The organism is Allobosea sp. LjRoot237 (assembly GCF_964253285.1).
Lineage (GTDB): Bacteria > Pseudomonadota > Alphaproteobacteria > Rhizobiales > Beijerinckiaceae > Allobosea.
The window spans coordinates 4,334,103-4,389,336 of the sequence record NZ_CAXUQP020000001.1 but is presented as its reverse complement, the minus strand read 5'-3'; the positions used below and the strand labels follow the sequence as shown (position 1 = coordinate 4,389,336).

At 66.0% G+C, this 55,234-nt stretch carries 57 protein-coding genes (2 of these 57 only partly in view); 23 read left to right on the top strand and 34 right to left on the bottom strand.

The genetic code is table 11. The annotated features are described in order from the left end of the window. Both ACSQ24_RS21260 and ACSQ24_RS21255 read left to right on the top strand, forming a co-directional pair. Positions 1-384: the final stretch of a ligase-associated DNA damage response exonuclease gene (locus ACSQ24_RS21260; RefSeq protein ID WP_436096603.1), read on the top strand. 687 nt of this gene lie to the left of the window's left edge; the window shows 384 of its 1,071 coding nt (coding positions 688-1,071); the start codon falls outside the window, past its left edge; its stop codon occupies positions 382-384. Further along, positions 381-2,198 (top strand): cisplatin damage response ATP-dependent DNA ligase, encoded by a 1,818-nt coding sequence (locus ACSQ24_RS21255; protein ID WP_436096602.1) that lies wholly within the window; start codon positions 381-383, stop codon positions 2,196-2,198. The genes ACSQ24_RS21260 and ACSQ24_RS21255 overlap by 4 nt, the downstream gene beginning before the upstream one ends. A gap of 10 nt (positions 2,199-2,208) precedes the next feature. Here ACSQ24_RS21255 and ACSQ24_RS21250 read toward each other — a convergent pair whose 3' ends face one another. From ACSQ24_RS21250 to ACSQ24_RS21230, 5 genes are all read right to left on the bottom strand, one after another. After that, positions 2,209-2,601, bottom strand: a complete 393-nt coding sequence (locus ACSQ24_RS21250) for a hypothetical protein (RefSeq protein WP_436096601.1) — start codon at positions 2,599-2,601, stop codon at positions 2,209-2,211. Between the two features lie 37 nt (positions 2,602-2,638). Then, on the bottom strand, positions 2,639-2,992 hold the full coding sequence (locus ACSQ24_RS21245; protein ID WP_436096600.1) for a hypothetical protein: 354 nt from the start codon (positions 2,990-2,992) through the stop codon (positions 2,639-2,641). Positions 2,993-2,996: 4 nt separating this feature from the next. After that, positions 2,997-3,299 (bottom strand): YggT family protein, encoded by a 303-nt coding sequence (locus tag ACSQ24_RS21240; RefSeq protein ID WP_436096599.1) that lies wholly within the window; start codon positions 3,297-3,299, stop codon positions 2,997-2,999. Between the two features lie 116 nt (positions 3,300-3,415). After that, positions 3,416-5,404 (bottom strand): sodium:solute symporter family protein, encoded by a 1,989-nt coding sequence (locus ACSQ24_RS21235; protein ID WP_436096598.1) that lies wholly within the window; start codon positions 5,402-5,404, stop codon positions 3,416-3,418. A gap of 18 nt (positions 5,405-5,422) precedes the next feature. Beyond that, positions 5,423-5,680: a DUF4212 domain-containing protein gene (locus ACSQ24_RS21230; RefSeq protein ID WP_436096597.1), complete on the bottom strand. Its 258-nt coding sequence runs from the start codon at positions 5,678-5,680 to the stop codon at positions 5,423-5,425. Between the two features lie 311 nt (positions 5,681-5,991). Here ACSQ24_RS21230 and ACSQ24_RS21225 point away from each other — a divergent pair, with 311 nt between their 5' ends. Next, positions 5,992-6,672 carry a response regulator gene (locus ACSQ24_RS21225; RefSeq protein WP_436096596.1) on the top strand — a complete coding sequence of 227 codons (681 nt, stop codon included), beginning with the start codon at positions 5,992-5,994 and terminating at the stop codon, positions 6,670-6,672. A gap of 84 nt (positions 6,673-6,756) precedes the next feature. Beyond that, positions 6,757-7,029 (top strand): DUF6460 domain-containing protein, encoded by a 273-nt coding sequence (locus ACSQ24_RS21220; RefSeq protein ID WP_091833930.1) that lies wholly within the window; start codon positions 6,757-6,759, stop codon positions 7,027-7,029. Between the two features lie 415 nt (positions 7,030-7,444). Here the strand turns inward: ACSQ24_RS21220 and ACSQ24_RS21215 are convergent, their stop codons facing one another. After that, complete coding sequence (locus ACSQ24_RS21215; protein WP_436096595.1) at positions 7,445-8,533, bottom strand: quinone-dependent dihydroorotate dehydrogenase; 1,089 nt, start codon at positions 8,531-8,533, stop codon at positions 7,445-7,447. Continuing rightward, positions 8,530-8,871, bottom strand: a complete 342-nt coding sequence (locus ACSQ24_RS21210; protein ID WP_436096594.1) for a DUF952 domain-containing protein — start codon at positions 8,869-8,871, stop codon at positions 8,530-8,532. The genes ACSQ24_RS21215 and ACSQ24_RS21210 overlap by 4 nt, the downstream gene beginning before the upstream one ends. A 248-nt stretch (positions 8,872-9,119) precedes the next feature. Between ACSQ24_RS21210 and ACSQ24_RS21205 the strand changes: the two genes are divergently transcribed. Further along, on the top strand, positions 9,120-9,746 hold the full coding sequence (locus tag ACSQ24_RS21205) for a S24 family peptidase (RefSeq protein WP_436096593.1): 627 nt from the start codon (positions 9,120-9,122) through the stop codon (positions 9,744-9,746). A gap of 57 nt (positions 9,747-9,803) precedes the next feature. Here ACSQ24_RS21205 and ACSQ24_RS21200 read toward each other — a convergent pair whose 3' ends face one another. The 4 genes from ACSQ24_RS21200 to ACSQ24_RS21185 form a co-directional block, all read right to left on the bottom strand. Beyond that, positions 9,804-11,258: a sensor histidine kinase gene (locus ACSQ24_RS21200; RefSeq protein ID WP_436096592.1), complete on the bottom strand. Its 1,455-nt coding sequence runs from the start codon at positions 11,256-11,258 to the stop codon at positions 9,804-9,806. A gap of 11 nt (positions 11,259-11,269) precedes the next feature. After that, positions 11,270-12,715 carry a dihydrolipoyl dehydrogenase family protein gene (locus tag ACSQ24_RS21195; protein ID WP_436096591.1) on the bottom strand — a complete coding sequence of 482 codons (1,446 nt, stop codon included), beginning with the start codon at positions 12,713-12,715 and terminating at the stop codon, positions 11,270-11,272. Positions 12,716-12,902: 187 nt separating this feature from the next. Beyond that, the gene (locus ACSQ24_RS21190; RefSeq protein WP_436096590.1) at positions 12,903-15,251 is read right to left on the bottom strand and encodes a putative bifunctional diguanylate cyclase/phosphodiesterase; all 2,349 of its coding nucleotides are present in this window, start codon (positions 15,249-15,251) and stop codon (positions 12,903-12,905) included. 170 nt (positions 15,252-15,421) lie between these two features. Continuing rightward, on the bottom strand, positions 15,422-16,390 hold the full coding sequence (locus ACSQ24_RS21185) for an enoyl-CoA hydratase-related protein (RefSeq protein WP_436096589.1): 969 nt from the start codon (positions 16,388-16,390) through the stop codon (positions 15,422-15,424). A gap of 735 nt (positions 16,391-17,125) precedes the next feature. Here ACSQ24_RS21185 and murA point away from each other — a divergent pair. The 5 genes from murA to ACSQ24_RS21160 are packed head-to-tail and all read left to right on the top strand — an operon-like array spanning position 17,126 to position 21,179. Next, positions 17,126-18,415: a UDP-N-acetylglucosamine 1-carboxyvinyltransferase gene (gene murA / locus ACSQ24_RS21180; protein ID WP_436096588.1), complete on the top strand. Its 1,290-nt coding sequence runs from the start codon at positions 17,126-17,128 to the stop codon at positions 18,413-18,415. Between the two features lie 31 nt (positions 18,416-18,446). Then, on the top strand, positions 18,447-18,890 hold the full coding sequence (locus tag ACSQ24_RS21175) for a DUF2948 family protein (RefSeq protein WP_436096587.1): 444 nt from the start codon (positions 18,447-18,449) through the stop codon (positions 18,888-18,890). A 23-nt stretch (positions 18,891-18,913) separates the two neighbouring features. After that, positions 18,914-20,206 (top strand): histidinol dehydrogenase, encoded by a 1,293-nt coding sequence (gene hisD, locus ACSQ24_RS21170; protein ID WP_436096586.1) that lies wholly within the window; start codon positions 18,914-18,916, stop codon positions 20,204-20,206. Positions 20,207-20,254: 48 nt separating this feature from the next. Continuing rightward, positions 20,255-20,728 carry a UPF0262 family protein gene (locus tag ACSQ24_RS21165; protein WP_436096585.1) on the top strand — a complete coding sequence of 158 codons (474 nt, stop codon included), beginning with the start codon at positions 20,255-20,257 and terminating at the stop codon, positions 20,726-20,728. 46 nt (positions 20,729-20,774) lie between these two features. Continuing rightward, the gene (locus tag ACSQ24_RS21160) at positions 20,775-21,179 is read left to right on the top strand and encodes a low molecular weight phosphatase family protein (protein WP_436097940.1); all 405 of its coding nucleotides are present in this window, start codon (positions 20,775-20,777) and stop codon (positions 21,177-21,179) included. Between the two features lie 4 nt (positions 21,180-21,183). Here the strand turns inward: ACSQ24_RS21160 and ACSQ24_RS21155 are convergent, their stop codons facing one another. Beyond that, positions 21,184-22,872: a pilus assembly protein TadG-related protein gene (locus ACSQ24_RS21155; RefSeq protein WP_436096584.1), complete on the bottom strand. Its 1,689-nt coding sequence runs from the start codon at positions 22,870-22,872 to the stop codon at positions 21,184-21,186. 36 nt (positions 22,873-22,908) lie between these two features. Then, on the bottom strand, positions 22,909-23,337 hold the full coding sequence (locus ACSQ24_RS21150; protein ID WP_436096583.1) for a TadE/TadG family type IV pilus assembly protein: 429 nt from the start codon (positions 23,335-23,337) through the stop codon (positions 22,909-22,911). A 195-nt stretch (positions 23,338-23,532) separates the two neighbouring features. On the opposite strand from ACSQ24_RS21150, the gene ACSQ24_RS21145 reads away from it, so the two are divergent. Next, complete coding sequence (locus ACSQ24_RS21145; RefSeq protein ID WP_436096582.1) at positions 23,533-23,907, top strand: hypothetical protein; 375 nt, start codon at positions 23,533-23,535, stop codon at positions 23,905-23,907. Further along, positions 23,904-25,361 carry a methyl-accepting chemotaxis protein gene (locus tag ACSQ24_RS21140; RefSeq protein WP_436096581.1) on the top strand — a complete coding sequence of 486 codons (1,458 nt, stop codon included), beginning with the start codon at positions 23,904-23,906 and terminating at the stop codon, positions 25,359-25,361. Before ACSQ24_RS21145 ends, ACSQ24_RS21140 begins: the two co-directional genes overlap by 4 nt. A 1-nt stretch (position 25,362) precedes the next feature. Here the strand turns inward: ACSQ24_RS21140 and ACSQ24_RS21135 are convergent, their stop codons facing one another. The 7 genes from ACSQ24_RS21135 to ACSQ24_RS21105 are packed head-to-tail and all read right to left on the bottom strand — an operon-like array spanning position 25,363 to position 33,155. Next, positions 25,363-26,580, bottom strand: coding sequence for a phosphopentomutase (locus ACSQ24_RS21135; RefSeq protein ID WP_436096580.1), 1,218 nt, complete (start codon positions 26,578-26,580; stop codon positions 25,363-25,365). Between the two features lie 2 nt (positions 26,581-26,582). Continuing rightward, entirely contained in the window at positions 26,583-28,214 is a 1,632-nt protein-coding gene (locus ACSQ24_RS21130; RefSeq protein WP_436096579.1) for an ABC transporter ATP-binding protein, read from the bottom strand. Further along, positions 28,211-28,732 carry a type II toxin-antitoxin system VapC family toxin gene (locus ACSQ24_RS21125; protein WP_436096578.1) on the bottom strand — a complete coding sequence of 174 codons (522 nt, stop codon included), beginning with the start codon at positions 28,730-28,732 and terminating at the stop codon, positions 28,211-28,213. Before ACSQ24_RS21125 ends, ACSQ24_RS21130 begins: the two co-directional genes overlap by 4 nt. 5 nt (positions 28,733-28,737) lie before the next feature. After that, entirely contained in the window at positions 28,738-28,974 is a 237-nt protein-coding gene (locus tag ACSQ24_RS21120; RefSeq protein ID WP_436096577.1) for a hypothetical protein, read from the bottom strand. 34 nt (positions 28,975-29,008) lie between these two features. After that, the gene (locus ACSQ24_RS21115; RefSeq protein ID WP_436096576.1) at positions 29,009-30,187 is read right to left on the bottom strand and encodes an ABC transporter permease; all 1,179 of its coding nucleotides are present in this window, start codon (positions 30,185-30,187) and stop codon (positions 29,009-29,011) included. Position 30,188: 1 nt separating this feature from the next. Next, positions 30,189-31,280, bottom strand: a complete 1,092-nt coding sequence (locus ACSQ24_RS21110; protein ID WP_436096575.1) for a microcin C ABC transporter permease YejB — start codon at positions 31,278-31,280, stop codon at positions 30,189-30,191. Between the two features lie 6 nt (positions 31,281-31,286). Beyond that, entirely contained in the window at positions 31,287-33,155 is a 1,869-nt protein-coding gene (locus tag ACSQ24_RS21105; RefSeq protein ID WP_436096574.1) for an extracellular solute-binding protein, read from the bottom strand. Positions 33,156-33,318: 163 nt separating this feature from the next. Here ACSQ24_RS21105 and ACSQ24_RS21100 point away from each other — a divergent pair, with 163 nt between their 5' ends. After that, complete coding sequence (locus ACSQ24_RS21100; RefSeq protein WP_436096573.1) at positions 33,319-33,543, top strand: toxin-antitoxin system YwqK family antitoxin; 225 nt, start codon at positions 33,319-33,321, stop codon at positions 33,541-33,543. Between the two features lie 37 nt (positions 33,544-33,580). Here the strand turns inward: ACSQ24_RS21100 and ACSQ24_RS21095 are convergent, their stop codons facing one another. Further along, positions 33,581-34,123, bottom strand: a complete 543-nt coding sequence (locus tag ACSQ24_RS21095) for a c-type cytochrome (protein ID WP_436096572.1) — start codon at positions 34,121-34,123, stop codon at positions 33,581-33,583. Positions 34,124-34,295: 172 nt separating this feature from the next. Here ACSQ24_RS21095 and ACSQ24_RS21090 point away from each other — a divergent pair, with 172 nt between their 5' ends. After that, complete coding sequence (locus tag ACSQ24_RS21090) at positions 34,296-35,039, top strand: 3-deoxy-manno-octulosonate cytidylyltransferase (RefSeq protein WP_436096571.1); 744 nt, start codon at positions 34,296-34,298, stop codon at positions 35,037-35,039. Positions 35,040-35,047: 8 nt separating this feature from the next. Then, positions 35,048-35,902: a prephenate dehydratase gene (locus ACSQ24_RS21085; RefSeq protein WP_436096570.1), complete on the top strand. Its 855-nt coding sequence runs from the start codon at positions 35,048-35,050 to the stop codon at positions 35,900-35,902. Positions 35,903-36,056: 154 nt separating this feature from the next. On the opposite strand, the gene nudC is transcribed toward ACSQ24_RS21085, so the two are convergent. From nudC to ACSQ24_RS21045, 8 genes are all read right to left on the bottom strand, one after another. Continuing rightward, positions 36,057-37,013: an NAD(+) diphosphatase gene (gene nudC, locus ACSQ24_RS21080; protein WP_436096569.1), complete on the bottom strand. Its 957-nt coding sequence runs from the start codon at positions 37,011-37,013 to the stop codon at positions 36,057-36,059. 93 nt (positions 37,014-37,106) lie between these two features. Then, the gene (mmsB, locus tag ACSQ24_RS21075) at positions 37,107-37,994 is read right to left on the bottom strand and encodes a 3-hydroxyisobutyrate dehydrogenase (protein WP_436096568.1); all 888 of its coding nucleotides are present in this window, start codon (positions 37,992-37,994) and stop codon (positions 37,107-37,109) included. Between the two features lie 25 nt (positions 37,995-38,019). Further along, positions 38,020-38,292 (bottom strand): hypothetical protein, encoded by a 273-nt coding sequence (locus ACSQ24_RS21070; protein ID WP_436096567.1) that lies wholly within the window; start codon positions 38,290-38,292, stop codon positions 38,020-38,022. A 4-nt stretch (positions 38,293-38,296) separates the two neighbouring features. After that, on the bottom strand, positions 38,297-39,451 hold the full coding sequence (locus ACSQ24_RS21065) for an isobutyryl-CoA dehydrogenase (protein WP_436096566.1): 1,155 nt from the start codon (positions 39,449-39,451) through the stop codon (positions 38,297-38,299). Next, on the bottom strand, positions 39,448-39,657 hold the full coding sequence (locus ACSQ24_RS21060) for a hypothetical protein (RefSeq protein ID WP_436096565.1): 210 nt from the start codon (positions 39,655-39,657) through the stop codon (positions 39,448-39,450). Before ACSQ24_RS21060 ends, ACSQ24_RS21065 begins: the two co-directional genes overlap by 4 nt. A 24-nt stretch (positions 39,658-39,681) precedes the next feature. After that, a complete protein-coding gene (locus ACSQ24_RS21055) occupies positions 39,682-40,089 on the bottom strand; it encodes a type II toxin-antitoxin system VapC family toxin (RefSeq protein WP_436096564.1) in 408 nt (135 codons plus the stop codon). Next, positions 40,090-40,485: a DUF7662 domain-containing protein gene (locus ACSQ24_RS21050; protein WP_436096563.1), complete on the bottom strand. Its 396-nt coding sequence runs from the start codon at positions 40,483-40,485 to the stop codon at positions 40,090-40,092. It lies immediately after the preceding gene. Positions 40,486-40,544: 59 nt separating this feature from the next. Continuing rightward, complete coding sequence (locus ACSQ24_RS21045) at positions 40,545-42,041, bottom strand: CoA-acylating methylmalonate-semialdehyde dehydrogenase (protein WP_436096562.1); 1,497 nt, start codon at positions 42,039-42,041, stop codon at positions 40,545-40,547. 121 nt (positions 42,042-42,162) lie between these two features. On the opposite strand from ACSQ24_RS21045, the gene ACSQ24_RS21040 reads away from it, so the two are divergent. Then, positions 42,163-43,101: a LysR family transcriptional regulator gene (locus tag ACSQ24_RS21040; protein WP_436096561.1), complete on the top strand. Its 939-nt coding sequence runs from the start codon at positions 42,163-42,165 to the stop codon at positions 43,099-43,101. Positions 43,102-43,111: 10 nt separating this feature from the next. Here the strand turns inward: ACSQ24_RS21040 and ACSQ24_RS21035 are convergent, their stop codons facing one another. The 3 genes from ACSQ24_RS21035 to ACSQ24_RS21025 form a co-directional block, all read right to left on the bottom strand. Then, positions 43,112-44,416 carry a diguanylate cyclase gene (locus tag ACSQ24_RS21035; RefSeq protein WP_436096560.1) on the bottom strand — a complete coding sequence of 435 codons (1,305 nt, stop codon included), beginning with the start codon at positions 44,414-44,416 and terminating at the stop codon, positions 43,112-43,114. Between the two features lie 178 nt (positions 44,417-44,594). Continuing rightward, positions 44,595-46,289, bottom strand: a complete 1,695-nt coding sequence (locus ACSQ24_RS21030; RefSeq protein WP_436096559.1) for an ABC transporter permease — start codon at positions 46,287-46,289, stop codon at positions 44,595-44,597. 247 nt (positions 46,290-46,536) lie between these two features. Next, complete coding sequence (locus tag ACSQ24_RS21025; RefSeq protein WP_436096558.1) at positions 46,537-47,523, bottom strand: ABC transporter substrate-binding protein; 987 nt, start codon at positions 47,521-47,523, stop codon at positions 46,537-46,539. A 311-nt stretch (positions 47,524-47,834) separates the two neighbouring features. Here ACSQ24_RS21025 and ACSQ24_RS21020 point away from each other — a divergent pair, with 311 nt between their 5' ends. The 5 genes from ACSQ24_RS21020 to ACSQ24_RS21000 all read left to right on the top strand — a co-directional run bounded on the left by ACSQ24_RS21020 (position 47,835) and on the right by ACSQ24_RS21000 (position 52,862). Then, a complete protein-coding gene (locus ACSQ24_RS21020) occupies positions 47,835-49,208 on the top strand; it encodes an ABC transporter substrate-binding protein (protein ID WP_436097939.1) in 1,374 nt (457 codons plus the stop codon). 105 nt (positions 49,209-49,313) lie between these two features. After that, positions 49,314-50,201 carry a carbohydrate ABC transporter permease gene (locus ACSQ24_RS21015; protein ID WP_436096557.1) on the top strand — a complete coding sequence of 296 codons (888 nt, stop codon included), beginning with the start codon at positions 49,314-49,316 and terminating at the stop codon, positions 50,199-50,201. Next, entirely contained in the window at positions 50,201-51,037 is an 837-nt protein-coding gene (locus ACSQ24_RS21010) for a carbohydrate ABC transporter permease (protein ID WP_436096556.1), read from the top strand. Before ACSQ24_RS21015 ends, ACSQ24_RS21010 begins: the two co-directional genes overlap by 1 nt. A 128-nt stretch (positions 51,038-51,165) precedes the next feature. After that, positions 51,166-52,149, top strand: coding sequence for a transaldolase (gene tal, locus ACSQ24_RS21005; protein ID WP_436096555.1), 984 nt, complete (start codon positions 51,166-51,168; stop codon positions 52,147-52,149). Further along, positions 52,146-52,862: an SDR family NAD(P)-dependent oxidoreductase gene (locus ACSQ24_RS21000; protein ID WP_436096554.1), complete on the top strand. Its 717-nt coding sequence runs from the start codon at positions 52,146-52,148 to the stop codon at positions 52,860-52,862. Before tal ends, ACSQ24_RS21000 begins: the two co-directional genes overlap by 4 nt. Here ACSQ24_RS21000 and ACSQ24_RS20995 read toward each other — a convergent pair. Continuing rightward, the gene (locus tag ACSQ24_RS20995) at positions 52,856-53,341 is read right to left on the bottom strand and encodes a hypothetical protein (RefSeq protein WP_436096553.1); all 486 of its coding nucleotides are present in this window, start codon (positions 53,339-53,341) and stop codon (positions 52,856-52,858) included. The genes ACSQ24_RS21000 and ACSQ24_RS20995 overlap by 7 nt on opposite strands. Positions 53,342-53,632: 291 nt before the next feature. Between ACSQ24_RS20995 and ACSQ24_RS20990 the strand changes: the two genes are divergently transcribed. Further along, positions 53,633-54,199, top strand: a complete 567-nt coding sequence (locus ACSQ24_RS20990) for a YceI family protein (protein ID WP_436096552.1) — start codon at positions 53,633-53,635, stop codon at positions 54,197-54,199. Positions 54,200-54,237: 38 nt separating this feature from the next. Next, positions 54,238-54,792 carry a cytochrome b gene (locus tag ACSQ24_RS20985; protein WP_436096551.1) on the top strand — a complete coding sequence of 185 codons (555 nt, stop codon included), beginning with the start codon at positions 54,238-54,240 and terminating at the stop codon, positions 54,790-54,792. Here the strand turns inward: ACSQ24_RS20985 and ACSQ24_RS20980 are convergent. Further along, positions 54,777-55,234, bottom strand: the 3' portion of a protein-coding gene (locus tag ACSQ24_RS20980) for a thiamine pyrophosphate-binding protein (RefSeq protein ID WP_436096550.1). It continues 1,222 nt past the right edge of the window; only the last 458 of its 1,680 coding nucleotides appear in the window; its start codon lies beyond the right edge, outside the window; its stop codon occupies positions 54,777-54,779. The two genes, ACSQ24_RS20985 and ACSQ24_RS20980, sit on opposite strands and share 16 nt — an antisense overlap.

The following is a 55,234-nucleotide window of genomic DNA, read 5'->3' as shown; positions in this document are numbered from 1 at the left end:
GAGGAACGCAAGGCATTTGCCGGCGAGATCGTCATCTGCCCGCCGAGCGCGATCCAGGACCTCTGGTCGCGCCGCTTTCCCGATCCGGTCACCGTCTTCGCCTCGGGCTGGATGCGGGTGCGGGCACGGGCCCGCCAGAAGGGCGTCGAGCTGCCGCTGATCATCTCCGACCATGCCGATTGGGACGATCTCCAGGCGACGATCCGCGAGGTCGGCGCCGGCGAGATCTGGATCACCCATGGCGAGGCCGAGGCGCTGGCGCATTGGTGCGGCACGGTCGGCTTGAAGGGCACGCCGCTGCACCTCGTCGGCTATGGCGACGAGGGCGAAGCCGAGCCGGACGCCAAGCCGACGGAAGCCACGTCGACTGAGGCGTCGCCATGAACCGCTTCGCCTGGCTGCTCGACCGCCTCGCCTATGAGCCGCGCCGCAACGGCAAGCTCGCGCTGATCGCCGATTACCTGCGCACCACGCCCGATCCCGATCGCGGCTATGCGCTCGCGGCGATGACCGGCGGGCTGGTGTTCCAGAACGCCAAGCCCGGCCTGATCCGCGCCCTGATCGCGGAGCGCACCGATCCTGTCCTGTTCGCGCTCTCCTATGACTATGTCGGCGATCTCTCCGAGACCGTCGCGCTGATGTGGCCTAATCCACCTCATGAAGAGCGCGCGATTAGGCCCTCCCCCCTTGTGGGGGAGGGTTGGGAGGGGGGTATCGAAGGCTCAGGACCGACTGAGGCAAGCACGAGCGATGTCGAGCGCGGCATACCCCCCTCTCTATCTCTCCCCCACAAGGGGGGAGAGAAGAGCCAGGCTGGTTCGATCGCTTCGCCCGGCCACAACCGCGCCCCACTCACGCTTCCCGATGTCGTCGCCGGCCTGCGCAACTCCGGCAAGACCGAGATGCCGCGCCTGATCGCCTCCTGGCTCGATGCGCTCGACGAGACCGGCCGCTGGGCCCTGCTCAAGCTGATCACCGGTGCCTTGCGCATCGGCGTCTCCGCCCGCCTCGCCAAGACCGCCGCTGCGAGCTTGGGTGGCATCGCGCCTGATGAGGTCGAGCAGGTCTGGCATGGGCTGGAGCCGCCCTATACGGCGCTGTTCGCTTGGCTGGAGGGCAGGGCGCCACGTCCCGAGGCGACCGATCCGGCGCCGTTCCGCCCGGTCATGCTCTCGCATGCGATCGAGGACGGCGATTTCGACAAGCTCGATGCCGGCGAATTCGCCGCCGAATGGAAATGGGACGGCATCCGCGTCCAGGCCGTCGCCGGGACGCGCCCCGACGGCAGCCGCGTCGTCAGGCTGTATTCGCGCACCGGCGAGGATATCGGCGCTGCCTTCCCGGATCTGACCGAGGCGCTGACGGAGGACGGCGCGATCGACGGCGAGTTGCTGGTGATGCGCAACGGCGTCGTCCAGAGCTTCAACACGCTGCAGCAGCGGCTCAACCGCAAGCAGGTGACGGCGAAGATGCTGGCCGAGTTCCCGGCCCATATCCGCGCCTACGACCTGATGGCCGAGGCCGACGACGATCTGCGTGCCCACCCGTATACGGAGCGGCGCGCCCGGCTTGAGGCCTTCCTCGGCAAACTCGACAGCGCCCGCTTCGATCTCTCGCCGACCATAGCGTTCTCGAGCTGGGATGAGCTGACGGCAGCCCGCGCCGATCCGGCCAGCGCTGGCGCCGGCCCCGATGCGGAGGCGGTCGAGGGCTGCATGGTGAAGCGGCTCGACTCGCCCTACCTGCCGGGGCGGCCGAAGGGCTACTGGTACAAATGGAAGCGCGATGCGCGGCTGGTCGATTGCGTGCTGATGTATGCCCAGCGCGGCCACGGCAAGCGCTCCTCCTTCTATTCCGACTACACCTTCGGCGTCTGGCGCGTTGGGGAAGCGGGCGCCAACGAACTGGTGCCGGTCGGGAAGGCCTATTTCGGCTTCACCGACGAGGAACTGATCGAGATCGACCGCTATGTCCGCAAGAATACGCTGAACCGTTTCGGGCCGGTGCGCGAGGTGACGCACACGGTGTCGAGCGGCCTCGTCTTCGAAGTCGCCTTCGAGGGGTTGCAGCGCTCGACACGGCACAAATCCGGCATCGCCATGCGCTTTCCCCGCATCAACCGCATCCGCTGGGACAAGCCGCCGGCCGAGGCTGACCGGATCGAGACGCTGGAGGCGTTGCTGCCGGCGGGCGGCTGATGCGGAGGGCTCAGCGGATCAAGAAGGCCGCTGCGAGCAGGAGCGTGGCAGCCATCGCGTGATAGGCGGCGAAACGCAGGAAGGTTTCACGGCGCACCCGCGCGAACACGCCCTGCGCGTAGGCTTCCGGCAGGCGCTCCGCCTGGTCGAGCATCAGCCAGATCTCGGTACGCTTGTAGGGCCGCAGCGGCGCCTGCTGTGCCAGCATGAGCAGCACGACGACGACGAGGAGCGCGCAATAGCCGCCAGCCTTGAGCGCGGCCGGCGGGCTGCCGGAGAGGCCGACCATCAGGCAGAAGGTGGCAAGGCCGGCAAAGCCGCAGGCGCGCGCTGTCGAGATTTCCGCGAGCGTCCGCAGGCGCCGCAGCGGGTCGGCCTTGTCCGGATCGCCAGCGCTCGACATGCGGCTTCCAATGCGGAGGGCGGTCGGAGGTTCCTTTCTAGAACCCCGTCACCGCCGGCAGCGCCAGAATAAGCACTCCGACCAGCCAGATGCCAAGCGAGGCCGCATCACTATTCCGTCGGCCGGTGAGGCGCTCGAAGATCGCGGCCGGGACGCCGGCGAGGATCAGGCAGGCGACGGAGACGAAGAGCGAGGTGAAATAATACAGCAGGATCGGCGAGGAGACGAAGAAGGACGGCGCCAGCAGGAACTTCACCAGGATGAAGGCAGGATCGAAATAGGGCGAGAAATGCATGCCGGAGAGCAGCGAGAAGCCGGCAATGCCGACGAGCAGCCCGTCCTGCCGCACCAGTCTGTCGCGATCATCGCCATTATCTGTGGTCTGGTTCATGGCGTCACCCCGTGGCCGCGGGCAGGAGCCCGAGCATCCGGACGATGTAGAACAGCAGGAAGCGCAGCAGGAACAGCCAGACGATCGCGAACAGATTGAGCAGCGGCATCGGCACCAGCGCCGGCGTCACCAGCCGCACCAGGCTCAGGATCGGATCCGTGATCTGGCAGAAGACGCGCCAGATCACCTTGTCGCTGTCGGGTGGGAAGAACAGGGAGAGGATGTAGCGCCCGAGCAGCGTGTAGATCAGCGCGGCCAGCATGAGATTGGGCAGATGGAAGACCCAGAACCCGACGGAATCGGTCAAGCAGCTTTCTCCTGTGGCCGGCCGGGCGCGGCGAAATCTCGGTTAGCGGCAGTGTGAACGGGAAGGGGCGGGAAGCAAGTCCCGCCCCTTCGTTGGTGTTCAGGGCCAGAAGGCGATCAGCTCGTCTTCTCTTCCATGATCGTGCCGCCGCGCGGGCGCCGGCAGGCATCGACGAAGTCCATCATCGCCTTCGACGGCGCGGCGGTCAGCATCGACACGACGTACATCGCCAGGAAGCCGGCCGGCAGGCCGAACAGCGCCGAGGAGATGTTGTTGATGTTGAACCAGCCGACCTTGGAGGCGAGCGGGTTGGTGACCAGCGCCGGGCCGCTGGCGATCGCCGGATCGGCCAGGAACTTCGCCATGTTCTCGGGCGAGATCAGCGGCGCGTTGTTGACCGGGTTGAGCAGCGAACTCATCCCGAAATACTGCACGCCGAGATGCGGATAGTAGCGGCTGACCACCAGGTAGAACAGCGTCAGGCCGAAGCCGACCGTGATGCCGGCGATGGCGCCTGCCGAATTGGCACGTTTCCACCAGATGCCGAGCACCAGTGCCGGGAACAGCCCGCCCGCCGCCAGCGAGAAGGCCCAGGACACCATGGCGAGGATGTCCGAAGGCCTGGTCGAGGCGGTGTAGGCCGCCAGCACCGCCACGACGACGAGCAGCACGCGCGAGACGATCAGGCGGCGTGCCGTCGGCGCGTTCGTGTCGATCATCTTGTAGTAGACGTCGTGCGAGAGCGCATTGGCGATGGCGAGCAGGAGCCCGTCCGCGGTCGAGAGCGCGGCGGCAAGGCCGCCGGCCGCGACGAGGCCGGTGATGACATAGGGCAGGCCGGCGATTTCGGGCGTCGAGATCACCACCACGTCGGTGTTGATGCCGAAGTCCTGCAGGCGCAGCACGCCGGTATGGCCACTGACCGCACCGCAGGCCGCCGTGATCGCCTGGACGCTTTCCGCCGCCTTGCCGCAGATCGTCACCAGGCCGAGCTTGCCCCAGCTGAAGACCCATTGCGGCATGTCGGCGAGGTTCTTGCCGATCAGGGTCGAGTAGACCTCGAGCTTCGAGAACGCCGCATAGGCCGGCGCCGTGAAGTAGAGCAGGAAGATGAACAGCAGCGACCAGGCCACCGAGATGCGCGCGTCACGCACGGACGGCGTGGTGAAGTAGCGCATCAGCACGTGCGGCAGCGAGGCGGTGCCGACCATCAGGCACAGGATCAGGGCGAAATAGTTCGCCGGACTGTAGTTCAGGAACGGCGTCGTGTGCGGCTTGAGCGTGGCCGCGGTGGCGAGGTTGTTCTGCAGGAAGCTCTGCTCGAGCGCTGTGATCTCCTGCAAGGCCTGGCCGTAGGTGAGCTGCGGGATCGGCAGCCCGTATTTCTGTGCCGACAGGATGACCACCGGGACCAGATAGGCGACGATCAGCACGATGTACTGCGCGACCTGCGTCCAGGTCACCGCCCGCATGCCGCCGAGCATCGAGCAGACCAGGATGCCGGCGAGACCGACATAGACGGCGACGGTGAAGTCCATGTCGAGGAAGCGCTGCGCGATCAGGCCGGTGCCGAAGATCTGCGCCACCACATAGGTGAAGGAGCAGGCCAGCAGCACGATCACGCCGAGGAAGCGCGCGACGTTGCCGCCATAGCGCGCCGACAGGAAGTCGGGCACGGTATAGGCGCCGAACTTGCGCAGGAACGGCGCGATCAGCACCGCGACGAGCACATAGCCGCCGGTCCAGCCGAGCACGAAGGCGAGGCCGTCATAGCCGAGCAGGAAGAGCGAGCCTGCCATGCCGATGAAGGACGCCGCCGACATCCAGTCGGCACCGGTCGCCATGCCGTTGTAGAAGGCCGGTACGGAGCGCCCGGCGACATAATATTCCGAGACCTGGACCGTCCTGGAGATGATGCCGATGAAGGCATAGACCAGGATGGTGAAGCCGACGAACATGTAGCCGAGGATCTTGTTCGGGACGCCGGCCTTTTCCAGGATGGCGACCAGAATGATGAAGGCGACGAATCCGCCCGTATAAATCCCGTAGATGCGGCCGAGGCTTGCGGTGAAGCCACCGGAGCCGGCCTGTGTTTCGCTCGACATGATCGCAGCCCTCCCGGCTCAATCGTCTTCAGCTACGCCTGCGTCGCGATCGATCTTGTCCTGCGCCTTGGCGAACCAGAACAACATCACGACGAAAGCGATGAGAGATCCCTGGGAGGCCATATAGAAGCCAAGAGGGAAGCCGAAGATCTTGATGCCGTTGAGCGGCGTCACGAACATGTGGACGATATAGCTAAAGAACAGCCATAGCGCCATCATGACAAGCATCAACTTGCTTGTTCTTTGCCAGTGGTGGTCTTCCTTTTGCGAATCCATGAAACGTTTCTCCCGAGAGATTTATTGTTTCTTCTTTCGCAGTTCTGGCTGTTGTCGGATTCTCGTGATTCGTGCCCGTCCGGTCCCCAACCGCCTAACGATAGGTTAATCGAAGTGGGTCGACGAAAGAATGTGTACTAAAGACGTAATTTCCCACCGAAAGGCCAAGTCGCGACTGCGTTGCGGCCGCACTCGATCTGCGCGACATCGCGATGATCGGGCATCGTCCCCGCCGAAACCGGCGGTGGCGCTTGAGATCGCGACCGCGCAGGGCCAGACTGCGCGGCGATGGATGGGAGGAAATGCCAGCAATGAGTCGTCAGCCGTCGACCCGGATCGTGATCGCGGACGATCATCCGCTGTTTCGCGGCGCACTGCGTCAGGCGGTGTCGCATGCGCTGGCCGGTTCGGAGGTCAGCGAGGTCGGTTCGCTCGAGGCGCTCGGCCAGGCGCTCGCCGAGGCCTCGGACACCGATCTCATCCTGCTCGATCTCTCCATGCCCGGCGTGCAGGGCTTTTCCGGCCTGCTCTTCCTGCGCGCCGCCCATCCCGAGATTCCGGTGATCGTCGTCTCGGCCAATGACGATCCGGCCGTGATCCGCCGCTGCATCGAGTTCGGCGCGCTCGGCTTCCTGCCCAAGACCGCCGAGGTCGGGCAGATGGGCGAGGCGATCCAGGCCGTGCTCGACGGCGGCGTCTGGACCCCGCCCGGCGTCGATCTCTCCGCCCCGGTCGACCACGAGACGGCTGACATGGTCCGCCGCCTCGCCACGTTGACGCCGCAGCAGGTGCGCGTCCTGATGATGCTGTCGGAGGGGCTGCTCAACAAGCAGATCGCCTATGAGCTCGGCGTTTCCGAGGCGACGGTCAAGGCGCATGTCTCGGCGATCCTGACCAAGCTCAATGTCGACAGCCGCACACAGGCTGTGATCGCCGCCGCCAAGATCGCCGGTGCCGGCTGGGCCGTGCAGGGCGCCTCGGCGACGAACTGAGTGCGTAGCGGTTGACGGCGGCGTTCAGCGCAGGTTCAACCGCGAGCGGGTTTTGTCTCGCTGTCTATCCGTAAGGGGATTTCCATGGCCAATGGCGGTGGCACCGAGCGTTTTCTGGGCGGTTCTGTCCTCAGCGTCCTCGTGCGCCTGTTCTTCATCTCGCTCCTGGTCGGCGCCGCGATGGCCTTTCTTGGCCTGTCGCCACGCGGTCTCTTCGACTCGGCGCTGCGCTTCGTCCGCTCGATCACCGATATGGGTTTCGACGCGGTCCGCGAGGTCGGCGGCTGGGCGCTTGCCGGCGCACTGGTCGTCGTGCCGCTCTGGCTGATCAGTCGCCTGTTCGCCTCGAAGCGATAGGGGCAGAGGCGAAGGACAAAGCTTTCGACCCATAGCGGAAGCCGTCAGACGCAGTTGATTGCGCTCTCATTCGCCGTCCTTTGGGCGATGCACTTGCTCATCCTCGAATGCCTCTCTGAGACGCCGCAGGATGGGCCAAAGCAACACCGCACCTAAGATAGCCATGAACAAGTAGGGCCAAGAGCTGCCAAAGGTCGCCTTTCCAAGAGGATAGACAATCCATCCCACTAGCGGGAAAATAACGAACCACAGCAAAAAGAAGGTCCCGCACCCAAAGTCGAGGCGGTTGTCCGGCGGTGGTGGATGCGTGTGGTCGGCCACGATTGTCCGGTCAATGAGGCGTGGATGATTGCATCTTACTACCTTCGCGACAACTTCCGCTTCCGACCCATATCGGCCAGCCGAATTTGCGGTTTCAGAGCGCCTCTCCGCGCGCGATCGCCTTGGCATCGCGCCCGACCAGCACGTCGAGCCGCGGCAGTCCGGCTTTGCGCATCTGCATATCGAGCCCGCGCTTGACCTCGCCAACCAGCCCCGGCCCCTTGAACACCATCGCCGAATAGAACTGCACCAGGCTCGCCCCGGCCCGGACCTTCGCGAAGGCGGTCTCGGCGGAATCGATGCCGCCGACGCCGATCAGCGGGAACTGGCGTTCGACCCGCAGGAAGGTCTCGGCGAGGATGCGCGTCGAGGCCGAAAAGAGCGGCTTGCCCGAAAGTCCGCCGGTCTCGGCCTTGTTTGTGCTGCGCAGGCTGTCCGGCCGCGCGATCGTCGTGTTCGAGACGATCATCCCGTCGACCTTGCGGCGGCGCGCGACCGCGACCATGCCGTCGAGCTCGGCCACGGAGAGGTCGGGCGCGATCTTGATCAGCACTGGCGTCGGCTTGCCGCCGGCAGCGACTTCGTCGCGGGCGGCGAGCGTGCGCGCGATCAGGTCGTCGAGCGCGTCCTCGGCCTGCAGGTCGCGCAGGCCCGGCGTGTTCGGCGAGGAGACGTTGACAGTCAAGAAATCGGCGAGCGGCGCGAGCCTGCGCGCCAGCGTCGCATAATCGGCGCTGCGGTCAGACGAATCCTTGTTGGCGCCGAGGTTGACGCCGACGATGCCGCCCTTCTTCCGCCGCGCCTGAAGCCTTGCCGCGACCGCCTCCATGCCCTCGCTGTTGAGGCCGTAGCGGTTGATCACCGCCTCATCCTCCGGCAGGCGGAAGACGCGCGGGCGCGGATTACCGGGCTGCGGCAGCGGCGTCACGCCACCGACTTCGACGAAGCCGAAGCCGAGCCCGAGCGCGCCATCGACCGCTTCGGCATTCTTGTCGAAGCCGGCGGCGAGGCCGACCGGGTTGGCAAAGCGCAGGCCGAAAGCCTCGACCGCGAGCGACGGCGGATCGGCCGCCGGCCGCAGCGGCGGTGCGGCCGCCAGCGCCGCGATCGTCAGCCGGTGGGCCTGCTCGGCGTCGAGCTTGTGGATCAGGGGCCGCGCCAGGCCGAACAACGCTCCGATCACGCGACATCCTCCGGAAAGACATGGCCGCCTTCACCGCGGGGCAACGGCGCGATCCAGCGCGCCTGCTTCGGATCGAGTGGGGCATAAAGATGCGGGAACATTGCCCCGCCGCGTGATGGCTCGTAGCGCAGGGCCTCGCCAAGCGTCGCGTCATCGATGGCGATCAGCAGCAAGCCATCCACGCCAGCGAAGTGCCTGGCCGCGGTCTCGCGGACTTGCGCCCCGGTCGAGAAGTGAATGAAGCCGTCGGCGAGGTCGACAGGCGCTCCCTTGAAGAGGCCTGCAGTCTCGGCCTCGCGCCAGAGCGCCTCGGGACAGATCTTGTAGATGAGCGGCATGGTGCCGGGCATATCGCTTGCGGGCCGTCGACAAAAGCGGAAACCGTGCCGCATCGAGGTGCTTCGGGGATTTCTTCGCCTGGATGCCGGCTCGCCTTTGCCGGAGCGCCACTCGCGGTCAAAAAAACCGCCATCTGTAGCGCTTGACGCAGAGAAGCAGATTGAATTCTTATCGAATAGGGGATATTTCCTATATCTATCCCCGCCTAGCGCCGAGTCGGCACCATCAGGAAAGAGGCCTCTCCGCGATGCTGTCCCATGACCAGATCTGGAGCGCGATCGATACGCTCGCCCAGCGCTATGGCCTCTCCCCGTCCGGCCTGGCCCGCAAGGCCGGGCTCGACGCCACCACCTTCAACCGCTCGAAGCGCATCGGCACCGACGGACGCGAGCGCTGGCCCTCGACCGAATCGATCGCCAAGATTCTCGCCGCCACCGGCGCCTCCTTCGACGAGTTCATGAACGTGATCAGGCGCGGCGCGCCGCCGGCGCGTACGATTCCGCTGATCGGCTTCGCCCAGGCGGGTTCCGGCGGCTTCTTCGACGATGGCGGCTTCCCACTCGGCTCGGGCTGGGACGAGGTCGCCTTTCCGGGTCTGCAGGACGAGAAAGCCTATGCGCTCGAGATCGCCGGCGATTCGATGCTGCCGCTCTATCGCGACGGCGACACCATCATCGTCTCGCCCAGTGCCGCCATCCGCCGCGGCGACCGGGTCGTGGTCAAGACCGTCGAGGGTGAGGTGCTGGCCAAGCAGCTCAGGCGCCAGACGGCGAAGACGGTCGAGCTCGCCTCGCTCAACCCCGAGCATTCCGACCGCGTGCTGGCGCTCGCCGAAATCGCCTTCATGGCGCGGGTGATCTGGGCGAGCCAGTAGAGCATCGGCCCGAAAAGTGGGAACCGGTTTTCGGGCAAAGCCGGTACTTAGGAGGTCTCAGGCCAATACGCGCTGCGCCGGCAGAGATACCGTGAAGATTGCGCCGGTCTCGGATGGTTCGAGCGCGATCATGCCGCCATGCAGCCGCACCAGTTCGGCGGCGATGGCTAGGCCAAGCCCGGTGCCACCGGGATTGACCGAGCCACGGAAGGCCTGGAACAGGTTGTCGCGGGCCCGCGGCGGCACGCCCGGCCCGTTGTCGGCGATGCGGAGGATGATCTCCTCATGACGCCGGCCGGCGCTGATCCTGAGCGCCGGTGTCCGCTCGCCAGCCTCCGCGACGCTGTCGAGCGCCTGGATCGCGTTGCGCATCAGATTGGAGAGCACTCGCGCCATCTGATCGGGATCGCAGGGCGCGATCACCTCGGCCGGTACGTCGTTGGCGAAGTCGATCGTGCCGTTCTCGCCGAGGCCGAGCAGTTCGGCCTGTTCGGCGACGAGCTGGCGCAACGCCACATCGCGCAGCGCCGGGTTCGCCTCGGTGGCCCGGCCATAGGCGAGCGTCGCCTGGCAGAAGTCGATGGCGCGCCCGAGGGTCGCGATCAGCCGTGGCGCGAAACGCCTGATCTTCGGATCGCGCGTCTCGGTCAGCCGGTCCGACATCAATTGCGCCGCGGCCAGCATGTTGCGCAGGTCGTGGTTGATCTTGCTGACGGCGAGCCCGAGCTCGGCGAGGTGCTTCTTGGCGCGAAGATCGTCTGCGAGCGTAGCCTGCATGCGCGCCAGCGCCCGCTGCGCTTCGCCGATCTCGTCGGCGCGCAGCGTCGGCTCGATGATCCGGCGCGGATTCTCCGGGTCGTGCTCGAATTCCATCACATTGGCGGCGAGATGCCGGATCGGCTGCACGATCAGCCAATTGAGCGAGAGATAGACCAGCCCCGCCGTCAGGATCGAGATGACCAGCGTGACCAGCGTCAGGTTGACCGAGAACTTCAGCATGGCCCGCCGCAGCGGCCGTTCGTCGATGACCATCTCGACGAAGTCGGCGGCGCCGACCGCCTGCCCGACCACCCGGATCGGCATCTCGTGCGACGGGCTGACCAGTGTCGCCACCGATTCCAGGATCGACTGCATCCAGCTCTGGTCGCGCAGATCGACGGTCTTGGCGACCTCATGGGGCATCGAGTCGAGGCTGAGCAGGCGCCGCGCGCCACCGACACGCGCGGCGATGGCGGAGGCGCCGACACCGGCGAGCAGCCGCTCCTCGCTACCTTCGGGCATGCCTTCAGCCGGAGCACCCTCAAGCACGAGCACGGCGATCTGTGCTGCCGCCAGCCGGTCGTTCAGCCAGTTGCGCCTGAAATTTGCGACCGAGGGCAGATAGATCAGCACCTCGGCCAGCATGACGAACAGGATGGTCAGGACGAGCAGCTTGGCCGACAGGCCGAGCTGCGTCGGCCCGCGCGGAACGCTGATCGACAGGGCATTGGGATCGAACCGTCTTGGCGACATCAAGAGCCAATCTATCCGAAACGGCGCAGAAAGCCGATCAGTCGGCGAATGCTCGGTTTTGCCGCGAGCGGCGCCTGGAAGGAGAGTGCCACCCGCTGCGATACCTCGGACAGGCTTTGGGACGGAACGGTGAGTCCGGCCATCTCCCTGACATTCATCCGCTTCTGCACCGCCAAGGCCCATGGCGCGATCAGCTCGGCGGCCTCTGCCCCAGCGATGACGACGCCGAGGATGGTGCCTTTGCGGTCGGTCACCAGCTTGATCAGCCCCTCCGTCTGCCGTTGGGCCTGGGCGAGCCCGCTCTCGGCATAAGGCCAGCGCAGCACCCGGACCGCGCCCTGCGCGCGCGCCTGGGCCTCGCTCAAGCCGACGCTCGCCAGTTCCGGCCGGCCATGAACCGTGCGCGGCACCTGTTCCGGTCTGAAGCGCACCGGCTGACGGAACAGGGCATTGCGAAGTACGAGCCCGGCCTGATGCTGGGCGGCGTGGCTGGAGGTCGTCCCGGCGGCCGCGCCGCCGGCGCAGGCGCCGATGGCGTAAATGCGGCGATTGGCGGCGCGCAGCGAGGCGTCGACGATGACGCCTGTATCGTCGGCGCGAACGCCCGCAAGGTCGAGTTCTAGCCCGGCAACGTTCGGCTTGCGCCCGCTCGCGACCAGGAGGTGCGTGCCATCGATGCTGATGCCGCCGTCGAGCACGAGGCGTGGCCGTTGCCGGTGGCTCTCGGCACGCAGGATCGGCCGGCCTTCATGCAAGGTGACGCCGTCCCCGAGCAAAGCGCGCCTGAGCACGCCAACCGCTTCCGGATCCTCGTCGGGCAGCAGGCCCTCCCGCGCGATCAGGGCGACCTCGCTTCCGAATGTGCGCATCGCCTGCGTCAGCTCGACCGCCGCTGCCGTCCCGCCGAGCACGATCAGCCGGTCCGGCCGCTTCGCCAAATCGAAGATGCTGTCCTCGGTCAGATAGGGCAGGTCGGCGAGACCCGGGATCGAAAGTGGTGCTGGCAGCGAGCCGGTCGCGACGACGAAGCGCCGCGCTCTGATCACCATCTCGCCGACGGCGATCTGATGGCGATTCTGGAAGCGCGCCTCGCCCTTGAGCACGATGACGCCCAGGGCGGTGAGGCGCTCATCCGAGTCGTTCGTGGCTGATCTGGCTGCAACGTGGTCGAGATGAGCCCGGACACGGGCATAGTCGATCTGGGCCGCATCCACCGCAAGGCCAAAGGACGCGGCGCCTGCAACGGCCCGCGCCTGGCCGGCCGCGGCGCGTAACGCCTGGCCGCGAGCGCCCTCGTTTGGAGGAAGCTCGCTCCCGTCATGCCGAATGAGGACAGTTCGAACGCCGAACAGCGCGGCGGCTGTCGCGACCGCAAGCCCGCCCGGGCCATGGCCGATGACGCAGATATCAGGCGTCAGCGGCTCCTTGCTGGCGGCTGGGCTGGCAGTTTGGCTCACGCCACGTCTCCGGCTCTCATCAAAGGGTTAGAGCAGGATCAATGCGAAAAACCGGTTCCCGCTTCTTCGCATCCTGCTCTAGCCTGCTCGTGCAGATGCGTTGCCGCATCGGCGGAATCAAGCGCGCCGTTGCAATACCAGCGTGGAAGCGGCCAATTTGGGCAGGACGATGGTTGGACGCCTGGCTTCAGGCGATCTTGCGGGGCTCGTCCTTGCCGAACTCCGACACCGGTTGCGGCCGGCCGAACAGGTAGCCTTGCGCCCGCTGGGCGCCGAGCAACTGCACCGCCATGCGCTGCGCTTCCGTCTCGATGCCTTCGACGACCACGTTCATCGATAGGCGCCTGGCGAGCTGGCACACCGCCTCGATGACCGCCTTCGAGGCCTCGTCACTGTTGACGTCACGGCTGAAGCTCTGGTCGATCTTCACCTGCGAGAACGGATAGGTCGAGAGATAGGCGAGGGAGGAATAGCCCGTCCCGAAATCGTCGAGCGCGAACTTCACCCCGATCCCGCGCAATTCGTTGATGACCTCGAGCGTCGTCTTGTTGTCCTCGATCAGCAGCGATTCCGTCACCTCGAGCGTCAGGCGACCAGGCGCGAGATGGGCAAGCAGCAGCGCATTCTTGACGGTCTCGACGATGCGGCGGGGCTCGCGGAACTGCAGCGGCGAGATATTGACGGAAACACCGACGGGATCGGGCCATTTCGCCGCATCGCGGCAGGCCTGGCGGATCGCCCAGTCGCCCATGCCGGCGATCAGGCCGGATTGTTCGGCGATCGGGATGAAGATGCCAGGCGGCACCATGCCGCGCGTCGGGTGCCGCCAGCGCATCAGCGCCTCGCGCGTCACGATCTCCTGCGTGCGCAGGTCGATGATCGGCTGGTAGTACAGCTCGAGCGCGCCCTCGGCGCTGGCCTGGCGCAGATCGACTTCGATCTCGTGGCGCTCGAGCATCTCTTCGGCCATGGCCGGGTCGAAGAAGGTTGCGGTGTTGCGGCCGGCTGCCTTCGCCTTGTAGAGCGCCGTATCGGCATGGCGCAGCAGGTCGGCAGGCGTTGCGCCGTCGGCCGGCGCGAGCGCGATGCCGATGCTGGCGGTGACATAGACGGTCTTGGTCTCGAGCTCGAAGGCGCGGTCCATCGTCTCGATCATGCGTTGCGCGATCATCCGGACCGTCGCGACATCGGTTGCCGGCAGGATCAGCACGAATTCATCGCCGCCGAAGCGCGCCAGCAGGTCGTTGTGGCGGATCGTGCTCTTCAGGCGCTCGGCGGTCTGGATCAGGACGCGGTCGCCGATATCATGGCCGAGGTTGTCGTTGACCTGCTTGAAGCCGTCGAGATCGATATAGAGCAGCGCGAAGGTCTCGCCTGTCCGCTCGTGCCGACGGAAGGCGTCGGCCAGGTGGGTGTTGAACTCGAAGCGATTGGCGAGCCCGGTCAACTCGTCGAAGCGCGCCATCTGCTCGATCCGCGCCTCGGTAGCCTTCCGCTCCGTCGCATCCTCGGTCAGCATCAGCACGCCGCCTTCGGCCGCGGGGGCGATGGTGACGATGAGCATCCGGCCATTGCGCGACTGCAGTTCGTAGATGGCCGCCTGCTGCGTCGTCCGGACGCCGTCGAGCGCCGCCTTGATGTCGCGCACCTGCTCGGGTGTCATCACCTGCCGCTCGACCAGGAAACGGGCGATCGCGCTGATCGGCGTGCCCGGTAGCGCCAGCGTCTCGGGAACCCCGTAGAGAGCGGCATGCGGCGCGTTCGAGACCGCAAGATCAAGCTTGCGGTCGAACATTGCCAGGCCATGGATCATCGTGTTGAGAGCGGCGTCGAGCGTCAGGTTCTGCGAGCGCAAGGCGGTCGCCAGCGCCTTGGATTGCTTGGTCGCGTCGCTCAGCGCCAGCAGATTGCGGTGCAGCGAGTTGGTGATCGCGATATTTGCGCCGACATAGAGAAAGGCGAAATAGCCGATATACTGGTAGTAAGGGTTTTGCGCCTGGATCAGGCCGATCGCCATCGGGACGCAGAAGGTCAGGAGCTGGACGGCGACGAATTTCGGCCGTCCGGCATTGCGCGCGACATAGCCAGAGGCGAGCGCGATCGTCGAGGATACCGAGGTGATGTGAGCGGCGGGATCGTCGGTCCAGGCCAGCGCCGCATAGCAGCTGAAGCCCAGGACCGCACTGAACACGGTCGCGCCGAGGAAATACTCCCGGTCCCAGCGCCTGGTCTGCGCCAGCGTATCCTCGGCGTGGTCGAGCCGGCGATAGCGGACCACCGTGATGATCCGCATGACGACGACTAGCGCGACGCAAAGCGTCAGCGCCATGAACCGCTCGGCCCCGGTCGCGATCCAGCACAGGAATGGCGTCAGAATCCCCGCAATGCCGCCGGGAATGATCGAGCCCGGCGAGGAGAAGAGCGAGGAGACGAGCAGGCGATAATCGACAAGATCGACCGCGCTCCGGCCGTCATGGTCGGCCGGCTGCTCCGCGATCGCCCTGTCTGCGCCGGCGTTGCGCAACCGGTTCGGCACTCCCGCCATCCGCTCCTGCCTTTTGACGGTCTCCGGAGAGGCGGCTGAACAACCTATCCTATGCCGCACCTAACGGCTTTAAGAGGGAAAGGTAAAAGTTTCATGAGAGTTACGCGGTGGAGTCGCATAATCGCCGCGGCCGCCGGCCGCGCCGATTTTTCGCGGGCAGCTCAGGCTGCGCCTGCGCCGGCGCCCGCGAACCGCTCTTCCGGGGCTCGCTGATAGACGCGTGAAAGCATGCGGTCCTGCGTCTGGGCGATGCGCTGCAGCTTCGAGATCGCGCTCGGGTGCAGGCGCAGCATGCAATCGGTCCAGAGCTGGCCGAGATATTCGAGCTCCTCGCGCAGATTGCCGGCGCGGCGGTTGAACGCCGAGAACAGCGCCGTCCTGGCGGCGTGGATCGGCAGCGAGTCGGCGGCATATTTGCGGAGCCAGTCCTCGCCCGTACCTGCCGGCACCACTGCTTCCAGCCCGCCCGCGGCCATGAACTCTGCGGCGCTCATCTCCTCGCCTGACTGCAGCATGTGCTCGGCTGCACGCTGCCCCATCCGGCGCGACAGGAGCCCGACGGCCGTGATCGGGAAATGGTTGAACTTGATCTCCGGGTAAACGAACGAAGCCTGCTCCTCGGCGATCATGACGTTGCATGAGCGCGGTGCGTCGATGCCGCCGCCGATCGCCTTGGCGTGGATCGTCGACAGGGTGACGACCATGCCGTTGAGGCCGCTGGCGTTGCGCAGCGCGTCCTCGACCGAGAGGCGGGCATACTCCGCCAGAGCGGGACGGTCGTTCTTGGCGAGGCAGTCGAGATAGAAATCGAGATCGCCGCCGAGGGTGAAGAACGGCCCCGTGCCGCGGAAGGCGAGGAAACGCACCGGGGCGTTGTGGTACTGCTCCGACGCACCCCAGAGATCGATGATGGCCTGCTGCACTTTGCCCAGGCTCTCGAGCAGTTGCAGCGTGAAGACCGGCTTCAGCTCCGGCTTGATGGTGACCCAGAGCAGGCGCAGCTCCGGCTCATAGGCGAGCTGGACCTCCGGCAGGAAGCCGGCGTGGTGGCGGATCGCCTCGATCACGTCTCCGTCGATGAGCTCGGTTGCGGCCTGGCCGCCAGCCGTGGGTGCATAGCTCTGAAACATCGTCTTGTCTCCGCCTCGCATCGCACCCCTCGACGCCGCCGAGGGTAGACAAAGTTAATAATCTGTAAACGCAAACTGCCGGAAATGGTTAATTTCCTTAAGTTTTATCGATTACGTCTCAAGTCGGCTCACCAGCGAGAACCGCGCCCTTTGGTTGTTTCGCTAGCCCCGCATCATTTTCCTCGATGCACGCAATGGGCGTGCCACCGTACCATCATTCGGTCAGGGTTGCCGAGATAAGGAAAATTTTACCAATCGACGCAACGCTTTGTGATGTGCGCCGACGTGCCGGCGAAGGGGCCGGGAGCGGTGTGACTTTGTCCGCGGAAAGCAGTGGCGGGTGGGTGCTCGGAACAGGGCTGTCCCATCTGGAGACCACCGGCGTCGCAGTTGTGCCGCAATCGGTCGTGCATGAAGACGCAGCTATTCGCCTGCGTCTTGTCCGGACCGGGCCGAGCGGCTAACCATGAACCAACACCTGCCGCCATATGACTGCAGGCCTTCCAACGAGCTGACGCCTTGAGCCGCCAGACCGAAGCCGATGATGAAAGAAGGGCGCGCCTCGCTGCCGCCCTCCGCGAGAATCTGAAGCGCCGCAAGGCGCAGGCCCGGGCTCGGCGCACCTCGGACACGCCGGCCGAGGACCAGATACCGCCCGCCCAGGCCGAACCTCCCCGGTCCTGATCCCCCTTTTCCGGCCGGCGTCTCTGCCGGCCGTCCTGCAGGACGAGCCCGATGGACCGTATCCGCATCACCGGCGGCCAGCGCCTCAATGGCGTGATCCCGATTTCCGGTGCGAAGAACGCGGCTCTGCCGCTGATGATCGCGAGTCTCCTCACCGACGAGACGCTGACGCTGACCAATGTCCCGCGGCTCTCCGACGTCAGCGCGCTCTCGCGCATCCTGTCCAATCACGGCGTCGATCGGTCGGTTGCAGGCAAGCGCATCGGCCAGAGCGCCGAGACCGGTCAGACCGTCGCTTTGACGGCGCGCCAGATCGTCGACACCTGTGCGCCCTATGACCTGGTCTCGACCATGCGGGCGAGCTTCTGGGTGATCGCGCCGATTCTCGCCCGCATGGGCGAGGCCAAGGTGTCGCTGCCCGGCGGCTGCGCCATCGGCACCCGCCCGGTCGATCTCCTGCTGATGGCGCTGGAGCGTCTCGGCGCGACGATCACCATCGAAGGCGGCTATGCGCTGGCCCGCGCGCCGAAAGGCCTCAAGGGTGCCGAGATCGTCTTCCCGAAGGTGACGGTCGGCGGCACCCATACCGCGTTGATGGCCGCCGTGCTGGCCGACGGCACCACCGTCATCGAGAACGCGGCGCGTGAGCCGGAAGTGGTCGACCTCGCCGCCTGCCTCGACAAGATGGGTGCGAAGATCGAGGGAGCGGGGACGTCACGGATCACGATCCAGGGCGTCTCGCGTCTCGGTGGAGCGCACCATGCCGTCCTGCCGGACCGGATCGAGACCGGCACCTATGCGATGGCGGTGGCGATGACGGGCGGCGACGTCCTGCTCGAAGGGGCGCGCGCCGATCTGCTGCAGGCGGGGCTCGATGTTCTCAGCCAGGCCGGCGTCGACATCTCGGAGACCAATGAAGGCATTCGTGTCCGCCGCAATGGCGCGGCGCTCGAGCCGGTCGATGTCACCACCGATCCGTTCCCGGGCTTTCCGACCGATCTCCAGGCCCAGCTGATGGCGCTGATGACCATGGCCAAGGGCACCTCGCGCATCCGCGAGACGATCTTCGAGAACCGCTTCATGCACGTCCAGGAACTCGCCCGGCTCGGCGCGAAGATCCGGCTCGACGGCGATGCCGCCTATGTCGACGGTGTCGAGAAGCTCACCGGCGCGCCGGTGATGGCGACCGATCTGCGCGCCTCGGTCTCGCTCGTCATTGGCGGCCTCGTCGCCGAGGGCGAGACCATGATCAACCGCGTCTATCATCTCGATCGTGGTTTCGAGGCGCTGGAGACCAAGCTCGGCCGCTGCGGCGCCCAGATCGAGCGCATCAGCGGTTGACGCAGGGCCACGCCCCCGCCAGATAAGGCGCATGTCCGATCCCGTCGCCGAGCCGCTGAAACTGATTGCGCTGGATGCCGAAGATCTGTCGGTGATCTCGGCGCATCTGCAGGATGCGGTGCTGAAGCGCGGGGATATCGCCTATCTGTCGGCCGAGAAGCGTTTCGCCCTGGCGTTGCGTCGCTTCGACTGGGAAGGCGCGACCCAGGGCCAGAAGCGCCGCCGGCTCTCTGCCCTGCATTTCGAGCGCGTGACGGCTGCGCGCAGCACGAAGATCGCGGCGGCCGAGGGCGCCGTGCTCAGCCTGCTCGCCGTCACCTTCACCGAGAGCGATGGGCCGGCCGGGCAAGTCACCCTGCATTTCTCCGAAGGCGCCGCCATCCAGCTCGATGTCGAGTGCATCGAGGCACAGATGAAGGATCTCGGCCCGATCTGGGAAGCCGTCGCGACACCGGCCCATCCGGACGCCGGCTGAGTTTCTTTCGGTCAGGATATCCGATGCCGATCAGGCTTGACGCACGCGATGCCGGTTTCGAGCGCGAGTTCACCGCTCTGCTCGCGATGAAGCGCGAGGTTTCCGAGGATGTCGACCAGGTCGCAGCCGCGATCATCGCCGATGTCCGCGCCCGCGGCGATGCGGCCTTGATCGAATACACCGATCGCTTCGACAAGCTCTCGCTGACGCCGCAGACCCTGCGCGTCACCGACAGCGAGGTCGAGGCGGCGGTGGCCGCCTGCTCGCGTGAGCAACTCGATGCGCTTGAGACGGCTCGCTCCCGGATCGAGACCTATCACCTGCGCCAGAAGCCGGCCGATTCCTGGTTGCGCGATGCGCTTGGCGTCGAGAGCGGCTGGCGCTGGAGCGCGATCGAGGCCGTCGGCCTCTACGTCCCGGGCGGTACGGCGAGCTATCCCTCGTCCGTCCTGATGAACGCGGTTCCGGCCAAGGTCGCCGGCGTCGAGCGCCTCGTCATGGTCGCGCCGACGCCGCGCGGTGATGGCAATCCGCTCGTGCTTGCGGCAGCGAAGCTCGCCGGCATCGACGAGATCTATCGTATCGGTGGTGCGCAGGCGATCGCCGCTCTGGCCTATGGTACCGCGACGATCGCACCCGTCGCCAAGATCGTCGGTCCCGGAAACGCCTATGTCGCCGCCGCCAAGCGCCGGGTCTTCGGCACGGTCGGCATCGACATGATCGCCGGCCCGTCCGAGGTGCTGGTCCTGGCCGATGCCAGCGCCAATCCCGATTGGATCGCCGCCGACCTCCTCGCCCAGGCCGAGCACGATACGGCCGCCCAATCGATCCTGATCACCGACGATGTCACGCTTGCCGATGCGGTCGAGCGCGCGGTCGAAGGCCAGCTCAAGACCTTGCCGCGCGCCGAGATCGCCGCTGCGAGCTGGCGTGAGTTCGGTGCGGTCGTTCTTGTCGAGGCGCTCGACATGGCGATCCCGCTGGTCAACCGGCTGGCGCCTGAGCATCTCGAGATCATTGCCGCCGAACCGGAGCGCCTGGCGGGAGGGATCCGCAATGCCGGCGCGATCTTCCTCGGCGGACATACGCCCGAGGCGATCGGCGACTATGTCGGCGGTTCGAACCATGTCCTGCCGACGGCCCGGTCGGCGCGCTTCTCCTCGGGGCTGGGTGTGCCCGATTTCATGAAGCGCACCTCGCTGTTGAAATGCGACCCTGCAGCGTTGCGGGCGCTCGCCGGCGCCGCGACCGAGCTCGCCGAAGCCGAGGGCTTGCAGGCCCACGCGCGTTCCGTGACGATCCGACTCAACGGCTGACATCGGGCGCAGCGATTCTGCGCTCGCGACCGGCTGCGCGGAGAAGACATGTCGGAACGCAACCATCTGGTCGCCGTCACGCTCGACGAAGCCTCGCTCGGGCGCGGCGCCGCCGACCAGGAGCATGAGCGGGCCGTCGCGATCTACGACCTGATCGAGCGCAACCACTTCGCCGTGCCGGATTTCGATGGCGGGCCCTATGCCGTCCATCTCGCCTTGGTCGAGCGACGCCTTGCCTTCGAGATCAAGAGCGCTGATGGCGCCCCTGTCGTCACGCACCATCTTTCGCTGACGCCGTTCAGGCGCATCATCAAGGACTATGAGCTGGTCTGCGACAGCTACTATGCCGCCATCCGCACGGCGACGCCGGCGCAGATCGAGGCGATCGACATGGGGCGTCGCGGCCTGCACGACGAGGCAGCTCGCCTGCTGGTCGAACGGCTGACCAACAAGGTCGAGATCGACAACGAGACCGCCCGCCGCCTCTTCACCTTGATCTACGCACTGCACTGGAAGGGCTGAGCGCTTGGAGCCGCCCGCCTCGCGCAAGCTCCAGAGCGTACTGTTCATGTGCGCCTACAACGCGGTGCGTTCGCCCATGGCCGAAGCCATGGCCAAGCACTTCTTTGGCAAGTCGGTCTACGTCCAGTCAGCCGGGGCCCGCAAAGGCGAGGTCGATCCCTTCGCACTCGAGGTCCTCGACGAGATCGGCATCGATGCCCGCAAACACAAGCCGAAATCGCTCGAGGAGCTGGAAGAATGGGAGGGTCTCAACTTCGATCTGATCGTCACGCTCTCGCCCGAGGCGCATCACAAGGCGCTCGATCTGACCCGCACCGTCGCGTCCGATGTCGAATACTGGCCGACACCGGATGCTACCATCGTGCAAGGCTCGCGCGAGCAGGTCCTCGAAGCCTATCGCGCCGTCCGCGACGGCCTGATGCAGCGGATCAAGACCCGGCTGCGGTCCTGAAGCTCTACAGGATCAGGACCGCCCCGCCGCAGCGCACGCCGCTGACCCAGCTGTCAGCCTGACCGAGCCCGATCCCGAGCGTATTGAGCAGGCTCGTCAGCACCTGGTCGAGCGGCGCCGCAGCGCCGGCGATGACGCCGGAGACGGCGCCCTCGAGCCCGGGTATGGGAAGTCCGAGCACTCCCCCCAGCAGGTCGACGCGCAGCTCAAGGTCGCCAACCAAGCGCGACAGCAGACTCGCGACGAAGTTCTGCGTCGAGGTCGTCTTCTTTTCTACGCGCTGGATCTCGGCATAGCTGAAGCTGACCGGGGTCTCGCTGGTATTGCTGATCGTGACATGCGCCCGGCCCGTCACCTTTGCGAGGCCGAGCAAATTGAGCAGCGTCGCAGCCGGAGGGTTCGGGCGCGTGCTGAAATTGCTGAATTCGGCATTGGAGACTTCTCCGATCCAGGCATCGACCACGGCCGGCGTCACGCCTAGCGTCACCCGCGCGCCAGTGATGTCGCCGGCGCCGCAGGAGATCGCGGTCAGGCGGGCCGTGGCGGAGGCGAGTTCCAGATAGAGCGGCAGCTTGACCAGCGAGGCCTGGCCGCTACCGACGAGGGTGAGGGTGAGCAGCAGGCGCGTCTGGGCGGTGTGGACCGTAGCCCCGTTGCGGCCTACGCGCACCAGGCTGCTGCCGACCGGTCGCTCGCCAATGCCGAGCTTCAGCGACACCGAGGCGAGGCCGGGCACGTTGACCGCCAGGCCAAGATCGAGCTGGCGGGCGCCATTGGCGACCTGCGCCGTGGCCGAGACGAGGTCGAGCGCCGAGAGCGATGCCTTGATTGGCACCTCCTCGCTCAGCTGACGGCTGCCATAGGTGCCGAACGAGACGAGGCTCTGCAGGTTGATGCGCTGGCTCGAGCCGGCGAGCGCGGTCGCGAGACGCCCTAGCGCCGCGATCGCATCGCTGCCCGCGCCCTGATCGCGGGCCGCGTCCTGCGCCGCCAGAATGACGTCCCCGATGCGAACCTGGGCGCGGATGACCTCGTCGAAGGTCAATGCGGAGATCGAGGCGCGCGTCGCCAATTGCCGCGCGAAACCGAACAGGTCGATCCGGGCCCGCGCCAACCCCTCATAGTCCATGACCGACAGGGACAGGCTCGTCCCGAGCAGGCCGCCGAGCAGGCCGTTGAGGGCGCCGCCTTCGACCCGGGCCAGCCGAGAGCCGATGGCGAAGGCGGCCTGCATGTCCTGTGCGGCGGTCGCCCGCGTCAGGATCGTCACGTCGCCGGCTTCGTTGCCGAGGCCGCTCGCTCCGATCACACGGCCAAGGATCATCGGGGTGGTCGCACGCATCTCGATCCGGGCAGCGTTCGCGATGGCCGCTGAGCCCGGTTGGAAGCGCAGCTCGGGCGCGAGCGTCGCGTCCGCCGTATAGGTGCCCAGCTGCACCCTTTCGACTGCAACTGCGGTATAACCGTTGCGTCCGGCGCTTGATCGTGCGGCGGCGTCCGCCCTGCCGAGGTCCGCTGCGGCGGCGAGCGCGGCGAGGTCCGTCGCGGTCTGCTGCCGGCGCTTTTGGTAGAAGAAGCTCCCGACATCGACGGCCATCGTGCCGAAGCCGAACAGAACCATGGAGCTGCCGGCGAAAACGATCGATGAGAGGCCGCGGCGGTCCGCAAACAGCCTCCGTAAGAGATTGATCATGACGGCCTCCCTTACCGTTTCCGTTGAGGGACGGGTTTAGTAGCCACCGCGCTGCACGACGGCTCGGCGTTCCACCGTCGGTGTCGGCAGCGCAACTATGGAATTGAGGCGGTTGAAGATGCTGTCCGAGTAGTCGTAGGCAATCGCGACCTCGAAGCTCGGCGAGGGCGCGCCGGTCACGGTCGTCCGCACGGTCAGCTTGCTTGCTTCGAGGAAGGCGTATGAGCTGATGCTGCGGGTGACGAAGCCGCGTGCTAGCCGCTCGCGCTCGGCATCGTCGAGCCCGGCGACTGAGGCGCGGGCCGCTTCCGCTGCGAGTTGCTGCACGCCATGATACACGCCAAACGCGTGTCCGTAGCCGATGATGCCGAAAAGGAGCAGCAGCAGAAGTGGCGCGATGAAGGCGAATTCCACGGCGGTGGCGGCGGAGCAATCAATCCGTAGGCGGCGGATGAACGAGCGCATGGCATGTTCACTCCACGGGAGGTTACAACCATAGAGTGTACTCTTGCCTTCTTTATAATCAGTAAAAGCTATATTCTAAGGCGGGGGGTAATCATTGACGCCAAGTTGCCTGATTAATCGAAATTTAAGGGGCAGGGCCCAGGAGCTTCACTGAGGGCAACGTTACGTTAGCCAAGCCGAGAATCGATCTGACGAATGAGCACCGTCGCGATACCGACCAATGTCCGCTCTCGGCAGCTAAGGCGGTGGCGCGATATCGGGCTGATCGCAGGCTTGGCGCTCTGCTCCGGCCTCGTAACCCTCGCCAGCTTGCCCGGTCCTGTCGCCGGCCCAGCCGCGCCGCTGGCAGTGATCTTTCCGCCCTGGGTCTCCGGTGAGGAGGCCGTGGCGCGCAGTCTCGCGACCGGCGCCAGGCTCCTGCGGCAAGGTGCAGTGCCCTTTGTCGTCGTCCTTGCGCCAGAAGCTGGGATGGTGCCGGCGGCGAGACCTGTCGGCGCCATGCTGATGCTGCGTCTCGACGGGCTTGCCGGATGCATCATCTCATCAGAGGCCGAAGCGAGCCGCCTATGACCTTGACTTTGCCCGGCCTTCGCGACCTCGTCGCGCGCTGCCTCGTCGGCCTCGCCTTCCTCCACGTCCCGCTGCTCGCGATGGTGTCCCTGCTGCAGTCCGGTGACGGGCTGGTGCCGGGGCTGAGCGCCTTGTTGCTCGCGCTCGCGGCGCTGCTGGCCTATCGCGCTGTCGGTGCGACGTTGCTGGCGCAATGCGCGATCGCCGTCGCCTTGATCGGCCAGGTCTCGATTCTGGTCGCGGTCTTCTCCGGGCATCCCTGGCAGCCCGACATGCACATGTACTACTTCGCCGTGCTCGCGCTGCTCGCCGGCTTCTGCGACTGGCGGCCGATCATCCTGGGCGCTGCGCTTACGGCGGCGCACCATCTGGTGCTGCAATTCGTCCTGCCCGCCGCTGTCTTCTATCAAGGTGGCAATCTACTGCGGGTGCTGCTGCATGCCGTCATCGTGGTCGTCGAAACCGCCTTCCTCGCGGTGATCGCAGTGATGACGGCGCGCATCTTCGCACAGACCGAGGCCAATCTGCACCGAGCCGAAGAAGTCGCCGAGCGCGAGCGACTGACGGGCGAACGCGAGCGGGCGCTCGCCGACGAGGCCGAGGCACGCGCCGAGCGCTTGCGTGCCATGGTCGAGCATTTCCGCGACGAGATGGACGGCGCGATGGCCGTCCTCGACAAGGCGTCCGAAGTGATGCAGGTCGATGCCCGTGGCCTCACCGGCGCCTCCGACCGGGCGCGCCAGCAGATCACGCTGGTCTCGCGCAGCTCGACCGAGGTGACGACCAGCATCGAGCAGACGGCGGCAGCCAGCCAGGAGCTTGCCAGCTCGATCGCCGAGATCGGCCGCAACGTCACGCAATCGGCCGGCAGCTCGCAATCGGCCGCCAGGCTAGCGCGGGCTGCCAGCACCGAGATCGAGGCGTTGGCACGCACCGGGGAAAGCGTCGGCGCCGTGGCGGAGATCATTCGCGGTATCGCGGCACAGACCAGCATGCTGGCGCTGAACGCGACCATCGAGGCGGCGCGTGCCGGCGCGATGGGCAAAGGCTTTGCCGTCGTCGCCAGCGAGGTCAAGACGCTCTCGGCGCAGACGGCGACAGCGACCGAGGAGGTGGCGCGTTCGATCGAAGCGATCCAGACCGCCTCGCAACGTTCGCTCAGGTCGATCCGCGAGATGGTCGCGGCGATCGGCGAGGTCGAGACCGTCTCGGTCGCGATCGCCTATGCGGTCGGCGAGCAGGATCGCGCCACCGCCGAGATCGCGCGCGAGGTTCAGGTTTCCTCCGATGGCGCCAGCCGCAGCGCCCAGACCTTGCAGAGCTTCGAGGCGGTGACCGAGCGGACCTATGCTGCCGCAGGCAGCTTGCAGAGCTCGTCGGCCGATCTCGCGACGCAGGCGCAGCGCATCCGCCGCGAGGTGGCCGAGTTCTGCGAGCGCGTCGCCGCGGCCTGATCTACCAGATCTGGCCGGGCCCGACGGCGCCGATCTTCAGCCAGTCTCCGAGCGTCGCCGCGATGTCGGCGAAGCTCTCGCGACGCCCGATCGACCCAGCTGCCACGTCCGGGCCGAAGGCCAGGATCGGCACATGCTCACGCGTATGGTCGGATCCGGGCCAACTCGGGTCGTTGCCGTGATCCGCGGTGATGATGGCGAGGTCGCCGGGGCGGAGCAGCGTCTCGAGCCTCGGCAAGTCGCGATCGAAGGCTTCGAGCGCCGCCGCATAGCCCGGAATGTCGCGGCGATGGCCGTATTCGGTGTCGAAATCGACGAGGTTGACGAAGCAGAAGCCGCCATCCGGCAGCCGCGCGAACGCCTCCAGCGCCGCCGCCCACATGGCGGCGTTGCCGAACGGCTTGATCTCCTCAGCCGTGTTCCGGTGCGCGAAGATGTCGCCGATCTTGCCGACCGTCACGACCGTCCGGCCCTTGCTTGCGAGCCGGTCGAGGATGGTCTCGTCCGGTGGCGGGATGGCAAAGTCCTTGCGGTTGCCGGTGCGGGTGAAGCCTGTCTCGGTCGTGCCGACGAAGGGGCGAGCAATGACGCGGCCGATCCGCAACGGGTCGACCAGGACGCGGGCTTTCCGGCAGAGTGCGTAAAGCCGCTCCAGGCCGAAATGCTCCTCATGCGCCGCGATCTGCAGCACGGAGTCGACCGAGGTGTAGCAGATCGGCTTGCCGGTCGCGATGTGCTCCTCGGCGAACTCGTCGATCACGGCCGTTCCAGAGGCGTGCTTGTTGCCGAGGATGCCGGGCAGGGCGCCTTCGCGGATGATGGCGGCGACAAGGTCGGGCGGGAACGTGTTCTCCAGCGCGGTGAAGTAGCCCCATTTGAACGGCACCGGGCAGCCGGCGATCTCCCAATGGCCGGATGGGGTGTCCTTTCCCTGGCTGATCTCGACGCCGTAGCCGTATTGCCCTTGCGGCGCCATTGGCCGCATCACGCCGGCGAGCGGCTTACCCGTCGAGGCCTCGCAGGCATGGCTCAGGCCGAGCCGAGCGAGGTTGGGGATATCGAGCGGCCCGCTGCGCAGGCCGTCGCGGTCGCCGCGCCCCTCGGCACAGGCCTGCGCGATATGGCCGAGCGTATCGGCGCCCTCGTCGCCATAGGCGGCGGCATCTTCGGCACCGCCGCAGCCGACGGAATCGAGCACGATCAGGATGGCGCGCGCCATCGTCAGTCCCGCACCGCGGCGCTATCCACCGGCTCGAGATTGAGCGCGGCCGCCAGCAGCGCCTGCGTGTAGGCCTCGCGCGGACGCTGGAAGATCTCTTCCGCCGGCCCTTCCTCGACCACCTTGCCGTTCTGCATCACCGCCACCCGGTGCGACAGCGCCCTGACCACCTTGAGGTCGTGGCTGATGAAGAGGTAGCCGAGCTTGCGCCTGGCCTGCAGACCGCGCAGCAATTCGACGATCTGCGCCTGTACCGACATGTCGAGCGCCGATGTCGGCTCGTCGAGCACCACGAACTTCGGGTCGAGCGCCATGGCGCGGGCGATCGCGATGCGCTGGCGCTGGCCGCCCGAGAATTCATGCGGATAGCGGTCCATCGTCGAAGGATCGAGCCCGACATCGGCGAGCGCCTGCGCCACGATCTCGCGCTGGCGCTGATAGCTCAGCCCCTTCTGCTGGACGGTCAGCCCCTCCGCGACGATGTCGGCGACGGACATGCGCGGCGAGAGCGAGCCATAGGGGTCCTGGAAGACGACCTGCAGGTCCTTGCGCTTCGGCCGGACCGCCTTGCTCTTCAGCCCGTCGATGCGGTCGCCGAGGAAGACGATCGGCCCTTCCGAGGAGATCAGGCGCAGGATCGCCAGGCCGAGCGTGGTCTTGCCCGAGCCGGATTCACCGACGATGCCGAGCGTCTCTCCCTCGCGTACCGTGACCGAGATGCCGTCGACCGCCTTCACATGGCTGGTGGTGCGGCGCAGCAGCCCGGTCTTGATCGGGAACCAGACCTTGACCGGCCCGGCCTCCAGCAGGATCGGGGCGCCGTCGGGCACAGGCTCGGGCCGGCCCTTCGGCTCGGCCGCGAGGAGGCGCTGCGTATAGGCATGCTGTGGCTTATCGAAGATCTCGGCGACCGGCCCCTGCTCGACGATCTTGCCCTTCAGCATGACGCAGACCCGATCGGCGATGCGCCGGACGATGCCGAGGTCGTGGGTGATGAACAGGATCGCCATGCCGAGCCGACCCTGCAACTCCTTCAGCAGCGTCAGGATCTGCGCCTGCACGGTGACGTCGAGCGCCGTGGTCGGCTCGTCGGCGATCAGGAGGTCGGGCTCGTTGGCGAGCGCCATGGCGATCATCACGCGCTGGCGCTGCCCGCCGGAAAGCTGGTGCGGATAGGCGTCGAGCCGGCTCGCGGCGTCGCGGATGCCGACGAGCGCGAGCAGCTCGAGCGTCCGGGCGCGCGCCTTCTCGCCGCGCAGGCCCTTGTGCAGTTCGAGGATTTCGCCGATCTGCCGCGCAATCGGGTGCAGCGGGTTGAGCGAGGTCATCGGCTCCTGGAACACCATGGTGATGTCGTTGCCGCGGACCTTGCGCATCGCGTCCTCGTCGGCGGCGATCAGGTCCTGGCCGTTGAACAGCACCTTGCCGGACGGATGATACGCCGCCGGATAGTTCAGGAGCTTCAGGATCGACAGCGCCGAGACCGATTTGCCCGAGCCGGATTCGCCGACGATCGCCAGCGTCTCGCCCTTGGCGATCTCGAATGAAACCTTGTCGACAGCGAGCGTCTCCTGCCCGCCCTGACGGAAGGCGACGGAGAGGTCCTGGACGGAGAGGAGGGGAGAGGAACTCACGAAGTCAGCTCGTTTCTCAAGGCGTCCAATGCGTTGGCATTCAACGGGACGAAATTGAACTTCCGCGGAGAAATGGACCAAGCTGGATCGCGCTGGATACCGCGTATCAACTTCGCGTCGCCGGTTACGAAATGGGTGCAGTTGAACCGGAAAGCAGTAGCTGCGTGGATGGCGTCCGGAACCTTCAGAGACCGGACGCGCGCCCGCATGAGCGCTGCTTGCACAAGAATATCGCGATCGATGGCCTTTGTTTGAATAAGCAGACCATCGGGTACGAGGTTGCCCGTGTACCAATCGTGATGAAATCGGCTCTCCGGATTCTCATCCGTCCCGGCGCGGTCGATGAGGCCTCGAATTGGATCGACAAGAACTTCGGTGAGTGAAAGATCGCTGGTGATGAAAGGTGTCTCGGTACCGGCTCCCTCGGCGATCAGATCGATCAGGGCCTGGCCTTCTGCCGTCGGTTTTTCGATGGCGTCGATGATCGCGCAGGCGTCAAGATAAACCAGCCCAGCCACGATCGCTATCGGCTCCACTCGTCGCGGAGCTTTCGGACGCGCGCGACCGAGTCGTTGGCGCTGGGCTTCAGCTTTCGCCGATGTTCCAACAGCTCGGCGATCGCAGCTACGCGCGCTGCGCTTTTCGCATCGACTTCATCCGCCTCGATGACGACCTTAACCGTCTTTGCAAGCCCCAGCTCCGCCCGCAAATCCTCAGGCAGGTTCTCGACCGGATAGTGCTCGCGCACGATCTTGTTCATCGCCTCTCTCCTCGGGGCGATCATAGCACGGCCCTCATGCGAAGGTCTTGCGCGGGTCGAAGGCATCGCGGACCGCCTCGCCGATGAAGATCAGCAGCGACAGCATCAGCGCGATCACCACGAAGCCGGAGAGGCCGAGCCAGGGCGCCTGCAGGTTGGCCTTGCCCTGCGCCAGCAATTCGCCGAGCGAGGGCGAGCCGGGCGGCAGGCCGAAGCCGAGGAAGTCGAGCGAGGTCAGCGTGGTGATCGAGCCGTTGAGGATGAAGGGCAGGAAGGTCAGCGTCGCTACCATGGCGTTGGGGAGCAGGTGCTTGACCATGATCGCCCGATTGGAGAGGCCGAGTGCCCGCGCGGCGCGGACATATTCGAAATTCCGCGCCCGCAGGAACTCGGCGCGGACCACGCCGACGAGTGCGACCCAGGAAAACAGCAGCAGGATGCCGAGCAGCACGAAGAAGCTCGGCGTGATGATCGCGGCGACGATGATCAAGAGGTAGAGCGCCGGGATCGAGGTCCAGATCTCGATGACGCGCTGGAAGATCAGGTCGGTCCAGCCGCCGAAATAACCCTGGATCGCCCCGGCGGCGATGCCGATCACCGAGGAGATCGAGGCCAGGATCAGTCCGAACAGCACCGAGATGCGGAAACCGTAGATCAGCCGGGCGACGACATCGCGGCCCTGGTCGTCGGTGCCGAGCCAGTTCCATTCGAGCTCGCGGCAGGTCATGCCGCCGGTGCGCTCGGCGATCGGCCGGCATTGCTCGTCCTTGAGCAGCCAGGTCGGCGGGGCAGGGGCGGGCACGGGCAGGTCGAGATTATGGGTGCGGTAGGAATAGCGGATCAGCGGCCACAGCGCCCAGCCATTGGCCGCGATCTCCTTGGCGATGGTCGGGTCGCGATAGTCGGTGGTGGCGAGGAAGCCGCCGAACTTCTCCTCGGGATAGTTCACCGCGACCGGGAACAGCGTCTCGCCCTTGTAGCGGACGATCAGCGGCCGGTCGTTGGCGATGAACTCGGCGAAGAGCGAGAGCACGAACAACGTCAGGAAGATCCAGAACGACCACCAGCCGCGCTTGTTCGCCTTGAAGCTGTTGAGCCGGCGCCGGTTGATCGGCGAGAGCTTGAGCCAGCCCTCGTTCGCCTGCGCGGGGGCAATCGCGGGCTCGGCAGAGCGCAGCGCCGGCGGCGGTATGTCGAGAAGCGTGTCGCTCACCTCAGGCCTCCCGCGATTCGAAGTCGATGCGCGGGTCGACCCAGGCATAGGTCAGGTCGGTGATCAGGTGCACGACGAGGCCGATCAGCGAGAAGATGAAGAGGTTGGCGAAGACGACGGGATAGTCGCGATTGACGATCGCCTCGAAGGAAAGCAGCCCGAGCCCGTCGAGCGAGAAGATCGTCTCGATCAGGAGCGAGCCGGCGAAGAGTGCATGCACGAAGGCGCCCGGGAAGCCGGCGATGACGATCAGCATGGCGTTGCGGAAGACATGGCCGTAGAGCACGCCGCGCTCGGACAGGCCCTTCATCCGCGCGGTCAGCACGTATTGCTTCCTGATCTCGTCGAGGAAGGAGTTCTTGGTGAGCAGCGTCGAGGTCGCGAAGGCGCCGAGCGCCATCGCCAGCACCGGCAGGGCGATATGCCAGAAATAGTCGCCGATCTTGCCGAGCAGGCTGAGTTGCGCCCAGTTCTCCGAGGTCAGGCCGCGAAGCGGGAAAATCTGCCAGAACGAGCCGCCGGCGAAAAGCACGATCAGCAGGATCGCGAACAGGAAGCCGGGGATGGCGTAGCCGACGATGACGACCGCGCTGGTCCAGGTGTCGAAGCGCGAGCCGTCCTTGACCGCCTTGCGGATGCCGAGCGGGATCGAGATCGCATAGGAGAGCAGGGTCATCCAGAGGCCGAGCGTGATCGAGACCGGCAGCTTCTCCTTGATCAATTGCAGCACCGGCGCATCGCGGAAATAGCTGCGGCCGAAATCGAAGGTCGCATAGTCCTTCAGCATCTTGAGGAAGCGCTCATGTGCCGGCTTGTCGAAGCCGAACTGCTTCTCCAGCTCCTTAATGAAGGCAGGGTCGAGCCCCTGCGCGCCGCGATAGGCCGAGCCGGAATCCATCGCCTGCGCGCCGGCATCGCCGCCCGCGCCGCCGCCGACGCGTTCGGCCGCGCCGCTGTTGGGGTTCTGCAATTGCGAGATCACGCGTTCGACCGGCCCGCCCGGCGCGAACTGCACGATGATGAAGGAGATCAGCAGGATGCCGAACAGGGTCGGCACCATCAGCGCCAGACGCCGGGCGATGTAACTCAGCATGCCCGCTTATGCCTTCCCGATTCGCTTGGCCTTTTCGGGATCGTACCACCATGTCCCTGGCGCGCCGGAGCCGTATTTCGGCTTGGTCTGCGGGCGCTCGTACATGTCCCAATAGGCCAGCCACTCGCTGGCGTTCCACCACATCGGGATCCAGTAGCGCCCGGCGCGCAGCAGCCGGTCGAGGCATTTGGCTGCCACGACCACCTCGGCATAGCTGTCGGCCTGGCCGACCGCCTCGATCATCGCATCAATCGCCGGACTGGCGATGCCGCCGACATTGCGCGAGCCGCGCGTCTTGGCGGCTTCCGAGCCGTAGAGGATGCGCATGCTGTCGCTGGGGATCGCGCTGCCGGTCATCGCCCGGCTGATCATGTCGAAGTCGAACTCGTCGATCCGGCGCTGGTATTGCGCGCCGTCGACGATGCGCGAGGTCGCGTTGATGCCGAGCCGCTTGAGATTGGCCTGGAAGGGCTGGGTGTGCGGCTGCAGTGACGGTGTCGAATCCAGGAACTCGATCTCGAAAGGCTGGCCGTTCGGCAGCTTCATGACATTGCCGTCGCGCTTGCAGCCGGCGGCGCGCAGCATCTCGTCGGCACGGCGGAGCAAGGCGCGGTCGCTGCCGGAGCCGTCGCTGACCGGCGGCAGATAGGGCTCGCCGAAGACCTCGTCGGGCACCTTGCCGCGGAAGGGCTCGAGCAGCTTCAATTCCTCCGGCGAGGGCTTGCCCTCCGCCTTCGAATCCGAGTTCTCGAAATAGGAGGTCGCCCGCGAGAAGGACGAGAACATGATGTTCTTGTTGGTCCACTCGAAATCGAAGGCGAGACCGAGCGCCTCGCGAATGCGCGGATCGGCGAATTTCTCGCGACGCAGGTTGTAGATCCAGCCCTGCGAGCCGATCGGCTCGGTCTTCGGCAGGGCTTCCTTCTTGACCTTGCCCTCGTTGATCGCGGGGAAGTCGTAGCCGGTCGCCCAGATCCGCGAGGTGAACTCCTCCTGGAAGGTGATCACGCCGCTCTTGAAAGCTTCGAACGCCACCTGCCGGTCGCGGAAATACTCCCAGCGCACGCGGTCGAAATTATTCTGGCCGATATTCACCGGCAGATCCTTAGCCCAGTAGTCCGGCACCCGGTCGAACTCGATGAAGCGGCCCTGCTCGAAGCGGCCGACCTTGTAGCCGCTCGAGCCGAGCGGCGGCTCCAGCGTCGAGGCTTCGAAATTGCGCGTTGACCAGTACTTTTCGGAGAACACCGGCATGCCGGCGACGACGAGATGCAGGTCGCGGCTGCGCTTGGGCGAGAGTTTGACGACGATGATGTCGTCGCTTTCCGCAACGGCCGAGGTCATCTCGGCGAGGGTCAGCCGGTAGGTCGGGTGACCCTTGCTCTTGAGCAGGTTGAGCGAGAAGGCGACATCGCCCGCAGTGACGCGCGAGCCGTCGTGGAACTTCGCTTCCGGCCGCATGCGGAAGCGATAGGTCAATTTGTCGGCCGAGACCGCGACGCTTTTCGCCAGAAGGCCGTAGAGCGAGCCGGGCTCATCGGCCGAGCCCGCCATCAGGCTGTCGAAGCAGGCCTCCATGCCGGCTGCGCCATCGCCCTGCAGCACGAAGGTGTTCAGCGTGTTGAAGGTGTCGAAGCTCTGATTGCCGCCGCCGCGCTTGATCTGGATGGTGATGTAACCGCCCTTTGGCGCCTTCGGATTGACATAGGCGAAATGCGGAAAGTCCGGCGGCAGCGCCAGCTCGCCGAAGGTCGAGAGGCCATGGACCTCGTTCTCCTGCGCCAACGCCGCCGTGAGCGAGGCCGGCAGCGTGGCCGCGCCTGCGAGCGCGCCACCGGCTTCGAGCAGCCTGCGGCGGGTGATCCGGATCGCCATGCATAACCCCTTGCGATTCGTTGTCCGATTATGTCGTCGTGCCCGGCTAAAGCCAGAGCGATGCGCATGTCCTGTCATGTGACGGCAATTGCATGGCGACCACAAGGCGAAGGCGGGCGCGACCGATTGCGCGCCAGGCTCGACAGTCAGGATGGAGGAAGGCGTGGCTGGAAGCTCGGAGGACTATCGCCACTATCACAAGGACGGCAGCCTATGGGCCACCGGTCAGCTGCGCGACGGTCAGCCGCACGGCTACTGGGAATGGTTTCGCAAGGATGGCACGAAGCTGCGCTCGGGCCATTTCGAGGCGGGCGCCCAGATCGGCGAATGGACGACCTATGACAAGGCCGGCCACGTCTACAAGGTCACGCGCATGAAGCGAGCGTGACCCGACAATATGACCATGCCGCGATGCCGCGAAACGCCTATTTCGGCAGCGGCTTCGGCGAGTCAGCCAGCGTATTCAGATAGGCGATGACGTCGGCGCGCTGGTCGGGCCTGCTCAGGCCGGCAAAGGCCATGGCGGTGCCCGGAACGTAAGCCTTCGGGTTCTTCAGGAAATGGTCGAGCGCATCGGCGTCCCAGCTCTTGTCGCCCCGGCCCTTCATCGCGGCCGAGTAACCGAACCCTGCGACCGAGCCCTCATTGCGGCCATAGACGTCGTAGAGATGCGGACCGACCTTGTTGGCGCCGCCCTTCTCGAAGGTGTGGCAGGCCTTGCAGGCGCCGACGGCCTTCTCACCCTTGGCCGGGTCGGCCTTGGCGAGGCGCACCGCAATCGGCTCTTCGGCTGCAGCCGCCGGAGCGCCGGCGCCGCCAGCGGCGGCCGGCTCGGGGCTCGGCAGGTCGTAGCCCGGCACGGCAGGCTTCTTGGGGGCGAAGACGATGCCGGCGCCCATGTTCAGGGCCATCACGACGAGCAGCGTCGAGAGACCTGCGCCAGCGATCTTGTTCAGTTCGATATTCATCGTCTCTTACAACCCCCGGCCCGCCCGTCGGCGAAGCAAGACAGCGCTGCGGCCGGGCCCTCGCGGAACCGGCACGTCAGCGCTGCTTAACCGCTTTGCGCGCTGCATTGCAACTCGTATAAGCACGCTCCGCTTTGAGACCTTTTGCCGCCCTGCGAGCTTTCCCCAGCCAATGCCCAACCCGCTGATCCTGATCCCCGCCCGCATGCAGGCGACGCGCCTGCCGGGCAAGCCTCTGGCCGACATCCTCGGCGAGCCGATGATCGTTCGCGTCTGGCGCCGGGCCATGGAATCGGGCGTCGGCGAGGTCGTGGTCGCGACCGATGACGACCGCATCCTCGCGGCGATCGAACAGGCCGGCGGGCGGGCGGTGATGACCAGCCCCAAGCATCAGACCGGCTCCGACCGGATCAAGGAAGCCGCCGACATCATCGATCCGAAGGGCGAGCACGACATCATCGTCAACGTCCAGGGCGACTTCCCGACGCTGGCGCCGGCCGCGATCGCCGCGGCGGTGGAGCCGCTGGCCGACCCGGCCGTCGATATCGCGACGCTGGCCGGCGTGATCACCGATGAAGAGGAAAAGACCGCGCCGAGCGTGGTCAAGCTGATCGGCAGCGAGATTTCCCCCGGCCGGATGCGGGCGCTCTATTTCACCCGGGCAACGGCGCCTTACGGCGATGGCCCGCTCTATCATCATGTCGGCCTCTACGCCTATCGCCGCCGCGCGCTCGATCGCTTCGTCTCGCTGCCGCAGTCGCCGCTTGAGCTGCGGGAGAAGCTCGAGCAATTGCGCGCGCTCGAGGACGGCATGCGCATCGACGCCATGATCATCGATCACGTCCCGCGAGGCGTCGACACTCCTCCCGACCTGGACCGCGCCCGCGCGTTCCTGACACCCCGCGCCGGAGCCTGAAGACCCCAATGTCAGTCGTCGTTTCCTATCAGGGCGAGCCCGGAGCCTTCTCCTCGCAGGCCGCCCTGCAGGTCTTCCCCGATTGCGAGCTGCTGCCCTGCCGCACCTTCGAGGATGCGCTCGCCGCGGTCTCGGATGGCGCCGCCCGCTACGGTATGATCCCGATCGACAACTCGATCGCCGGCCGCGTCGCCGACATCCATCATCTGCTGCCGCGCTCCGGCCTGCACATCATCGGCGAGCATTTCCTGCCGATCCGCTTCCATCTGATGGCGGTCGAGGGCGCGACGCTGGCGACGCTGCAGACCGTGCAGAGCCATATCCACGCGCTCGGCCAGTGCCGCAAGATCATCCGCAAACTCGGCCTCAAGGCCGAGGTCGCGGCCGATACCGCTGGCTCCGCGCGGCAGGTGGCCGAGGCGGGCGATCCGACGCGCGCTGCGATCGCGCCGCACATCGCCGCCGAAGTCTACGGCCTCAACATCCTGATGGAGGATATCGAGGACGAGAAGCACAACACCACGCGCTTCGTCGTGCTCTCGAAATATCCCGAATTCGCCCGCCAGGGCGCCGGCAAGACGGTGACGACGCTGATCTTCCAGGTCCGCAACCTGCCGGCGGCGCTCTACAAGGCGCTCGGCGGCTTTGCCACCAACGGCGTCAACATGACCAAGCTCGAAAGCTACATGGTCGACGGCCATTTCTCGGCGACGATGTTCTACAGCGATGTCGAGGGCCATCCCGACGATCCGGCGCTGCGTCGCGCGCTCGACGAACTCGCCTTCTTCTCCAAGGAGATGAAAATCCTCGGCGTCTACCCCGCCCACGCCTTCCGCGACAGCTTCCCCGAGCCGGGGGAGTAAGGCGTTTCCTTCTCCCCTCGGGGGAGAAGGTGCCGGCAGGCGGATGAGGGCGGCGCGACTGGGTGAGACGAGGGAAGGTGGCGCCTGCCCTTCCCTCATCCGTCTCGGCTTCGCCGAGCCACCTTCTCCCCCGAGGGGAGAAAGGTAACAGCGCTTACGGTTCCTCGCCGTCGACCGCCCACGCTTTCAGGATCGTGTTGGCGATCGCCATATGCGGCGGGCAGAACAGCTCGTCAGGATGCTTGCCCTCCAGCATCTGCAGCGCCTCGGCGCGGCTGAACCAGCGGCCGGCCTCCAGCTCGGTGCCGTCGAGCACGATGTCGTCGTTCAGCGCCTCGGCGATGCAGCCGATCATCAGCGATCCCGGGAAGGGCCAGGGCTGTGAGGCGATGTAACGCACCGTGCCGGTGCGCAGGCCAGCTTCCTCCCAGGTCTCGCGGCGGACCGCGTCCTCGAAGGTCTCGCCCGGCTCGACGAAGCCGGCGATGCAGGAATACATCCCCGGCGCGAAGCGGGCCTGGCGGGCCAGCAAGCACTTGTCGCCGCGCACCGCCAGCATGATCACGACCGGGTCGGTGCGCGGGAAATGCTGCGCGCCGCAGGCCTCGCATTGCCGCTTCCAGCCGGTCGAGCCGAGCTTCGTCGGCGCGCCGCACTGGGCGCAGCAGCGATGGCGCGCATGCCAGTCGAGCAGGGCCTTGGCCTCGCCGAGCGGGCCGAGCTCCTCCTTCGGCACCAGCCGCTTCAGCGCGACGCTGCGCAGGTCGGTGGTGACGAGCACCGCCTGTTCGCGCAGGCCTTCCAGCAGCTCGCGGTCGATCAGCCGACCAAAGCGCGGCGCTCCATCCGGATCGAGCCCGAGGAAGACCTCTTCCAGCGCTGGGCCGAGCCCGTCGGCGCCGCTCTCGTCGAACCAGACGGTCTGGGTCTCGGCGCCGCTGCGCAACAGGATCGGCGTCTCGCCGGCGACGACGGTGAAGCGCGCATCGCTGCGCGCTCGCAATTCGGCGACCTCGTCCGGCCGGTCGCGCAGATCGGCGCGTCGGTCGAGCGGGCTGGTGGCGAAGCCGGTCTGGGCTGAGCGTTCTTTGCGGCGGGAGGCATCGTTCATGCCTCCCGTCCTACTCCGCTTTCGTTCCGATCGGAACGGGGTCGAAAGCAGAATTATACGTATACGAATGTTCGCCGGCTGCTTCGCCGCCGCTCAGGTGTTTCCGCGCCCGCGCAGCAGATGGATGATGCCGGAGAAGTCGGTGCCGCCTTCGCCCCAGGCATTGTGCAGGCCGTAGACCTGCGCCGCCGCGGCGCCGAGTGGGGTCGAGGCGCCGGCTGCCTGCGCCGCCTCCTGGGCGAGCTTCAGGTCCTTCAGCATCAGCGCCGAGGCGAAGCCGGGCTTGTAGTCGTTGTTGGCCGGCGAGGTCGGCACCGGGCCCGGCACCGGGCAATAGGTCGTCAGCGACCAGCACTGGCCCGAGGAGGTCGAGGCGACGTCGAACAACGCCTGATGCGACAGGCCGAGCTTCTCGGCCAGCACGAAGGCCTCGGAGACGCCGATCATCGAAATGCCCAGGATCATGTTGTTGCAGATCTTGGCCGCCTGGCCGTTGCCGGCGTCGCCGCAATGCACGACCTTCTTGCCCATCGCCGACAGGATCGGCTCGCCGCGCTTGAAGGCGTCCGCGCTGCCGCCGACCATGAAGGTCAGCGTCGCGCCCTGGGCACCGCCGACGCCGCCGGAGACCGGCGCATCGAGCGAGAGGCAGCCGCGCTCGGCCGCGAGCGCATGCGCCTTGCGGGCGCTTTCGACGTCGATGGTGGAGGAATCGATCAGCAGCGTGCCGGGCTTCACCGCGGGCAGGATGTCGGCCCAGACCCCGAGTACATGCTTGCCGGCCGGCAGCATGGTGACGACGATCTCGGCCTCGGCGACGGCTTCCTTGGCCGAGCCGGCGATGCCGACGCCAAGTGCCGCGGCCGCATCCTTCGAGGCCTGCGAGAGGTCGAAGGCAAAGACCTTGTGCCCGGCCTTGACCAGGTTGCCGGCCATCGGCCCGCCCATATTGCCGAGCCCGATGAAGGCGATGGTGCTCATGGTCAGAAACTCCCTGAAATTATTATCATTCATCGCCGCGCAGGCGTTTTTCGCTCTCTAGCGGTGTTAGTTGGAATTGAGTCGATCTTGGCGTCGGAATTGATGGCGGTGAGCGCAGTCGGTGCCACCAGACGAAGCCGATAAGAGCCGCTGCCCCTAAGCTCAAAGATAAGAGCAAGGGGACCAGTATCCACTCCTGCTGGACGCCAGAGATTCTGGCTGCTGCATAAAGCGCTCCGGAAACGAACGAGCCGATCGCCAACTGTCTGTTCCAGCGCTCGGTCGTCATTTTCGGCATGGGCTCAATTCCCCTTGGCTCGCCCGACCAGCGAGCGCGCCACGATCATCCGCATCACCTCGTTGGTGCCCTCGAGGATCTGGTGGACCCTGAGGTCACGGACGATCTTCTCGATGCCGTAATCGGCGAGATAGCCGTAGCCGCCATGGATCTGCAGCGCCTGGTTGGCGACCTCGAAGCCGGTGTCGGTGGCGACCCGCTTGGCCATGGCGCAGAGCTTGGTCGCGTCGGGCGTCTTCGCATCGAGCGCCGCAGCGGCGCGCCAGAGGAAGGTGCGGGCGGCTTCCAGCTCCGTCGCCATGTCGGCGAGCTTGAACTGCAGGGCCTGGAAATCGGCGATGCGGGAACCGAAGGCCTTGCGCTCCTGGGCATAGCCGAGCGCCTTGTCGAGCGCGCCCTGCGCTCCGCCGATCGAGCAGGCGCCGATATTGAGCCGGCCGCCATCGAGCCCGGCCATGGCGATCTTGAAGCCGATGCCTTCCGGTCCGATCCGGTTGGCGACAGGCACGCGGCAGTTCTCGAAGATCACCGCCCGCGTCGGCTGGGCGTTCCAGCCCATCTTCTTCTCGTTGGCGCCGAAGGAGAGGCCGGGCGTGCCCTTCTCGACGACGATGGTCGAGATGCCGGACGGGCCGGCCTCGCCGGTGCGGACCATCACGACATAGACGTCGGCGACGCCGGCGCCCGAAATGAACTGCTTCTGGCCGTCGAGCACGTAGTGGTCGCCGTCGAGCACGGCCTTGGTCTTCAGTGCGGCGGCGTCGGAGCCGGCGCCCGGCTCGGTCAGGCAATAGCTCGCCAGATGCTCCATGGTGCAGAGCTTCGGCAGGAACTTCTGGCGCTGCTCGTCCGACCCGTAGCGGTCGATCATCCAGGCGCACATGTTGTGGATCGAGATATAGGCCGCGACCGTCGGGCAGCCGGTCGAGAGCGCCTCGAAGATCACCGCGGCGTCAAGGCGCGACAGGCCGGAGCCGCCGACATCGTCGCGGATGTAGATGCCGCCCATGCCGAGCGCGGCCGCCTGGCGCATCTCCTCGACCGGGAAATGCTTCTCCTCGTCCCAGCGAACGGCATGCGGCGCCAGGGTTTCGGCTGCGAAACCCTGGGCCATGTCGCGGATGGCGAGCTGGTCGTCGGTGAGGGAGAAGGGGTTCATGCGTCATCGTCCAGAACAATCACCGACGCATTCGCGAGCCGCTCGCGCGGAATGTCGGCCCCACGAGCGAGGATGTCCAAGACATAATCGCTGAAGGATCTTCCCATCAGTTCGGCGCGCCACCGAAAGCTCTCGATCAGCGCGTCGTCGATGTCGGGAATGAGGATGTCGTTCGGGCCGATCTCGATCTCACAGCGCTTTATCATCGCGTCAGCCCTCGATTTTCGAATTCAACAAGCCAAAGCTTGGACATGGCCTTGCTTGCCATAGGCGAGCAGTTTCTCATCGCGGGTGATAAGCGTGAAGCCTTCGGAGCGGGCGGTCGCGGCGATGATCCGATTGGCTGGATCGTTGGGAGGCGGCCCTGGCAAAAACGCCGATGCCATCAGGATGGCCGGAGGCATCGGCGCCAGGTTGACTCCTGGCAGGGACAAAAATGCTTCGAACCAAGCGTCAGGCGTCATGCTAAGGGCGATACGAGCTTTACTGACAAGCATTGCCACTTCCCAGGCTGAGATCGGCGAGACAAATACCCCATCACGCTTTGCCGCCTTGTCGATCTCCACTTTCGCGGGCTCAGCAATCGGGTCGCCGTTTGCAACCCAAAGCAGAGCGCACGTATCCAGCAGCAGCCCCACTTAGACGCGCTCCTCATTCGCCGACCAGATTTCGTCGAGGGGCAGCGTCACGTCGGCAATGATGCGAACTGTTCCTTTCAAGCCTCCGAACAGCGGCTTCGAGGCCCGCTGCCCCGCTGACGCAGAATCCTGGCCACGGTTGTCGTTATGTTTCCCAGTCCGACGAAAAACCAAGCTCTCATTGGCCATATCGACCTGCTCGGAACGCCACCCAGCATCCAGCCACGCCTTCGTCATCACGCTGTTGTCGCTGTTATTCGACCACCAAGCTCGATGGCTGCGGGCTGACGTGGGCAGCTTTGCTTCCAGGACCTTCTCGATTTCGTCGAAACTCAGTCGAACCTCTTGTTGCGGGAGGTTGGAGAGATAGCGGGCGAGTGCGCCATATTTAGACATATGCACCTCCATGCAGTACCTATTTGAAATAGGTACTGCATGTTGTCCCGTATGTCAAATCAACCCATCGTCGGGATGACGAAGCTCGCGCCGTCCTTGATGCCGGACGGCCAGCGCGCCGTCACCGTCTTGGTCTTGGTGTAGAAGCGGATCGAGTCCGGGCCGTGCTGGTTGAGATCGCCGAAGACCGAGCGCTTCCAGCCGCCGAAGGTGTAGTAGGCCAGCGGCACCGGGATCGGCACGTTGATGCCGACCATGCCGACCTGGACCTTGGAGGCGAAGTCGCGCGCGGCGTCGCCGTCGCGGGTGTAGATCGCGGTGCCGTTGCCGTATTCGTGGTCGTTGGTCAGCTTCAGCGCTTCGTCATAGCTCTCGGTGCGCAGCACGGAGAGGACAGGGCCGAAGATCTCCTCCTTGTAGATGCGCATGTCCTTGGTGACGTTGTCGAACAGGCAGCCGCCGACATAGAAGCCGTTCTCATAGCCTTGCATCTTGAAGTCGCGTCCGTCGACGACGAGCTTGGCGCCCTCGCCGATGCCGATATCGACATAGGACTTGATCTTCTCCATCGCCGCCTTGGTGACGACCGGGCCGTAATCGGCTGCGGTGTCGGTCGAGGGGCCGATCTTCAGGCTCTCGACGCGCGGGATCAGGCGCTTGACCAGCTCGTCGGCGGTCGCCTTGCCGACCGGGACCGCGACCGAGATCGCCATGCAGCGCTCGCCGGCCGAGCCGTAGCCGGCGCCGATCAGCGCATCGACCGCCTGGTCCATGTCCGCGTCGGGCATGATGATCATGTGGTTCTTGGCGCCGCCGAAGCACTGCACGCGCTTTCCGTTGGCGCAGCCGCGGGCGTAGATGTACTCGGCGATCGGGGTCGAGCCGACGAAGCCGACTGCCTTGATGTCGTGATCGTCGAGGATGGCGTCGACCGCCTCCTTGTCGCCGTTGACGACATTGAGGATGCCCGGAGGGCCGCCGGCCTCGATGAACAGCTCGGCGAGACGCATCGGCACGCCGGGATCGCGCTCGGACGGCTTCAGGATGAAGGCGTTGCCACAGGCGATGGCGGGGCCGAGCTTCCAGAGCGGGATCATCGCCGGGAAGTTGAACGGGGTGATGCCGGCGACGACGCCGAGCGGCTGGCGCAGCGAATAGATGTCGATGCCCGGGCCGGCGCCGTCGGTGAACTCGCCCTTCATCAGGTTGGGCACGCCGAGCGAGAACTCGACGACCTCGACGCCGCGCTGGATGTCGCCCTTGGCGTCGGGAATGGTCTTGCCGTGCTCGCGGGCGAGCAGTTCGGCGAGCTCGTCATTGTTCTGCGCGATCAGGTCGAGGAACTTCATCAGCACGCGGGCGCGGCGCTGCGGGTTGACGGTCGCCCATTTCGGCTGGGCTTCGAGCGCGTTCTCGACCGCTGCGCGCAGCTCCTGCTGTGAGGCGAGCGCGACCTTGCCGATCACCGAGCCGTCCATCGGCTGGTAGACATCGGCCGTGCGGCCCGAGGTGCCGGCGACGTGCTTGCCGCCGATGAAATGACCGATCTGACGCATGGCATCCTCCCCTAAAGTCGTGTGACGCTGATTGGAACTACCCCTATCATTATCGTTTGTGCACGGCTATAGGCGGATATCGGCTAACGTCGTGCAAAAACACAGATACGGGAGCAGCGCCATGGAACGGTTCGACTGGGACGACCTGCGTTTCTTCCTCGCCGTCGCCCGCTCCGGCCGGCTTACCGCCGCCGCGCGCAGGCTTGGGGCAGACCATGCCACCGTCTCGCGCCGCATCACCTCGCTGGAGGAATCGCTCAAGGCCAAGCTGTTCGAGCGGCGGCCGCAGGGTTACGCGCTGACCGGCCATGGCGAGCAGTTGCTGGCCAAGGCCGAGAGCATGGAGACCGAGGCGCTGGCGATCCAGAGCGAGATCGGCGGCGCCGACATGGCCCTATCCGGTACGGTCCGGATCGGCGCGCCGGACGGTTTCGGCTCGACCTTCCTGGCACCGCGCTTCGCCGGCTTGGGCAAGGCCTATCCGGGGCTCGAGCTTCAGCTCATCGCCATGCCGCGCTTGCTCTCGCTGTCGAAGCGCGAGGCCGATGTCGCGATCACGCTGGCTCCGCCCAAGGAGGGCAAGGTCGTCGCCCGCAAGCTCTGCGACTATCGCCTCGGGCTCTACGCCTCGCAGGATTATCTCGACGCGATGCCGAAGGTCACGGCGGCAGAGGATCTCTTCGCCCATCGCATCGTCGGCTATATCGACGACCTGATCTTCACGCCCGAGCTCGACTATCTCGACGAGGTCGCCAAGGGGCTGCGGGCGCAGATCCAGAGTTCGAGCGTGCTGGCGCAGATGAATGCCGTGGCGGCCGGCGCCGGCATCGGCGTGATCCACCATTTCATGGCAGTCGACGAGCCCAGGCTCGTCCCGGTTCTGCCGGAGAGCGTCTCGATCACGCGCTCCTTCTGGCTGCTCGTCCACGCCGATCTCAAGGACGTCGCCCGGGTTCGGGCGGTCGTCGATTTCATCGTGCGCGAGTCGAAGGCCAATCGCGCGCTGCTGATGGGTGAGCCGGCGGCTGCAGGCGGCCCGCGCCTGGCTGCGGCCGGTTGAAGCTCCGCGCTTAGGCTGCGGCGCGGACGCAGTTGCGCCCCTCGCGCTTGGCTACGTACAGCGCGCGGTCGGCGGCGACCAGGTGCTGGTCCAGGCTGCCTTGCCCGTCGATCTCGGCGATGCCGATCGAGACTGTCAGCGTGACCTGCTGATCGTCGACGAGCAGCGTCTCGTGCGAGATGTCGAGCCGGATGTGATCGCTCAGGCGCAGTGCCTCCTTGGCGTTCAGCCCCGGGAACAGGATGGCGAATTCCTCGCCGCCGATCCGGGCGAGCAGATGGCCGTTGCCCTCGACCGATTGGGCGAGATAGCGCGCCACCTTCGCCAGGGCCTGATCGCCGAAATCATGGCCATGGCTGTCATTCAGGCGCTTGAAGTCGTCGATGTCGAGGATGGCGATGGTGCTGGCGCGGCCTTTGGCCCGCGCCTCCTCGACCAGCCTGTCGGCGTTGGCGAAGAAGTGGCGGCGATTGAACAGGCCGGTCAGGGCGTCGCGCGAGGCAAGGCTTTGCAATTGCTCGATCTGCTCCAGCGTCTCGACATTGCTGGCGATCCGGCATTGCAGCTCTTCTGGAATGAAGGGCATCGAGATGAAGTCGTTGGCGCCCGCCTTGAGGAAGCCGACGGACACCATGCGGTCGCTGGAGGACGAGACGCCGATCACTCGCAGCCGATCGGAGGCGAACCGGCGCCGGATGCGGCGCGTCAGCTCATAGCCGTCCATGTCCGGCATGTAATAATCGCTCACAACCAGCCGGATGTCTGGATTGTCCTGGATCAGTGCCAGCGCTTCCTCGCCGGACTCGACCTCGACCACCTGGTATTGCTGCACCTTCAGCATATGGCTGAGGAGCTTGCGGGTCGCCGAGGTGTCATCGACCACGAGGATGCGGGTCTGCCGGTTGCTGAGCGCGCGCCGGGCGGTAGTGACCACGGTCTCGAGCGTGAAAGCGCTGTCCTTCGGGACATAGTCGATGACGTCGCGCTCCATGATCCGGTTGCGCGTCTCGATGTCGAAGCTGGCGGTATGGACGATCGTCGGGATGCGGCGCTGGACGGTGAAGTCGATGGCCTCGCCGCGTGGGGCGTCGGGCAGGTTCAGGTCGACCACCGCCAGGGTGAAAGAGGCGCGATCCTCGGTGACGACCTCGTGCAACTCGTTGAGCGACTGGCAGACGACGATGGGCAGGCGAAGCTCGGCTTCGAGGCGGCGCGACAGCGCTAGCGCGTAGGTCCGCGAATCCTCGACGAGGAGGATCTTGAGCTCCTCGGAAATGGGTTCGCTTTGACGGCGGCCGGTTGCGCGATAGGCCATTGAGCTCACAGGTCCCCGGTCGGCGCCGCGAGGTTGCACGGCAGGTTTCGAGCTCTGCTTCGCGATGGAAAGGCGAACTCCATGCGGCAGACCTTCCTGCCGTAACGTTAAATTGGGCTTAACTATGCCCGGCCGACTCGCCGCGATAAGGGACTCTTATCCGCGCTGACGCGGCCGCTCAGACCCGCCAGGGCAGGATGTTGTCCGGCAGCTTGCGGCCAAGCGCGTCGAGCCCGAGCATAACGGCAAGGATCACCACGCAGGCGCTGATCGCCACCGCTGCAGCTTCGCCGGCGAGGCCGGCCTCCTTCAGGCTGAACAGCACGACGCCGAGCGTCTCGGTGCCGGAGGACCAGAGCAGGGCCGAGACCGTGAGCTCGTTGAAGGCGACGAGGAAGACCATCAGGCCGCTGACCGCCGCAGCCGGCGCCAGGATCGGCGCGACGATGAAGCGCAGCATCTGCCAGAGCGTGACGCCGTCGAGCTTGGCGGCTTCCTCGTGATGCGCCTCGATCTGCGCCATCGCCGCCACCGGCGCCTTCAGGGCCAGCGGCAGGAAGCGGGCGATATAGGCGAACAGGATGATGAACGGAGTCGCGTAGATGCTGACCCCGATGAGCGGCAGCGGCTTCAGGAACATCAGAATGCAGGCGATGGCGAGGACGACGCCAGGCAGGGCATAGGGCAACTCGATCACCACCTCGACCACGCGCCGGAGCTTGCCCATGCGCCGCTCCAGCCCGTAGGCGAAGGCGATCGAAAGCAGCGCCAGTATCACCGCGGCCGAGCCGGCGAAGAGGAGGGAATTGCGGAAGGCGCGCACCGTCACGTCCTGCCGCAGCAAGACCTCGGCGAATTTGTCGAAGGTGAGGTTCTGCCAGGTGAGCGCGACGCCGAGCGCCGGCGTCAGCGCCTCGCCGATCAGCGCCAGCAGCGGCAGGCCGAGCTTGAGCGCGATCAGGAGCCAGAGCCCGGCGGCGACGACAGGCCAGGCGCCGCCGAGATGCCAGAAGGGCTGCAGCGGCCGCTCGATCTCGACCTTGCCGCCGGCGCGTCGCGTCGCGAGCAGGCCGGCGGTGATGCCCAGGCCGGCGACGAGCGCGACCAGGAGCGAGAGAGCCGCCGCATCGGGCAGCCCCGCCGGGCCGAAGCTCGAGAGCCGGCGATAGATCAGCGTCGGCAAGGTGAGATAGTTCACCGGCAGGCCGAGCAGCGCCGGGATACCGAAATTGCCGATGCCGGCGACGAAGGCGAGCAGAGCCGCGGCGATGATCTGTGGCCGCAGCACTGGCAGCAGGATGCGCCCGACGATGGTGTAGGGCGCTGCGCCTTCCATCTGCGCCGCCTCGACCAGCGCATGCGGCACACTGCGCAGACCGGTCCAGAGCGTGATCGCCACCAGCGGCGCATGATGCAGCGCCATCACCAGGATGATGCCGCCGCGCCCGAGCAGGGGATTGGGTGTGCCAGGCGCCGGCGAAAGCCCGAGAATGCCGAGCATGATCGAGTTCGGCGCGAACAGGCTGAGGAAGGCGAGCGCCGCCACCTGCGGCGCGATCATCATCGAGAAAACGAGGGCGAAGGCGAGCGGCCGCTTGCCGCGGACATCGGTGACCGCGAGCAGGATCGCCGCCGTCCCGCCGATCAAGAGCGCGCCGAGTGCCGAGAGCCCGGCCGTCTCGAAGGTGTGCAGGGTCGCGTTGACCGCGGCGCGGCTGCTGATCTCCGCCAGCGCGCCCTCGGGTGCGAATTGCCAGCCGGGCGCGAAGGCGGCGGCGAGCAGCCGCAGGAAGGGCAGGGCGCCGAACAGCGTCGCGCAGAGCAGCACCAGCGCCGGCAGGCCGAGCCCTGACGGCAGGGCGAGACCGGGCAAGCCCGGGCGCGACCCCGCTAAAGCGTTGGTCGATAAGGCGCTTCCCCTCCCCCTTGTGGGGAGGGGATAGGGGTGGGGGTCGCGCGGCTTGGTGAACAGCTGGAGAATGAGGCGCTGGACATGCGGGCGTGTACTGTCGGGGAGGCCGCGCGCGCTCCGCGTCGACCCCCACCCCCAACCCCTCCCCACAAGGGGGAGGGGAGTTCGCCCTGCGCCTCTCGTCACGTTCAATATCTCAGCCTGCGCCTCAGCCCTCGAAGATGGCGCTGAAGCGCTTGCGGGCGGCCGGCTCGTCGGCCAGCGCCTTGGCGGCGTCGAACGGCATCAGCTTGATCGCGCCGCGTGCCGGATAGCCGGCCGGCAAGGCAACGTCGGGATGGGCCGAGACATAGCCCTGCTTCAGGGCGAGTTCCTGGCCGTCCTTGGAGATCAGGAAGTCGACCAGGGCCTTGGCCGCCTCGGGGTTCTTGCTGCTCTTCAGGATCGCGACCGGCTCGCTCACAGCCGAGACGCCTTCCTTCGGGAAGACGAACTCGACCGGTGCGCCCTTGGCCTTCTCGCGGATCGGCATGAAGTCGACGATCATGCCGTAGAGCTTCTCGCCGGTCGCGACCTGGCGCAAGATGTCGCCATTGGCGCCGGCAGCGAGCGTGCCGTTCTTCTTCAGCTCTTCATAGAAGCTCCAGCCGCCTGGCAGGTTGCCGGTCAGCGTGATCGTGTGGATCATCGCAGCGCCCGAGTTCAGCGGGCTCGGCATGGCGAGCTGGTTCTTCACCTCGGGCTTGGCGAGGTCGAGCCAGCTCTCCGGCTTCAGTGCCGCCTTGGTGTTGTAGACGATGCCGGTGGTGATCAGCTTGGTCGCGAACCACATCTTCGCTGGGTCGTGCACGCCGGCCGGGAAGGCCGAGACGTCGGCCTTGTCATGGGCGAGCAGCCGGTCTTCCTTCTTCAGCCCTTCCATTGTGACGGCGTCGGCGATCAGCAGCACGTCGGCCTGCGGCGCGCCCGCCTCGATCTCGGCCCGGAGCTTGGCCATGACGCGCGGCGTGCCGTCGCGGACGAAGCTGACCTCGACCTTGGGGTACTTGGCCTTGAAGGCGTCGATCGTCTGCTGGGCGTCGGTATTGGGCTGGCTGGTGTAGAGCACGAGCTTGCCTTCGACCGCCATGGCGGCGTCGATCGCCGGCAGGGCCAGGCCAAGCGCGAGAACGGCGGTGGTTGCGAGGGCGCGCATGGAAAACTCCGCTTGGTCTGCCGCGCGGCGAGATCGCGCGAACGTCAGGACGTGGATCGTGTGGCGCGGGGTAAGCTGCGCTGATGACACATCCGTGACATTGTCCTCTTTGACGCGGCCGGGCTGCGCCGTCAAAGCCGATTCATCAGGCTCTGGCGGGGGAGGATGGGGAAGCCTCTTGTCGAGCGTCGCATGAAAATCGTGCAACCCAGCCGCTTGTTTGTTGCAGGGCTCTTCGACTAGTGTTTAGGAGGAGAAGGGCAAAAAAGCTCAATCTAAACGTTTTAAATGGGAGGTTTATCATGAAATTCGTGCGCTCTCTGGCTGCCGGCGCAGCCTTGGCCGCAATTACCGCCGGCTGGTCCGGGGCGGCGTTCGCCCAGGAGACGGTGACGGTCTGGTTCACCAAGGGCTTCTACAAGGGCGAGGACGATGCGCTGCTCGCCGTCGTCGACAAATTCCAGAAGGCGACCGGCGTCAAGGTCGACCTCTCCCTCTACTCCACTGAGGATTGCGTCACCAAGTCGGTCGGCGCGGTCCAGGCCGGCACGCCGCCGGACGTCGGCTTCTGCACCACCTATGATTTCCGCACCACCGGGCAATGGGCCTTCGAGGGCAAGCTCGAGGATGTGACCGACGTGCTGGAGCCGCTCAAGGGCGACATCCTGCCCGATTCGCTCGTCACCACCCTGCTGATGAACGACAAGACCAAGAAGAAGTCGTACTACGCCTTCCCGCTCCAGCAGCAGATGATGCACATCACCTACTGGAAGGACATGCTTGAAGAGGCCGGCTTCAAGGAGAGCGACATCCCGAAGAGCTGGAACGGCTATTGGGACTTCTGGTGCGACAAGGTCCAGGGCGGGCTGCGGGCCAAGGGCAAACGCATCTACGCCGTCGGCCATCCGATGGGCGTCGCGGCTTCCGATACCTTCTACAGCTTCCTGACCTTCGCCAATGCGCATGACGCCAAGGTCGTCGACGAGAACGGCAAGATCGTGCTCGACGACCCGAAGAACAAGGCGGCGATGGTCGCGGCCGTGAAGGACTACGCCAATATCTCCTCGCGCGGCTGCACGCCACCTTCCTCGGTCAACTGGCTCGACCCCGACAACAACGTCGCCTTCCACAACAAGACGATCACGATGACGCATAACGCGACCATCTCGATCGCCTCCAAGCATCTCGACGACATGAACAACGCGGCGCTCACCCAGGAGCAGCGCGACCAGGCCAAGAAGAACTATTTCGACAACATCCGCACCACTCAGTTCCCCGACAAGCCCGACGGCAAGCCGCTTCCGAATCTGGCGGCGGTGAAGACGGCGGTCGTCTTCGCCGACGGCAAGAACAAGAAGCGCGGCAAGGAATTCATGGCCTTCATGATGAAGGACGAGAATCTGCGCCCCTTCGTCGAGGGCTCGCTCGGGCGCTGGCTGCCAACCACCAAGTCCGGGCTCGCCAGCCCGTTCTGGACCGACGGCAAGGATCCGCACCGCGCGCTGGTCTACAAGCAGTTCAGCTCGGGCACGATCCCCTTCCAGTTCGTCTACAACTACAAGTTCACCACGGTGAATGCCGAGAACGTCTGGGCCAAGGCGATCAACCGCGTGCTGGTCGACAAAGCCACGCCGGAGCAGGCGGTCGACGAGATGATCGCCCGCATCAAGCAGCTCGCCGGCTGACACCGACCTAAGGCAAGCCGACAAGCACGGCATTCCGCAGCGCGACCTCGCCGCGGGATGCCGACCCGTCTTCTGCGGCGGGCGCGTATCGAGGAGAACAACAGAATGACCACGGCAGCGATGGCTCCCCCAGCAATTGCTTCAAGCGATGCAACCTCAGGGCAGGCGCGCGACCGCGTGTTCTGGGGCGTGCTCATGCTCGCCCCCTATCTCCTCGTCTTCGCCGTGATGGTGGTCTATCCGGTCGCCTACGGCCTTTGGCTTGGCCTCAACTGGCAGTCCTACAAGGCCCTCTTCGCCGACCCGATCTTCTTCCGGACGGTGATCAACACCGTCGTCTTCCTGTTCATCGCGGTGAACCTGAAATTCCTGATCGCGCTCTTCCTCTCGGGCTTCTTCGTCCAGCAGCGCGCCTGGGTGCGCTTCATGCTGGTGCTGTTCATCCTGCCCTGGGCGGTGCCGTCGATTCCGACCATCCTGTCCTTCCGGGTCATGCTCAACCCGGAGAACGGCATGATCAACCAGCAGCTCTTCCACTGGTTCGGTATCGTCGAAGGGCCGGGCTGGCTGACCGATCCGACACTCGCCTTCGCCTCTTCGATCCTCGTCCACATCTGGAAGTCGCTGCCGTTCTGGACGCTGATCCTCGTTACCGGCCGGCTCGCCATCGCGCAGGACCTCTATGAGGCCGCCAGCGTCGACGGCGCCAACAAATGGCAGCAGTTCCGCTTCATCACCTGGCCGTCGCTGGCGACGCTCTATGTCACCTCGACCCTGCTTTCGATGATCTGGACGCTCGGCGACTTCAACAGCGTCTACCTGCTCACCGGCGGCGGCCCGGGCGATCTCAACCATGTGCTGGCGACGCTCGGCATCCGCTATATGCGCAACAACAATCTCGACCTCGGCATCGCCTCGATCATCTGCGCGATGCCGCTGATCCTGCCCATGGTCTGGTTCATGGTGAAGCGTCTCTCGAAGGGAGCCGAATGATGAAGAAGGTTCTCGACGAGGGTAAACTGATCCTGATCGCGATTCCGGTGCTGATCTGGACGCTGCTGCCGATCTACCATCTCTTCGTGCTGTCGATCTCGACACAGGAATCGATGCTCGCCGGCAAGCTCTGGCCGGAGAAGCCGACGCTGCAGAATTTCCAGATCGTCTTCAACCAGCAGCATTATTATCTGACGAACTTCTGGCTGCAGCTGTTCAACAGCTTCCTGATCGCGATCACGACGGGGCTGCTCACGCTGTTCATCGCGACCTGCGCCGCCTTCGCCATCTCGCGGCTGAAGGCGCCGGGCGGGCGCTCTATCATGAACTTTGCGCTGGCGACCTACCTGATCCCGGCCGCCTTCCTCGCCATCCCCATGTACAAGGCGATGGGCACCTTCGGGCTGCTCAACACCCGCGTCGCGCTGATCCTCGCCATGGTGGCGCTGGCTTCGCCCTATGCGATCTGGGTGCTGAAGCAGGCCTCGGATAAGCTGCCCAAGGAACTCGACGAGGCCGCGATCATGGACGGCGCCAACTCGCTGCAGCTCTTCCGGCTGGTCTACCTGCCGCTGATGAAGCCCTCGATGGTGGTGATCGGCATCTACGCGCTGCTGCTTGCCTGGAACGAGTATCTCTACGCCTTCCTGCTGCTCTCCAGCGAGCGGGCGGTGCCGCTCGCGGTCGGCCTCGGCCTCTTCCTCTCGGCCGACGACGCGCCCTGGAACCTCCTGATGACGGCCGGCCTGATCTACGCCATCCCGCCGGCGGTGATCTATTACGGCTTCCGCAAGAACATGGTTTCGGGCCTGACTGCGGGCGCGGTGAAGAGCTGACGGAAGCCCTGATGAAGCGTTCCAGTCGATTCTGATGCAAGGCTGGATTGCTTCACTTTGGCTCGCAATGACAGCCTCCAGACCGCATATTGGCGTTGGACGCCGCAACAACCCGTATGGATGACGTGATGACCGCCTCCAAGCTCGACCAGCTCCGTGCCATGACCACCGTCGTCGCCGACACCGGCGACATCGAGGCCGTGCGCCGGCTGAAGCCCGTCGATTGCACCACCAACCCGACACTGCTCCTCAAGGCGGTGGAGACGCCGGCTTATGCCTCGCTCGTCGAGGAGGCGATCGCCTGGGGCAAGCGCCAGGGCGGCTCCGGCGCAGTCGAAGCGGTCTGCGACCGGCTCGCCGTCACCTTCGGGACCGAATTGACTAAGATCGTGCCCGGCCGCGTCTCGACCGAGGTCGATGCCGACCTCTCCTTCGACACCCAGGCCAGCATCGACAAGGCGCGTGCCATCATCGCCGCCTACGAGGAGCGCGGCGTCGGGCGTGAACGCATCCTGATCAAGCTCGCCTCGACCTGGGAGGGCCTGCAGGCCGCGCGTGTGCTTCAGCGGGAGGGTATCGACTGCAACCTGACCCTGCTCTTCGCGCTGCCGCAGGCGGTCGCGGCCGCTGATGCCGGGGCCTTCCTGATCTCGCCCTTCGTCGGCCGTATCCTCGACTGGCACGTCAAGGCTGGCGGCGGCCCCTACACGGCCGAGACCGATCCGGGCGTCGTCTCGGTGAAGGGTATCTACGCCTATTACAAGGCATTCGGGATCAAGACCGTGGTCATGGGCGCCTCCTTCCGTAACACCGGCGAAATCGAGGCGCTGGCCGGCTGCGACCGGCTGACCATTGGCCCCGGCCTGCTCGACGAACTCGCGGCGGCGACAGGTGACTTGCCGCGCAGATTGTCCCCGGCGTCCTCGCCGCAGGTCGCGTCGCCCGAGGGCGCAAAGAAGATCACGCTCGACGAGAAGGCCTTCCGCTTCGCCATGAATGAGGACCCGATGGCGACCGAGAAGCTCGCCGAGGGCATTCGCGGCTTCGTCAAGGATCTGCGCAGCCTGCGCAAGCTCGTCGCCGCCAAGCTCGACGAGGCCAAGGCGGCGTGAGCACGGCGGCCTCAGTGAAGGTCGCCGTCGTCACCGGCGGCGCCAAGGGCATCGGCCGCGCCGTCTGCGAGCGGTTGGGGCTGGATGGCTTCATCCCGGTGGTCTGGGACCTGGCGGAAGGTGAGGGCGGCCGCGCCTTCATCGCCTGCGATGTCACCGATGAGGCGCAGGTCGCAGCCGCGCTCGACCGGACCGAGCGGAAGCACGGGCCGGTCGCGGTCCTCGTCAACAACGCCGGGCTGACCGGACCCTCGACGACCATTGCGGAAACACCTTTAGCGCAATGGCAGAAAGTCCAGGCGGTCAACCTGACCGGCACCTTCCTCTGCTCGCGCGCTGTCGCGGCCGTGATGGTGCCGCGCGGCTATGGCCGCATCGTCAACATCGCCTCGCTCGCCGGCAAGGAGGGCACGCCGACGCTCTCGGCCTACAGCGCTGCCAAAGCCGGCGTGATCGCGTTGACCAAGGCCCATGGCAAGGAGCTGGCCGGCACGGGCGTGCTGGTCAATGCTGTGGCGCCGGCCGCGATCGAGACCGAATTGCTGCTGCAGATGAGCGCCGAGACGGTTGCCACGATGATCGGCAAGAGCCCGCTGAAGCGGCTCGGCACGGTCGACGAACTGGCTGAGTTGGTCGCCTGGCTCGCCAGCGAGAAATGCAGCTTCTCGACCGGCGCAGTCTTCGATCTCTCGGGTGGCCGGGCGACCTACTGAGTCTGCGCCGTGGCGTTGAGGTCAGCCTTCGTTGCCAGCACAGGAACGACTGGCGCAGTGATGGATGGGATGAAGTAAGCTCGTCCGCGCGCAGCGGCGGCTTCGAGCGTCTGCTGCTGGGCTTTCGGCAAACGCTTGGTGTCTTCGAGGGCGGTGAAGTCGCTGCTCGCGTGCTCCGAGGATTTCTGTCCATCGAACACGACGACGCCGTTCCGGGTGACGACGATGTCGCCCTTCCGCAGCGTCGGATCGCGCAGATACCAATAGGCGTCGCTGGCAGGGTCGAGCTTGACCGCCGACTCGGCCGGCTTGGTGCTGACGGGCCGCGGCTTGCTGGGCTTCGGCTTGATGGCCGGCCCCTCCAGGCTGCCGATCGCGGCCGGCGGCATCGGATTGCCGAAGATCGCCCGCGTCAGATCGTCCAGGAAGCCCGCAGCCTGTGCTTGCGGGGCCATGGCGAGGCCGATGCTGCCGGCCATGCCGATCGCCAGGATCATCCGTCGCGTCATTGCCGAACCTCCTGTTCCTGCATTGCCCGGCCTGCGTCGCGCTTGTTGGTGTCAGCGCCGCAATCGAGCAGATCAGGCGCCCGTTCCTCTCAAACGAGGCACGGGGCGGAAAGTTCGATCGGATCGATTGCGCAGTCATTGCACCGGGCTCTGTTCCGGCGGCTGCGGCCGATGCGTACACGATTGCGCGTGTGCTCTGGCGGGCGCTGCGGCATGGGCCTAGACATGGGCTCTCGTCCAAGCAGGTCCGGGCCGGCTGTCATGGCGATCCGTTCCTTCCTCGCGCTATTTCTGTCCGCCACTCTTGCGACGGCGGCTTCCGCAGAGCCATCTGGTTCGCTCCGGCAAGGTTCCGGCGAGGTCTCCTTCGTCGCGAAACGCTTCGGCGTACCGACGGCCTCGGGCATCTTCAACCATGTCGAGGGCGCCATGTCGCTCGACTTCGACCGTCCCGAGCGCAGTCGTGTCAGGGTTACGATCGAAACGGCCTCGCTCCACACCGGCACCGCCCTGGTCGATGGTTTCATCAAGGGCGAGAGCATGCTCGATGTCGGCCGCTACCCGACGGCGACCTTCGTCTCCGAGCAGGTCAGCCGGGTCGATGCGCGCAGCCTCGTGATCCGCGGCCGATTGATGATCCGCGCTATCACGCAGCCGGTGACTGTCAGCGCGGTCGCAGAGCGCGACCCGGCGGGACTGCGCCCCGGCGAGCGGCTGGCTTTCCGCGCGACGACCGCCTTCTCGCGCAATGCCTTCGACATCGGGCGTGACGTCAACATCGTGGACGATCAGGTCGATCTCGCGATCCGGGGCGAGATTCTGCGCTGAACAGCGCTCTCGTTTTGGGTGAGGACCCGGGGGTGGCGATGCGCCCGAGACGTTGGCATCTGCTGATCATTGTCCTGCACTGGCTGACGCTGGCGCTTATCCTCGTGCAGTTCGGGCTCGCACGGGTGATGCGCGACGAGGCGCGCGATCTCATCAGCCGCTTTCCACTCTACCAATGGCACAAATCCGTCGGGCTCACCGTTGCGGCCCTCGTCCTCCTGCGCCTCGTGCTGCGGCTGGCCTTGCCAGCGCCGAAGCCGGTCGTAATGCCGATCTGGCAGCGCCTCGCCGCAGGAAGCGTCCAGGCGGGGCTCTACCTTTGCCTGCTGGCGCTGCCGGTGACCGGCCTGCTGATGGTCTCGGCCGCGCCGATCCAGATTCCGACGCTGCTCTATGGCTGGATCGCCGTGCCGCATCCGATCGGCCCGGACAAGGCGGTCTACGTGGCGATGCTGGGCCTGCACGAGGCGCTCTTCGCGACGCTGGCCACGCTCGCCGCGATCCATGCCGGCGCGGCCCTGTTTCATCAGTTCGTGCTGAAGGACGGGCTGATGCGCCGGATCTGGTTTCGCCGTGATCAGCCCTTGCCCTGAGCCTCCAGCGCTTCCGCACGGATGGTCGAGAGCGACTTCGCCGGGGTGATCGCCTCGGGATCGAGCAGGCAGTGGATGATCGCCGGCTTGCCGCTGCTCAGCGCCCGCTCGAAGGCCGGTGCGAACTCTTCCGTGGTCTCGACCCGCTCGCCATGGCCGCCGAAGGCCTTGGCATAGGCGGCGAAGTCGGGGTTCTTCAGCGTCGTCGCCGAGACGCGGCCGGGATAGTGCTTTTCCTGGTGCATGCGGATGGTGCCGTACATGCCGTTGTCGACGACGATGACGATCACCGGCAGCTCGTATTGCACCGCCGTCGCGAAATCCTGGCCGTTCATCAGGAAGCAGCCATCGCCCGCAAAGGCGATCACCATTCTCTCAGGAAACAACCGCTTGGCGCCGATCGCCGCCGGCACGCCATAGCCCATCGAGCCCGAGGTCGGCG

Bases quoted from the DNA above. Each gene is read 5' to 3' on its own strand.
- ACSQ24_RS21255 (WP_436096602.1), top strand. From the start codon at position 381: ATGAACCGCTTCGCCTGGCTGCTCGACCGCCTCGCCTATGAGCCGCGC.
- ACSQ24_RS21250 (WP_436096601.1), bottom strand. From the start codon at position 2,601: ATGTCGAGCGCTGGCGATCCGGACAAGGCCGACCCGCTGCGGCGCCTG.
- ACSQ24_RS21245 (WP_436096600.1), bottom strand. From the start codon at position 2,992: ATGAACCAGACCACAGATAATGGCGATGATCGCGACAGACTGGTGCGG.
- ACSQ24_RS21235 (WP_436096598.1), bottom strand. From the start codon at position 5,404: ATGTCGAGCGAAACACAGGCCGGCTCCGGTGGCTTCACCGCAAGCCTC.
- ACSQ24_RS21230 (WP_436096597.1), bottom strand. From the start codon at position 5,680: ATGGATTCGCAAAAGGAAGACCACCACTGGCAAAGAACAAGCAAGTTG.
- ACSQ24_RS21225 (WP_436096596.1), top strand. From the start codon at position 5,992: ATGAGTCGTCAGCCGTCGACCCGGATCGTGATCGCGGACGATCATCCG.
- ACSQ24_RS21220 (WP_091833930.1), top strand. From the start codon at position 6,757: ATGGCCAATGGCGGTGGCACCGAGCGTTTTCTGGGCGGTTCTGTCCTC.
- ACSQ24_RS21210 (WP_436096594.1), bottom strand. From the start codon at position 8,871: ATGCCGCTCATCTACAAGATCTGTCCCGAGGCGCTCTGGCGCGAGGCC.
- ACSQ24_RS21205 (WP_436096593.1), top strand. From the start codon at position 9,120: ATGCTGTCCCATGACCAGATCTGGAGCGCGATCGATACGCTCGCCCAG.
- ACSQ24_RS21200 (WP_436096592.1), bottom strand. From the start codon at position 11,258: ATGTCGCCAAGACGGTTCGATCCCAATGCCCTGTCGATCAGCGTTCCG.
- ACSQ24_RS21185 (WP_436096589.1), bottom strand. From the start codon at position 16,390: ATGTTTCAGAGCTATGCACCCACGGCTGGCGGCCAGGCCGCAACCGAG.
- murA (WP_436096588.1), top strand. From the start codon at position 17,126: ATGGACCGTATCCGCATCACCGGCGGCCAGCGCCTCAATGGCGTGATC.
- ACSQ24_RS21175 (WP_436096587.1), top strand. From the start codon at position 18,447: ATGTCCGATCCCGTCGCCGAGCCGCTGAAACTGATTGCGCTGGATGCC.
- hisD (WP_436096586.1), top strand. From the start codon at position 18,914: ATGCCGATCAGGCTTGACGCACGCGATGCCGGTTTCGAGCGCGAGTTC.
- ACSQ24_RS21165 (WP_436096585.1), top strand. From the start codon at position 20,255: ATGTCGGAACGCAACCATCTGGTCGCCGTCACGCTCGACGAAGCCTCG.
- ACSQ24_RS21160 (WP_436097940.1), top strand. From the start codon at position 20,775: ATGTGCGCCTACAACGCGGTGCGTTCGCCCATGGCCGAAGCCATGGCC.
- ACSQ24_RS21155 (WP_436096584.1), bottom strand. From the start codon at position 22,872: ATGATCAATCTCTTACGGAGGCTGTTTGCGGACCGCCGCGGCCTCTCA.
- ACSQ24_RS21150 (WP_436096583.1), bottom strand. From the start codon at position 23,337: ATGCGCTCGTTCATCCGCCGCCTACGGATTGATTGCTCCGCCGCCACC.
- ACSQ24_RS21145 (WP_436096582.1), top strand. From the start codon at position 23,533: ATGAGCACCGTCGCGATACCGACCAATGTCCGCTCTCGGCAGCTAAGG.
- ACSQ24_RS21140 (WP_436096581.1), top strand. From the start codon at position 23,904: ATGACCTTGACTTTGCCCGGCCTTCGCGACCTCGTCGCGCGCTGCCTC.
- ACSQ24_RS21135 (WP_436096580.1), bottom strand. From the start codon at position 26,580: ATGGCGCGCGCCATCCTGATCGTGCTCGATTCCGTCGGCTGCGGCGGT.
- ACSQ24_RS21120 (WP_436096577.1), bottom strand. From the start codon at position 28,974: ATGAACAAGATCGTGCGCGAGCACTATCCGGTCGAGAACCTGCCTGAG.
- ACSQ24_RS21110 (WP_436096575.1), bottom strand. From the start codon at position 31,280: ATGCTGAGTTACATCGCCCGGCGTCTGGCGCTGATGGTGCCGACCCTG.
- ACSQ24_RS21105 (WP_436096574.1), bottom strand. From the start codon at position 33,155: ATGGCGATCCGGATCACCCGCCGCAGGCTGCTCGAAGCCGGTGGCGCG.
- ACSQ24_RS21095 (WP_436096572.1), bottom strand. From the start codon at position 34,123: ATGAATATCGAACTGAACAAGATCGCTGGCGCAGGTCTCTCGACGCTG.
- ACSQ24_RS21090 (WP_436096571.1), top strand. From the start codon at position 34,296: ATGCCCAACCCGCTGATCCTGATCCCCGCCCGCATGCAGGCGACGCGC.
- ACSQ24_RS21085 (WP_436096570.1), top strand. From the start codon at position 35,048: ATGTCAGTCGTCGTTTCCTATCAGGGCGAGCCCGGAGCCTTCTCCTCG.
- nudC (WP_436096569.1), bottom strand. From the start codon at position 37,013: ATGAACGATGCCTCCCGCCGCAAAGAACGCTCAGCCCAGACCGGCTTC.
- mmsB (WP_436096568.1), bottom strand. From the start codon at position 37,994: ATGAGCACCATCGCCTTCATCGGGCTCGGCAATATGGGCGGGCCGATG.
- ACSQ24_RS21070 (WP_436096567.1), bottom strand. From the start codon at position 38,292: ATGCCGAAAATGACGACCGAGCGCTGGAACAGACAGTTGGCGATCGGC.
- ACSQ24_RS21065 (WP_436096566.1), bottom strand. From the start codon at position 39,451: ATGAACCCCTTCTCCCTCACCGACGACCAGCTCGCCATCCGCGACATG.
- ACSQ24_RS21060 (WP_436096565.1), bottom strand. From the start codon at position 39,657: ATGATAAAGCGCTGTGAGATCGAGATCGGCCCGAACGACATCCTCATT.
- ACSQ24_RS21050 (WP_436096563.1), bottom strand. From the start codon at position 40,485: ATGTCTAAATATGGCGCACTCGCCCGCTATCTCTCCAACCTCCCGCAA.
- ACSQ24_RS21045 (WP_436096562.1), bottom strand. From the start codon at position 42,041: ATGCGTCAGATCGGTCATTTCATCGGCGGCAAGCACGTCGCCGGCACC.
- ACSQ24_RS21040 (WP_436096561.1), top strand. From the start codon at position 42,163: ATGGAACGGTTCGACTGGGACGACCTGCGTTTCTTCCTCGCCGTCGCC.
- ACSQ24_RS21035 (WP_436096560.1), bottom strand. From the start codon at position 44,416: ATGGCCTATCGCGCAACCGGCCGCCGTCAAAGCGAACCCATTTCCGAG.
- ACSQ24_RS21025 (WP_436096558.1), bottom strand. From the start codon at position 47,523: ATGCGCGCCCTCGCAACCACCGCCGTTCTCGCGCTTGGCCTGGCCCTG.
- ACSQ24_RS21015 (WP_436096557.1), top strand. From the start codon at position 49,314: ATGACCACGGCAGCGATGGCTCCCCCAGCAATTGCTTCAAGCGATGCA.
- ACSQ24_RS21010 (WP_436096556.1), top strand. From the start codon at position 50,201: ATGAAGAAGGTTCTCGACGAGGGTAAACTGATCCTGATCGCGATTCCG.
- tal (WP_436096555.1), top strand. From the start codon at position 51,166: ATGACCGCCTCCAAGCTCGACCAGCTCCGTGCCATGACCACCGTCGTC.
- ACSQ24_RS20995 (WP_436096553.1), bottom strand. From the start codon at position 53,341: ATGGCCGGCAGCATCGGCCTCGCCATGGCCCCGCAAGCACAGGCTGCG.
- ACSQ24_RS20990 (WP_436096552.1), top strand. From the start codon at position 53,633: ATGGCGATCCGTTCCTTCCTCGCGCTATTTCTGTCCGCCACTCTTGCG.
- ACSQ24_RS20985 (WP_436096551.1), top strand. From the start codon at position 54,238: ATGCGCCCGAGACGTTGGCATCTGCTGATCATTGTCCTGCACTGGCTG.